The 55,435-nt window shown below is 72.2% G+C and carries 54 protein-coding genes and 1 riboswitch (1 of these 55 running past the window's edge); of the genes, 24 read left to right on the forward strand and 30 right to left on the reverse strand.

The features are described 5' to 3' along the window. Positions 1 to 605 carry the 3' end of a hypothetical protein gene (locus OHS71_RS16120; protein WP_328480083.1) on the forward strand. 1,132 nt of this gene lie to the left of the window's left edge, so the window shows 605 of its 1,737 coding nt (coding positions 1,133-1,737); its start codon lies off the left edge, out of view; its stop codon occupies positions 603 to 605. Positions 606 to 816: 211 nt separating this feature from the next. Here the strand turns inward: OHS71_RS16120 and OHS71_RS16125 are convergent, their stop codons facing one another. From OHS71_RS16125 to OHS71_RS16140, 4 genes are all read right to left on the reverse strand, one after another. Continuing rightward, positions 817 to 2,085: an NAD(P)/FAD-dependent oxidoreductase gene (locus tag OHS71_RS16125; protein ID WP_328480084.1), complete on the reverse strand. Its 1,269-nt coding sequence runs from the start codon at positions 2,083 to 2,085 to the stop codon at positions 817 to 819. Continuing rightward, on the reverse strand, positions 2,082 to 2,612 hold the full coding sequence (locus tag OHS71_RS16130) for a GtrA family protein (protein ID WP_328480085.1): 531 nt from the start codon (positions 2,610 to 2,612) through the stop codon (positions 2,082 to 2,084). The genes OHS71_RS16125 and OHS71_RS16130 overlap by 4 nt, the downstream gene beginning before the upstream one ends. Next, complete coding sequence (locus OHS71_RS16135) at positions 2,602 to 3,663, reverse strand: glycosyltransferase (protein ID WP_328480086.1); 1,062 nt, start codon at positions 3,661 to 3,663, stop codon at positions 2,602 to 2,604. Before OHS71_RS16135 ends, OHS71_RS16130 begins: the two co-directional genes overlap by 11 nt. A gap of 114 nt (positions 3,664 to 3,777) precedes the next feature. Then, the gene (locus OHS71_RS16140; RefSeq protein ID WP_328480087.1) at positions 3,778 to 4,428 is read right to left on the reverse strand and encodes a TetR/AcrR family transcriptional regulator C-terminal domain-containing protein; all 651 of its coding nucleotides are present in this window, start codon (positions 4,426 to 4,428) and stop codon (positions 3,778 to 3,780) included. A 70-nt stretch (positions 4,429 to 4,498) separates the two neighbouring features. On the opposite strand from OHS71_RS16140, the gene OHS71_RS16145 reads away from it, so the two are divergent. After that, on the forward strand, positions 4,499 to 5,854 hold the full coding sequence (locus tag OHS71_RS16145; RefSeq protein ID WP_328480088.1) for an FAD-dependent monooxygenase: 1,356 nt from the start codon (positions 4,499 to 4,501) through the stop codon (positions 5,852 to 5,854). Between the two features lie 107 nt (positions 5,855 to 5,961). Here OHS71_RS16145 and OHS71_RS16150 read toward each other — a convergent pair whose 3' ends face one another. Beyond that, positions 5,962 to 7,542 (reverse strand): acyl-CoA mutase large subunit family protein, encoded by a 1,581-nt coding sequence (locus OHS71_RS16150; RefSeq protein ID WP_328480089.1) that lies wholly within the window; start codon positions 7,540 to 7,542, stop codon positions 5,962 to 5,964. Positions 7,543 to 7,787: 245 nt separating this feature from the next. Between OHS71_RS16150 and OHS71_RS16155 the strand changes: the two genes are divergently transcribed. Beyond that, on the forward strand, positions 7,788 to 8,630 hold the full coding sequence (locus OHS71_RS16155) for a L,D-transpeptidase family protein (protein ID WP_328484533.1): 843 nt from the start codon (positions 7,788 to 7,790) through the stop codon (positions 8,628 to 8,630). A 222-nt stretch (positions 8,631 to 8,852) separates the two neighbouring features. Here the strand turns inward: OHS71_RS16155 and OHS71_RS16160 are convergent, their stop codons facing one another. The 8 genes from OHS71_RS16160 to OHS71_RS16195 all read right to left on the reverse strand — a co-directional run bounded on the left by OHS71_RS16160 (position 8,853) and on the right by OHS71_RS16195 (position 16,660). Further along, a complete protein-coding gene (locus tag OHS71_RS16160) occupies positions 8,853 to 10,070 on the reverse strand; it encodes a hypothetical protein (protein WP_328480090.1) in 1,218 nt (405 codons plus the stop codon). Next, a complete protein-coding gene (locus OHS71_RS16165; RefSeq protein ID WP_328480091.1) occupies positions 10,070 to 10,729 on the reverse strand; it encodes an RNA polymerase sigma factor in 660 nt (219 codons plus the stop codon). The genes OHS71_RS16160 and OHS71_RS16165 overlap by 1 nt, the downstream gene beginning before the upstream one ends. A 290-nt stretch (positions 10,730 to 11,019) precedes the next feature. Next, entirely contained in the window at positions 11,020 to 11,820 is an 801-nt protein-coding gene (locus OHS71_RS16170; RefSeq protein ID WP_328480092.1) for a hypothetical protein, read from the reverse strand. Positions 11,821 to 12,279: 459 nt separating this feature from the next. Continuing rightward, entirely contained in the window at positions 12,280 to 12,912 is a 633-nt protein-coding gene (locus tag OHS71_RS16175; RefSeq protein ID WP_328480093.1) for an RNA polymerase sigma factor, read from the reverse strand. 124 nt (positions 12,913 to 13,036) lie between these two features. Further along, positions 13,037 to 13,471 (reverse strand): hypothetical protein, encoded by a 435-nt coding sequence (locus tag OHS71_RS16180; protein WP_328480094.1) that lies wholly within the window; start codon positions 13,469 to 13,471, stop codon positions 13,037 to 13,039. Between the two features lie 200 nt (positions 13,472 to 13,671). Further along, positions 13,672 to 14,076, reverse strand: coding sequence for a hypothetical protein (locus OHS71_RS16185; RefSeq protein ID WP_328484534.1), 405 nt, complete (start codon positions 14,074 to 14,076; stop codon positions 13,672 to 13,674). A gap of 208 nt (positions 14,077 to 14,284) precedes the next feature. Then, on the reverse strand, positions 14,285 to 14,839 hold the full coding sequence (locus OHS71_RS16190; RefSeq protein WP_328480095.1) for a hypothetical protein: 555 nt from the start codon (positions 14,837 to 14,839) through the stop codon (positions 14,285 to 14,287). 141 nt (positions 14,840 to 14,980) lie between these two features. Then, the gene (locus OHS71_RS16195) at positions 14,981 to 16,660 is read right to left on the reverse strand and encodes a beta-N-acetylhexosaminidase (RefSeq protein ID WP_328480096.1); all 1,680 of its coding nucleotides are present in this window, start codon (positions 16,658 to 16,660) and stop codon (positions 14,981 to 14,983) included. Positions 16,661 to 16,855: 195 nt separating this feature from the next. On the opposite strand from OHS71_RS16195, the gene OHS71_RS16200 reads away from it, so the two are divergent. The 5 genes from OHS71_RS16200 to OHS71_RS16220 all read left to right on the forward strand — a co-directional run bounded on the left by OHS71_RS16200 (position 16,856) and on the right by OHS71_RS16220 (position 21,062). Next, positions 16,856 to 17,377 (forward strand): 2-oxo-4-hydroxy-4-carboxy-5-ureidoimidazoline decarboxylase, encoded by a 522-nt coding sequence (locus OHS71_RS16200; protein WP_443047167.1) that lies wholly within the window; start codon positions 16,856 to 16,858, stop codon positions 17,375 to 17,377. Positions 17,378 to 17,644: 267 nt separating this feature from the next. Beyond that, a complete protein-coding gene (sdhC, locus tag OHS71_RS16205) occupies positions 17,645 to 18,025 on the forward strand; it encodes a succinate dehydrogenase, cytochrome b556 subunit (RefSeq protein ID WP_328480097.1) in 381 nt (126 codons plus the stop codon). Between the two features lie 5 nt (positions 18,026 to 18,030). Further along, the gene (locus tag OHS71_RS16210) at positions 18,031 to 18,513 is read left to right on the forward strand and encodes a succinate dehydrogenase hydrophobic membrane anchor subunit (protein ID WP_328480098.1); all 483 of its coding nucleotides are present in this window, start codon (positions 18,031 to 18,033) and stop codon (positions 18,511 to 18,513) included. A gap of 33 nt (positions 18,514 to 18,546) precedes the next feature. After that, positions 18,547 to 20,301 (forward strand): succinate dehydrogenase flavoprotein subunit, encoded by a 1,755-nt coding sequence (sdhA, locus tag OHS71_RS16215; RefSeq protein ID WP_328480099.1) that lies wholly within the window; start codon positions 18,547 to 18,549, stop codon positions 20,299 to 20,301. Next, entirely contained in the window at positions 20,301 to 21,062 is a 762-nt protein-coding gene (locus OHS71_RS16220) for a succinate dehydrogenase iron-sulfur subunit (protein WP_328480100.1), read from the forward strand. The genes sdhA and OHS71_RS16220 overlap by 1 nt, the downstream gene beginning before the upstream one ends. A gap of 85 nt (positions 21,063 to 21,147) precedes the next feature. Here OHS71_RS16220 and OHS71_RS16225 read toward each other — a convergent pair whose 3' ends face one another. The 3 genes from OHS71_RS16225 to OHS71_RS16235 form a co-directional block, all read right to left on the reverse strand. Continuing rightward, positions 21,148 to 21,411: a TM2 domain-containing protein gene (locus tag OHS71_RS16225; RefSeq protein WP_328480101.1), complete on the reverse strand. Its 264-nt coding sequence runs from the start codon at positions 21,409 to 21,411 to the stop codon at positions 21,148 to 21,150. Between the two features lie 235 nt (positions 21,412 to 21,646). Then, the gene (locus tag OHS71_RS16230; RefSeq protein ID WP_328480102.1) at positions 21,647 to 22,066 is read right to left on the reverse strand and encodes a DUF2752 domain-containing protein; all 420 of its coding nucleotides are present in this window, start codon (positions 22,064 to 22,066) and stop codon (positions 21,647 to 21,649) included. After that, positions 22,059 to 22,553, reverse strand: a complete 495-nt coding sequence (locus OHS71_RS16235; protein WP_328480103.1) for a TM2 domain-containing protein — start codon at positions 22,551 to 22,553, stop codon at positions 22,059 to 22,061. Before OHS71_RS16235 ends, OHS71_RS16230 begins: the two co-directional genes overlap by 8 nt. A 139-nt stretch (positions 22,554 to 22,692) precedes the next feature. Here OHS71_RS16235 and OHS71_RS16240 point away from each other — a divergent pair, with 139 nt between their 5' ends. The 4 genes from OHS71_RS16240 (at position 22,693) to OHS71_RS16255 (ending at position 24,950) form a co-directional block, all read left to right on the forward strand. Continuing rightward, on the forward strand, positions 22,693 to 23,100 hold the full coding sequence (locus OHS71_RS16240) for a VOC family protein (protein WP_328480104.1): 408 nt from the start codon (positions 22,693 to 22,695) through the stop codon (positions 23,098 to 23,100). Between the two features lie 89 nt (positions 23,101 to 23,189). Next, the gene (locus OHS71_RS16245) at positions 23,190 to 23,606 is read left to right on the forward strand and encodes a hypothetical protein (RefSeq protein WP_328480105.1); all 417 of its coding nucleotides are present in this window, start codon (positions 23,190 to 23,192) and stop codon (positions 23,604 to 23,606) included. Positions 23,607 to 23,611: 5 nt separating this feature from the next. After that, a complete protein-coding gene (locus OHS71_RS16250; RefSeq protein ID WP_328484536.1) occupies positions 23,612 to 24,133 on the forward strand; it encodes a thiol-disulfide oxidoreductase DCC family protein in 522 nt (173 codons plus the stop codon). A gap of 10 nt (positions 24,134 to 24,143) precedes the next feature. Continuing rightward, positions 24,144 to 24,950, forward strand: coding sequence for a TetR/AcrR family transcriptional regulator (locus OHS71_RS16255; protein WP_328480106.1), 807 nt, complete (start codon positions 24,144 to 24,146; stop codon positions 24,948 to 24,950). A 53-nt stretch (positions 24,951 to 25,003) separates the two neighbouring features. Here the strand turns inward: OHS71_RS16255 and OHS71_RS16260 are convergent, their stop codons facing one another. Then, entirely contained in the window at positions 25,004 to 27,415 is a 2,412-nt protein-coding gene (locus OHS71_RS16260) for an MMPL family transporter (protein ID WP_328484537.1), read from the reverse strand. A gap of 167 nt (positions 27,416 to 27,582) precedes the next feature. On the opposite strand from OHS71_RS16260, the gene OHS71_RS16265 reads away from it, so the two are divergent. Continuing rightward, positions 27,583 to 28,272 carry a response regulator transcription factor gene (locus tag OHS71_RS16265; protein WP_328480107.1) on the forward strand — a complete coding sequence of 230 codons (690 nt, stop codon included), beginning with the start codon at positions 27,583 to 27,585 and terminating at the stop codon, positions 28,270 to 28,272. Then, positions 28,269 to 29,714, forward strand: a complete 1,446-nt coding sequence (locus tag OHS71_RS16270) for a sensor histidine kinase (protein ID WP_328480108.1) — start codon at positions 28,269 to 28,271, stop codon at positions 29,712 to 29,714. Before OHS71_RS16265 ends, OHS71_RS16270 begins: the two co-directional genes overlap by 4 nt. A 130-nt stretch (positions 29,715 to 29,844) precedes the next feature. Here the strand turns inward: OHS71_RS16270 and OHS71_RS16275 are convergent, their stop codons facing one another. From OHS71_RS16275 to OHS71_RS16285, 3 genes are all read right to left on the reverse strand, one after another. Then, positions 29,845 to 31,398 carry an ABC transporter substrate-binding protein gene (locus OHS71_RS16275; RefSeq protein ID WP_328480109.1) on the reverse strand — a complete coding sequence of 518 codons (1,554 nt, stop codon included), beginning with the start codon at positions 31,396 to 31,398 and terminating at the stop codon, positions 29,845 to 29,847. Between the two features lie 194 nt (positions 31,399 to 31,592). Then, the gene (locus tag OHS71_RS16280) at positions 31,593 to 32,867 is read right to left on the reverse strand and encodes a metallophosphoesterase (protein ID WP_328480110.1); all 1,275 of its coding nucleotides are present in this window, start codon (positions 32,865 to 32,867) and stop codon (positions 31,593 to 31,595) included. A gap of 2 nt (positions 32,868 to 32,869) precedes the next feature. Beyond that, positions 32,870 to 33,109 (reverse strand): SCO4848 family membrane protein, encoded by a 240-nt coding sequence (locus tag OHS71_RS16285; RefSeq protein WP_328480111.1) that lies wholly within the window; start codon positions 33,107 to 33,109, stop codon positions 32,870 to 32,872. Positions 33,110 to 33,200: 91 nt separating this feature from the next. Here OHS71_RS16285 and OHS71_RS16290 point away from each other — a divergent pair, with 91 nt between their 5' ends. Continuing rightward, complete coding sequence (locus tag OHS71_RS16290; RefSeq protein WP_328480112.1) at positions 33,201 to 34,562, forward strand: D-alanyl-D-alanine carboxypeptidase family protein; 1,362 nt, start codon at positions 33,201 to 33,203, stop codon at positions 34,560 to 34,562. Here the strand turns inward: OHS71_RS16290 and OHS71_RS16295 are convergent. The 4 genes from OHS71_RS16295 to OHS71_RS16310 are packed head-to-tail and all read right to left on the reverse strand — an operon-like array spanning position 34,516 to position 37,373. Beyond that, entirely contained in the window at positions 34,516 to 35,433 is a 918-nt protein-coding gene (locus tag OHS71_RS16295; protein ID WP_328480113.1) for a YihY/virulence factor BrkB family protein, read from the reverse strand. The two genes, OHS71_RS16290 and OHS71_RS16295, sit on opposite strands and share 47 nt — an antisense overlap. Further along, positions 35,421 to 35,921, reverse strand: a complete 501-nt coding sequence (locus OHS71_RS16300) for a GtrA family protein (RefSeq protein WP_328480114.1) — start codon at positions 35,919 to 35,921, stop codon at positions 35,421 to 35,423. Before OHS71_RS16300 ends, OHS71_RS16295 begins: the two co-directional genes overlap by 13 nt. Next, positions 35,918 to 36,871, reverse strand: a complete 954-nt coding sequence (locus OHS71_RS16305) for a decaprenyl-phosphate phosphoribosyltransferase (RefSeq protein ID WP_328480115.1) — start codon at positions 36,869 to 36,871, stop codon at positions 35,918 to 35,920. Before OHS71_RS16305 ends, OHS71_RS16300 begins: the two co-directional genes overlap by 4 nt. Then, a complete protein-coding gene (locus tag OHS71_RS16310; protein WP_328480116.1) occupies positions 36,864 to 37,373 on the reverse strand; it encodes a phosphatase PAP2 family protein in 510 nt (169 codons plus the stop codon). The genes OHS71_RS16305 and OHS71_RS16310 overlap by 8 nt, the downstream gene beginning before the upstream one ends. A 132-nt stretch (positions 37,374 to 37,505) precedes the next feature. On the opposite strand from OHS71_RS16310, the gene OHS71_RS16315 reads away from it, so the two are divergent. Both OHS71_RS16315 and OHS71_RS16320 read left to right on the forward strand, forming a co-directional pair. Continuing rightward, positions 37,506 to 38,903 (forward strand): FAD-binding oxidoreductase, encoded by a 1,398-nt coding sequence (locus tag OHS71_RS16315; RefSeq protein ID WP_328480117.1) that lies wholly within the window; start codon positions 37,506 to 37,508, stop codon positions 38,901 to 38,903. Beyond that, positions 38,900 to 39,655, forward strand: coding sequence for a decaprenylphospho-beta-D-erythro-pentofuranosid-2-ulose 2-reductase (locus OHS71_RS16320; protein WP_328480118.1), 756 nt, complete (start codon positions 38,900 to 38,902; stop codon positions 39,653 to 39,655). The genes OHS71_RS16315 and OHS71_RS16320 overlap by 4 nt, the downstream gene beginning before the upstream one ends. 39 nt (positions 39,656 to 39,694) lie before the next feature. Here OHS71_RS16320 and OHS71_RS16325 read toward each other — a convergent pair whose 3' ends face one another. The 5 genes from OHS71_RS16325 to OHS71_RS16345 all read right to left on the reverse strand — a co-directional run bounded on the left by OHS71_RS16325 (position 39,695) and on the right by OHS71_RS16345 (position 44,885). Next, positions 39,695 to 40,273, reverse strand: a complete 579-nt coding sequence (locus tag OHS71_RS16325) for a 2'-5' RNA ligase family protein (protein WP_328480119.1) — start codon at positions 40,271 to 40,273, stop codon at positions 39,695 to 39,697. A gap of 197 nt (positions 40,274 to 40,470) precedes the next feature. Further along, complete coding sequence (gene trpS, locus OHS71_RS16330) at positions 40,471 to 41,484, reverse strand: tryptophan--tRNA ligase (RefSeq protein ID WP_328480120.1); 1,014 nt, start codon at positions 41,482 to 41,484, stop codon at positions 40,471 to 40,473. A gap of 122 nt (positions 41,485 to 41,606) precedes the next feature. Beyond that, on the reverse strand, positions 41,607 to 43,058 hold the full coding sequence (locus tag OHS71_RS16335; RefSeq protein WP_328484538.1) for a glycine hydroxymethyltransferase: 1,452 nt from the start codon (positions 43,056 to 43,058) through the stop codon (positions 41,607 to 41,609). Between the two features lie 44 nt (positions 43,059 to 43,102). Next, a riboswitch (ZMP/ZTP riboswitch) is annotated at positions 43,103 to 43,188 on the reverse strand. A gap of 100 nt (positions 43,189 to 43,288) precedes the next feature. Then, positions 43,289 to 44,476, reverse strand: a complete 1,188-nt coding sequence (locus OHS71_RS16340) for a glutathionylspermidine synthase family protein (RefSeq protein WP_328480121.1) — start codon at positions 44,474 to 44,476, stop codon at positions 43,289 to 43,291. A gap of 40 nt (positions 44,477 to 44,516) precedes the next feature. Beyond that, positions 44,517 to 44,885, reverse strand: coding sequence for a hypothetical protein (locus tag OHS71_RS16345; protein WP_328480122.1), 369 nt, complete (start codon positions 44,883 to 44,885; stop codon positions 44,517 to 44,519). A 131-nt stretch (positions 44,886 to 45,016) separates the two neighbouring features. Here OHS71_RS16345 and OHS71_RS16350 point away from each other — a divergent pair, with 131 nt between their 5' ends. After that, positions 45,017 to 45,889 (forward strand): hypothetical protein, encoded by an 873-nt coding sequence (locus OHS71_RS16350; protein ID WP_328484539.1) that lies wholly within the window; start codon positions 45,017 to 45,019, stop codon positions 45,887 to 45,889. On the opposite strand, the gene OHS71_RS16355 is transcribed toward OHS71_RS16350, so the two are convergent. Beyond that, positions 45,870 to 46,649 (reverse strand): DUF3050 domain-containing protein, encoded by a 780-nt coding sequence (locus tag OHS71_RS16355; protein ID WP_328480123.1) that lies wholly within the window; start codon positions 46,647 to 46,649, stop codon positions 45,870 to 45,872. The genes OHS71_RS16350 and OHS71_RS16355 overlap by 20 nt on opposite strands. 228 nt (positions 46,650 to 46,877) lie before the next feature. Between OHS71_RS16355 and OHS71_RS16360 the strand changes: the two genes are divergently transcribed. From OHS71_RS16360 to OHS71_RS16385, 6 genes are read left to right on the forward strand one after another with little or no spacing between them, the layout of a single operon-like run. Further along, entirely contained in the window at positions 46,878 to 47,456 is a 579-nt protein-coding gene (locus tag OHS71_RS16360) for an antibiotic biosynthesis monooxygenase (RefSeq protein WP_328480124.1), read from the forward strand. Between the two features lie 31 nt (positions 47,457 to 47,487). Beyond that, positions 47,488 to 49,998, forward strand: coding sequence for a chorismate-binding protein (locus tag OHS71_RS16365; protein WP_328480125.1), 2,511 nt, complete (start codon positions 47,488 to 47,490; stop codon positions 49,996 to 49,998). Next, positions 49,995 to 51,740, forward strand: coding sequence for an AMP-binding protein (locus OHS71_RS16370; RefSeq protein WP_328480126.1), 1,746 nt, complete (start codon positions 49,995 to 49,997; stop codon positions 51,738 to 51,740). Before OHS71_RS16365 ends, OHS71_RS16370 begins: the two co-directional genes overlap by 4 nt. Positions 51,741 to 51,775: 35 nt before the next feature. After that, on the forward strand, positions 51,776 to 53,350 hold the full coding sequence (locus tag OHS71_RS16375) for a class I adenylate-forming enzyme family protein (protein WP_328480127.1): 1,575 nt from the start codon (positions 51,776 to 51,778) through the stop codon (positions 53,348 to 53,350). Then, positions 53,347 to 54,525 (forward strand): FAD-dependent monooxygenase, encoded by a 1,179-nt coding sequence (locus OHS71_RS16380; RefSeq protein WP_328480128.1) that lies wholly within the window; start codon positions 53,347 to 53,349, stop codon positions 54,523 to 54,525. The genes OHS71_RS16375 and OHS71_RS16380 overlap by 4 nt, the downstream gene beginning before the upstream one ends. A gap of 10 nt (positions 54,526 to 54,535) precedes the next feature. Further along, positions 54,536 to 55,339, forward strand: a complete 804-nt coding sequence (locus OHS71_RS16385) for an aminotransferase class IV (RefSeq protein WP_328480129.1) — start codon at positions 54,536 to 54,538, stop codon at positions 55,337 to 55,339. The last annotated feature ends 96 nt before the right edge of the window (positions 55,340 to 55,435 follow it).

Raw genomic sequence — 55,435 nt, forward strand, 5'->3', positions numbered from 1 at the left:
TGGCCTTCGTCCGTGCGGACGTCGACACGGCGGTGCTCGCGTGGCTCGCCTCGGGCGCGGCCCTCCTCGCGGGCGGGCTGGACCTGCTGCGGGTGCGGGCACCGCGTCCACGCGCCCGCCGCGTTCCGGTCGCCCTGCCCGTCCTGGCGCTGGTCGCGTGCCTGGCCGCCACCGTGTGGCCCGCCTCCGGGGTCCGGGTGAGCGAGGGGCACATCGTCACGACCAACGCCGAACTCAAGGTGCAGGCGCGCTCGGCGCGGACGGCGGCCGGGCAGGTCGACGCCCAGCTGCCGCCCGGCGTCCCGGTCCTGTACCTGGCCTTCGGTCAGCAGGCCTACTACATCGGCCACCCCACCCGCTGCCGGTATCCCTTCCCGACGTTCTTCAACGTGCCCCGGCAGCTCACCGACGTGCCCTCGTTGAAGTCGACCCGGGAGAACGTGCGCTGCCTCACGCAGGAGCACCCGGCCGCCTACGCCGTCTACCAGCCCAGCTGGCTGTCGCTGGGCGTGATCGACCCGCGGATCGCCGCCGACATCCGCAGGGCGTACGCGTGCCCGAAGCCGGAGGGACGGCAGCTCGTGGTGTGCACGGCCCGCCGCTGACCCGCCCGCCTCGGGCGCCTCGCCCGGGTGCAGCGCCGTGCCCGCGGGGCGCGGGCGCGGGCGCGGGGCGCGGAGCGCGGGGCGCGCACGCGACCGGCCCCGGCGGGAACCCCCGCCGGGGCCGGTGCTCCCGGAGCCTGCGCTGCCGGACCTGTTCTCCCGGGTCCGTTCTCACGGGTCCGTTCTCCGCGTCCCGTGCCGCCGCGGCGGGTCAGGCGACGCCCGCGATGCGGGCCGCTTTGTGGCCCAGTTCCACCGAGTAGCTCTGTCCCCGGTCCTGCGGGTAGATCTGCGCCATCGTCGCGAGTGTCACCCGGCTGAGATGCGTCCGGTGGCCGGGGATCAGCGCCTTGTACCCGGGCGTGACCACGGGCTGGGCGAAGGGCGCCCGGGAGAAGTGCCAGGCCTGGATCCAGGAGCGGTCGAACTCCGGGTTCAGCCGCCTGAGCCACGGCAGGTATCGCTCCAGCAGCTCGGCCGGATCGGTGGTGAAGCGCCAGTCGTCCCGTTCCACGTAGTTGCCCACGTAGAGGATGTGGCGGCCGCCGTACTGAGCCGGGTCGATCATGCGCGTGTGCTCGACGACCGCGAGGAAGGGGAAGTCGGGCTCGTTGATGTTGAGCCAGTAGTACGGGACGGCGCTGCGGTCCAGCTCCAGGACGAAGCAGGTCGCACCCAGGTACTGGTTGCGCCAGACGGCGTCGTCGGCCGGGACCTCGGCCGCCTTGGCGAAGGCGGGCTGCGGTGTGGTGACGATCAGGTGGTCGAAGGTGTACGAGGCGCCGTCCGCGGTGCGTACCGTGACCGGCCCGTCGTCGCCGTCCTGGCGGATCGTCTCCATCCGCCTGCCGAACTCGACCTTGCCGCCGCGCTCGGCGATCCGGTCGGCGAGTGTCGCGTAGACCCGGTCGAACCCGCCGTCCACATAGCCGAGTTCGAAGGTGCGGCAGTGCACGCGCGCCCACAGCCAGGCCATGGACACCTGCTCGGCTCGGTCGCCGAACTTACCGCGCAGCAGCGGCTCCCAGACGGCTTCGGTGGCGCGCCGTCCTGCCCACCTGTTCAGCCAGCCCAGGGCGGTGCGGTCGGCGAAACGCTCCCCGTCGCGCACGATCTTCAGCCACGCCGACGACAGCCCGAAGCGGATACCGGCGGGCAGGCCGTACAGCGGGGAGGCCAGCATCTCCGCGGGAGTGCTGAAGGGGTGCGTCCGCCCGCCCCGGTACACACCGGTGGTGGTCCTGTGGAAGCGCAGGTCGCCGCCCAGGCCCAGCTCCTCGATGAGCTCGATCATCCGGTGGTCGCTGCGGAAGATGTGGTGGTAGTAGCGCTCCAGCGGCACGCCCCCGACGGGGATCGACGCGGCGAGCCCGCCCAGTTCGTCGGCGGCCTCCAGGACGGTGACCGCGTGGCCCTGCTTGACCGCGTCGTACGCGGCGGTGAGGCCGGTCGCTCCCGCGCCGATGACGCCGAGGTTCATGCGAAACTCCACTTTCTGTTGAGCGCGAACTGGACGACCAGCACCAGCGGGAGCGAGCCGGCCTTGACGAGGTTCGGGTCGATGCCCAGCCCTCGGGAGAACACCGCGAGCAGTACGAACGTCAGGGCGATGCCGGTCAGCCCGACGCAGTAGAAGCGCAGGTAGCGCAGCAGCAGGCGGTCGCGCCTGCCGAAGGTGAACAGGGCGTTCAGGACGAAGTTGTTGGTGATGCCGAGGCTGGTGGAGAGCACGTTGGCCAGCTGCTCGTGCAGTCCGGCCACGTTGTAGAGCAGCAGGAACGCGCCCAGGTCGAGGAGGACGCCACTGCCGCCGACCAGCGCGTACGTGACCAGCTGCCGGAGGTCCCGGGTACGGGTGCCGGTGTCGGCGCTGCGCGCGGTGCCGCTCTGCGCCGGGGAGCCCGTGGGTTGCGGGGAGCCGGTGCCCGTCGGGGAGTTCGGGCCGGCCGGGAGGCCGGATGCGGCGTCCGTACGGGAGCCGGCGCGCACCACGCCCTCAGCGGCCATGGCCGGCGCCGTCGAAGCCGACTTCCGCATCGTGCGGGACGGCGTGCTCGACGGCGTCCTTCGCATCGTGGGAGATGACCTGCCGCACGGTGTAGAGGGGCCGTCCCTGCACCTCGCTGTACGTACGCCCGATGTAGCTGCCCAGCACGCCGAGCGAGAGCATCTGCACACCGCCGAGGAACAGCACGACGACCATCAGCATCGTCCAGCCGGAGACCGTGATCTCCGGCCTCAGCACCTTCATGGCGAGCGCGTAGCAGATGCCTGCCAGGGAGAGCGCGAGGACCGCGAAGCCCAGCTTGGTGATCATCCGCAGGGGTGCGGTGGAGAAGCCGGTCAGCCCGTCGACGGCGAGCCGCGCCATCTTGCGCAGCGGGTACTTGGTCTCTCCGGCGAAGCGCTCGTCGCGGTCGAAGCGCACCTCGCTCTGCCGGAAGCCCATCGAGGCGACCATGCCGCGCACGAACCGGCTGCGTTCCCTGAAGCGGCGCAGCTCGTCGGCGGCGCGTCGGTCCATGAGCCGGAAGTCGCCGGTGTCCAGCGGGATGTCCACATCGGTGGAGGACCGCAGGAGCCGGTAGTAGGCGTGCGCGGTGGCCCGCTTGAAGAACGTGTCCTGCCGGCTGCGCCGACGGGCGTGCACGATCTCCGCGCCGTCCCGCCAGGCGTCGATCAGCCGGAGGCTGACCTTCGGCGGATCCTGGAGGTCGGTGTCCATGACGATCACGGCATCGCCGCGCGCCTCGTCGACACCGGCCGTGATGGCCATCTGGTGCCCGAAGTTGCGCGCGAAGTCGACGACGCGGACGCGCCGGTCGTTCTTCGCGATGTCTTCCAGGACTTCCGCGGAGTCGTCGGTGGACCCGTCGTTGACGTAGACCAACTCGAAGGTGAATTCGGGGCGTTCACCCAATGCCGCCACCAGCTCTTCGTGGAAGTGGCGGATCCCGTCCTGTTCGTTGAAGACGGGCAGCACATAGGAGACGAGCGCGGCGCCACCACGCCGACGGGGCGCGCGGGACTCCTGCACCCGGCTGGATATGTCAGGCATTCGGCGAACGTAAGGGCGCGATGTGAACGCGGCCCCAACGCGCGATGAGTGGTGCAATGCCATGGATCGACATACGGAGCCCGCCCGGAATGCCGCGGGCTTTCGGATCTTCGGTTATCGGATCCGGTAACGCGCGGAGATTCCCGCCACGACGATTTCGAGACCGTCTTCGAACTGCCGGTCGTAGTCCTCGAAGATCTCCGCGCCCGCTTTCGCCGACAAAGGGAACTCGGCGAGCCGGCGGGCGCGTTCTCCGACGTCGAATCCCTCGCGCCGCTCACCCGGCAGCGGCTGCACGCCCTGCTCCTCGGTGACGAACCCGATGGTGAACGCGTACGCGGTGGACGAGGCGCGCACGGCGTCGGCGAGGGTGAAGCCGGCGGCCGTGAAGAGGCGCAGGTTCTCCTCCATCTGTCCGCCGTGCTCGGTGCCGGTGAAGCGGGAGCCGCTGAAGACCTTGGCGCCGTCCCGATGGGCGAGGAGCCCCGCCCGCAGCCCGTGGTTGACCTTGCGCAGCCGGTCCTGCCAGGTGTCGGCGGGGTCGAGCGCGATGCCCGTGACCATCCGCCGGTACATCTCGGTCGCCATCTCGTCCAGCAGGGCCTGCTTGTCCTTGAAGTGCCAGTAGAGGGCCGGCGCCTTGACGTCCAGCTCTCTCGCAATGGCACGCAGGGTCAGCCCGTCGAGACCTGTCTCGTCGAGGAGCCGGAGCGCGGTGTCCGCCACCCGCTTGCGGTCGAGGGGGGCGCGTCGTTCGGTACTCACACTTGACAGCTTAACGCCGTTAAGGCCACTCTCGTGGGCAGCGCCACTTAACAACGTTAAGGAGAGTTGCATGGATATCGACAGGTATGCGGACGTGGACGTCCTGATCGTCGGCGCGGGTCCCACCGGTCTCGCCCTCGGCATCGACCTGGCCCGGCGCGGAGTGCGGGCACTGGTCGCGGAGCGGGGCGAGGGCCTCACCCCGGGCTCCCGCGGCAAGGGTCTGCAACCGCGCACGCTGGAGGTGTACGAGGATCTCGGCGTCCTGGACCGGATCCTCGCCGCCGGTGGCCCGTACCCGGTGGGCCTGATCTGGACGGACGGCAAGGAGGCCGGCGAGCACACGATGTTCGACCCGGCGGAGGACGGCGAGGAGGGCTCCCGCTTCACCGTCCCCTGGATGATCCCGCAGTGGCGCAACCAGGAGATCCTGCTGGCACGGCTGACGGAGCTGGGCGGGACCGTGGCCTTCGGCCGTGAGGTCGTGCGGCTCGACCAGGACGGGGACGGCGTGACGGCGCACTTCGCCTCCGGTGGGCCGGTCCGCGCCCGGTACGCCGTCGCCGCCGACGGGGGCCGCTCGGCGGTGCGCCGCGCCCTCGGGATCGCCATGGCGGGCGAGACGGTCGACCCGGACCCGCTGCTGGTGGCGGACGTGCGGATCACGGGGCTCGACCGGGACCGGTGGCACGTCTTCCCGCCGGGCGCGCAGGGCCCGGGGTTCGCGGCGATCTGCCCGCTGGCGGGCACGGAGGACTTCCAGCTGGTGGCGCAGTTCCCGGAGGGCACGGACATCGACCGCTCCCCGGCCGGTGTCCGCAGGGCGGTCGCCGAGCGCACCCACCTCGCACCCGACGACGTCACCGAAGTCCGCTGGTCCTCCGACTTCCGCCCCCGAGCCGCCCTGGCGGACCGCTTCCGCGAGGGCCGGATCTTCCTCGCCGGGGACGCGGCGCACGTCCACTCCCCGGCCGGCGGCCAGGGCCTGAACACCAGCGTCCAGGACGCCTACAACCTGGGCTGGAAACTGGGCGCGGTGCTGGACGGACGCGCGCCGCAAACCCTGCTGGACACCTACGAGGAGGAGCGGCGTCCGGTCGCAGCGCACGTCCTCGGCCTGTCCACCGCGATCCACCGTGCGGAGGCGAAGCGGGGCGCGGCGACCCGTCAGCTCGGCCTGAACTACCGGCACTCGTCACTGAGCGAGGAGACCCGGGAGACCCCCGGCCCGCTGTCCGCCGGCGACCGGGTCCCGGACCTGACGGTCGACGGCGTCCGCCTCTTCGACCGGCTCAGGGGCCCGGACTGGACCCTGCTGACCCTGGACTCCGGCGTGTTCCTGGTCCGCCCTGACGGCCATGTGGGCTGGGCGGGCGCCACGGAGGACGGCCTCGGGGCCTACCGCGCACGGTTCGGCCTCGGCTGAACGGCACCGGCCGATGGAGCCGTCCCCGGTCCTCGTTCCCGCCGTCGGGGGAGGTGAACGGCGGGGAGGGCGGGGCCCCGATCATCCGGCGGGGGCGGCTCCCCGGCTCAGAACGCGTCCGACGGCACGTACGTCCCCCAGACCTCCCGGAGGGCGTTGCACACCTCGCCCACCGTCGCCCGGGCCCGCAGCGCGTCCTTCATCGGGTAGAGGACGTTGTCCTCGCCCTGCGCCGCCTTCTTCAGAGCGTCCAGGGCCGCGTCCACCGCCGCCCCGTCGCGCTGCGCTCGCAGCTCGGCGAGGCGTTCGGCCTGCTGGGCCTCGATGGCGGGGTCGACGCGCAGCGGCTCGTAGGGCTCCTCCGCGTCGAGCTGGTAGCGGTTGACGCCGACCACGACCCGCTCACCGGAGTCGGTCTCCTGCGCGATCCGGTAGGCCGACCGCTCGATCTCGGACTTCTGGAAGCCGTGCTCGATGGCCGACACCGCGCCGCCGAGGTCCTCGACCTTCCTCATCAGCTCGACGGCCGCCGCCTCGACGTCGTCGGTCATCTTCTCGACGACGTAGGAGCCCGCGAAGGGGTCGACGGTCGCCGTCACGTCCGTCTCGTAGGCCAGCACCTGCTGGGTGCGCAGCGCCAGGCGCGCGCTCTTGTCCGTGGGAAGGGCGATCGCCTCGTCGAAGGAGTTCGTGTGCAGGGACTGGGTGCCGCCGAGGACCGCGGCCAGGCCCTGGACCGCGACGCGGACCAGGTTCACCTCGGGCTGCTGGGCCGTCAGCTGGACGCCCGCCGTCTGCGTGTGGAAGCGCAGCATCAGCGACTTGGGGTTCTTCGCGCCGAACTCCTCCTTCATCACCCGCGCCCAGATCCGGCGCGCGGCGCGGAACTTCGCGACCTCCTCCAGGATCGTCGTGCGGGCCACGAAGAAGAAGGACAGGCGGGGCGCGAAGTCGTCGACGTCCATGCCCGCCGCCACCGCCGTCCGCACGTACTCGATGCCGTCGGCCAGGGTGAAGGCGATCTCCTGCGCCGGGGACGCCCCCGCCTCCGCCATGTGGTAGCCGGAGATCGAGATGGTGTTCCACCTCGGGATCTCGGCCCGGCAGTACTTGAAGATGTCGGCGATCAGCCGGAGCGAGGGCTTCGGCGGGAAGATGTACGTCCCCCGCGCGATGTACTCCTTCAGCACGTCGTTCTGGATCGTGCCGGTGAGCCGGTCGGCCGGGACGCCCTGCTCCTCGCCGACCAGCTGGTACATCAGCAGCAGAAGGGCCGCGGGCGCGTTGATCGTCATGGACGTCGACACCTCGTCCAGCGGGATCCCGCCGAACAGCACCCGCATGTCCTCGACCGAGTCGATCGCCACGCCCACCTTGCCGACCTCGCCGCTCGCGATCGGCGCGTCGGAGTCGTGGCCCATCTGGGTGGGCAGGTCGAAGGCGACCGACAGGCCCATCGTGCCGTTGGCGATCAGCTGCTTGTACCGTGCGTTGGATTCCACGGCGGTGCCGAAGCCCGCGTACTGGCGCATGGTCCAGGGGCGGCCGGTGTACATCGACGGGTACACGCCCCGGGTGAAGGGGTAGCGACCCGGCTCGCCCAGCTGCTCGGCAGGGTCCCAGCCCGCCAGGTCATCCGGCCCGTAGACCGGCTCGATGGGCAGTCCGGACTCCGACTCACGCGCCATTGGTGTGATGCCTCCCGCTGAGCAGTACCCGTTGCTTCGAGTGGTCGTGCCGCCTGCCGGCCGCTCACCGGACACCCGGTTACTCACGGGTACGGTCCGACCTACCGACGGACTGTATCGGCGTGCGCGCGCCCGGTGGAGAGGGGCACGCTTTGACCTTCCTCACAGAGTGGTGACGGTCCCGGTGACAACAATGCCGGTCCGTTCGCGAAGCGTCATCCGGGGGGACCATCTCAGGCATGCGAATGCGGAGATCGATCGCGGTCCTGGCCGGCACGGCGGCTCTGGTGACGGTGTGCGGCTGCACCGTGCGGACCGAGGAGGCCGACGGAGAGGCGCGCCCGCCGGGCCGGGCCGACGCCGGCCGGACAGCACCGGCCCCGGCACCGCCGTCGGCGCCGGCCGGAGCGACCACCGACAACAGGCCGGGCCGCCCCGCCACCGTCGCCCCGCCACCCGCCGTGCTGTGGTCGCGCGGCGACACCGGACGGGACGTCCGCGAACTCCAGGCCCGGCTGCGCCAGGTCGCCTGGCTCTTCGAGGGGCCCACGGGGACGTACGGCGAACTCACCGAGCAGGCCGTGAAGGGGTTCCAGGGCAAGCGCGGGCTGCCGACGACCGGGAAGACCGACACCGTCACCTGGCAGCGGCTGCTGCGGATGACACACGAACCCGGCGAGTGGGAGATGTACCTGATGGGCGGCCAGCCCGCCGCCGCGCCCGATTCCCGGTGCCTGTCCGGACGGGTGCTCTGCATCGACAAGACGACCCGCACCCTGCGCTGGATGATCGACGGCCGGACCCTGACGACGGTGTCGGTCCGCTTCGGCTCGCAGTACACCCCCACCCGGGAGGGCGTGTTCCACGTCTACTGGAAGTCCCGCGACCATGTGTCCACGCTCTACGGCTCACCCATGCCGTACGCGATGTTCTTCAGCGGCGGGCAGGCGGTGCACTACTCGTCCGACTTCGCCGCCCGCGGCTACGCGGGAGCCTCCCACGGGTGCGTCAACGTGCGGGACGAGACGGCGATCGCGAGTCTCTTCGCGCAGGTGAGGAACGGCGACAAGGTCGTCGTGTCCTGGTGAGCAGAAGGGTGCGAGAGGACCGCGGAAGCGAGATGCCGGGGGCGCGAGCGGGACCGGGGGAACGTGTCCCGCCCGCGCCGAGCGCACGAGCCGGAAGTACGGGGGGAACCCCGGCTCTGTGCAAGGGCCGATGACCAGTCGGCTCACTTGTTACTGCGCCCCGGCCGCGGAAAACGTCACACCCTTGGCGAAGAAAGTTTCCGCGGACCACGAATTCGCAGGTCAGTGATGGTGAGGGGACCATCCGCCGCCCGAACCGCCGGAGTGACCGGAGCCGCCGGAGTGACCGGAGTGACCCGGGCCGCCCGCATGGCCCGAGCCACCCGGTCGGCCCGACCCGATGCCGTGACGGCCGCCACCGCCGCCGTGACCACCACCGCCGTGACCGCCGCCGTGGCCGTCCCCGTCTCGACCACCGTCATCGTCGTCGTCATCGGAACCGCCGCCCGAGCCGTCCTTGTCGCCCGAGCCGCCGCCATGGCCTCCGCGGCCGTCCTGGCTCTTTCCGCCGTCGCGCCCGGCCGTGCCGTTCGAGGCGCGGTCGTCACCCCGCGGGTTGCCGGCGGAGGGCCCGTCGAGGACGTCCGCGCAGTACTTCGGCACGCGTGTCGCGCCGCCCGCGAGCTGCTCCAGGCTCCGGCGGCGCTCGGTGTCGAGCGTCCGGCCGGCGCTCAGGTCGCGGCAGGACGAGGTCACGCCGCTCGGCCAGGTGCCGCGGGAGCCCGGGGCGGTCGAGGCAGGGCCGCCGGTGCCCTTCTTCCCGCTGTCCTCCCCGCCGGTGCCGCCCGTGCCGCCGCCGGGGATCGCCGGGCCCGTGCCGCCGCCGGGGATCGCCGGGCCCGTGCCGCCGCCCGAGACGTCCGGCGTGGGTGAGGCGAGGGAGTGCCGGCCGTCCGGGGGCACGGCCGCCGACACCGAAGCCACGGGGCGGGCCGGTCCTACGCCGTCGAACGGGGTCGGCAGGACATCCGCCCCGGCCGCGATCCCGCCCACCAGCCCGGCGGCGACCACGGCGGCCAGCCCCAGACGCACATGCCGACTCCGGCGGCCACGGCCTGCGGCCTGCGGCACCCGGCCCCCGATGCGCACCAGCCCGGCGTCGGCGGCAGGCACGACACGCGGCCGGCCGTCGGCCGGGGTCTCACCGGCGAGCCCGGCCACGCCCGGGGCGAGGTCGGAGCCGGTGAAGCCGGCGCGGCGGGCGAGGTCGGCGCGGTCCGCGTGGGCCTTGCGGAAGGCGGCCAGGGCCGCGGCCTCGCCGGGGAGTTCCTCGTCGGCGGGCAGGGCTTCGGCGGCCGGCGCGGAGAGCGCGCCGAGGGCACGGGCGAGCCGCTCGGCCCCTTCTGCGGCCGGGCCGTCGACAGCGTTGTCGGGTGACTCACCGCGCAGCAGACGCTCCGCCGTTTCGCGATCGAGCCACCTGTCCTGCTTGTCGGCCATCACATGTCCTTCTGCGTCCGCGCGCGTGTACGCGTCACACCGGCGGACGTCACCGCGCGCGAGCGGGGTTGTCGCTGAGGCGGCAGGGCGTCGAGGGCGCCCGCCGTCTCCGGATCCTCGCCGAGCAGTTCGGCGAGCTTCCTCAGACCGCGGTGCGCTGCCGTACGCACGGCGCCGGGTCTCTTGCCGAGGGTCTCGGCGGCCGTCCTGGCGTCCAGGCCCATCACGACCCGCAGGACGACGGCCTCGGCCTGGTCCTGCGGCAGCCGGGAGATGAGGTCGAGGGTACGGCCGGTGGCCAGCGCCTCGATGGCCTCGCCCGCGGTGTCGGACTCGGCGGCCCGCCCGGTCAGTTCGGTGTCGTCGGCCACCGTCGCCGGACGCCGCCCGCGCATGCGCACGTGGTCCAGCGCCCGGTTGCGGGCGATCCGGGCGGCCCAGCCGCGGAAGCGGTCCGCGTCACCGCTGAACCGCTCCAGGTCCCGGGCTATCTGGAGCCAGGCCTCGGAGGACACGTCCTCGGCGTCGAGGTCGCCCACGAGCGTCCGTACGTACCCGAGCAGCCGCGGGTGCACCGCGCGGTACACAGTCCGGAACGCGGTCTCGTCCCCGTTCTGTGCCGCTAGCACCGCGGCTGTCAGCTCCGCGTCGTCCCCCACGTCGTGGTTCCTCGGTCGATGGTTCGCGGTCCGTGGACCGCAGGTCGTTGCGGTGGTCTGCCGCTTGGCCGTCCGGCGCGAAAGGCACGTTACGACCTGAAACCGCCGCACGTCCACGTTCGTGGAACATGCAACTGACTCGTGACGCGAGCGGGTGGCCGGGGGTGTGACAGAAAACGCACTCATGGCGCTGTAGGAAGTACGGGCCGCCGCGCGGCCCGTGCCGCGCGACGGCCGGGGCCTCTCCTGTGGGGGGTGGCGGCCCCGGCCGTCGCTCTGGCGGCAACCGGTTACCCGCCCTGGGCCCCGCCCCCGGCGGCCCCGACGCCGTTCCCGGCCGTGCCGTTCCCGTCGGCGCCTGCGGTCTTCGCCGGCTTCTCGCCGACCCCCGGCTTCTCGCTCTCCGCGGGCCCCGGGGTGTTCCCCGCCTTCGAGCCCACGTCGGGCGTCGCCGGCCTGCCGGCCTTGGGGGTCCTGCCGGCCTTCTCGGCCTTCTCGGTCTTCTCGGTCTTCGGCCCACCCTGCGCCGCGCAGTACGCGGCGACCTTCTCCTCGCCGCCCGCCGCCGCGACGAGCCGCTGCCAGGCCGTGGAGTCCATCGCCCTGCCCCGCCCCCGGACGTTCTCGTAGGCACGGCAGTGCGCCCGGGTGTCCTTGGCGGTCCCGGGACGGTCCCGGCCGGCGGTAGCGGCCGACGTCGGGTGCAGGGGGGAGCCTGTGGACCGGGCCCCGGCCGAGGACGCGGCGGGCGGCCGCCCGGGGCCCCCGGCGTCGGCACGGCCGTCGGTGGCGGAGCCGATGGCGGCGAAGGCGACCCCGCCGAGCGCGAGCCCCGCGACCAGCACGGAGAGCGTGGCCCTCAGCGAGCGGGCCGGATACCGCCGGGTCCGGGGCCGCCAGTCGTCCCGGCGCCGGGTACGGGTCTGGTGCGCGCCCGCGTCCCGGGCGGCCCGGAAGGCGGCCACGGCCCGCCGCTCGCCCTCGCTGCCGCCGTGCCCGTCGGCTCCGCTCCCGCTGTGCGAGCCGCCGCCGGGTCCGCGCCGGGCCTGGGCGAGCAGGGCCTGGGCGAGCAGCGCCTCGAGCTCCGGCACCGCGGGCCCCGGGGCCTGCGGCGCCGGAACCCGGCCGACGGCGACCGTGTCGGCGCCCGCGGACGGCGCGCGACCGACCGGGTGGACGGAGTCATCGGAGACGGCAGAAGTGACCGGCCCCTCCGGCTCGGCGGGGCCCGCGGAACTGAGGAGCCCGTCGGAGCCACCGGAGCGGGCGGAAGCGGCCGGCCCCTCGGGGGCACCGGAGTGGGCGGAGGTGGAGAGCCCGTCGGATTCGCCGGAGGAGCCGGGGCGTGCCGAGTGCGCGGGAGGTGCGGAGTGCCCGGGGCTCGCTACGTGCGCGGGGCGTGCGGGGGGTTCATGCCGAGGGCTGTGGCCCGCGCCGTCGTCCGGCCGTTCACCCATTCCGTTCCCGCCTCTGTCCCGTCCGTCCGATCGGACCGTTCGGCCTGGTGGCCGCGTCCGCCACTGATCCATACGGTCCGCGGCCCACGGCGTTCATATCGACTCCCCCAGCGTCCGGGGGCGGCCTTCCGTCACACCTTCGCCCGCGCCCTCCTCACCGAGCCGCCGGGCCAGCCGCTTCAGCCCCCGGTGGGCGGCCGTCCGGACGGCGCCGGGGCGCTTGCCGAGGACGCGGGCGGCGGCGGGCCCGTCCAGCCCGACGACCACCCGCAGCAGCACCGCCTCGGCCTGGTCGCGGGGCAGCCCGCGGACCAGTTCCAGGGCGTGCTCGGTGGAGAGCGACTCCAGCGCCTGGTCATGGGTGCTGTGCGGGCCGGGCAGGTCGACGACGACGTCCGGGTCCAGGACCGCCGACCGGGGCCGGACCCGCAGCCGGCGCAGATGGTCGAGGGCCCGGTGCCGGGCGATGGTCGCCGTCCACCCGCGGAAACCGGCGCCGTCGCCCCTGAACCGCCCCAGGTCCCGCGCTATCTCCAGCCAGGCGTCGGAGGCCACGTCCTCGGCGTCGTCGCCGACGATCCCGCGCAGATAACCCAGCAGTCCGGGCTGCACGATCCGGTACGCCACGGCGAACGCGGCCTCGTCGCCGTCCTGGGCCCGCGTCACGGCCGCGCCCAGTTCCCCGTCGTACGCGTGCGCGCGCCGGGGTTCCCCTCCCTGGCCCAAGACTGTCCTCGTTCGTGCGGAGTTCGTTCCGGCGCGCGACTCCCCCGTCGGACACCGGGTCCGGACGCGGCCACGCCCCCACGGTCATCAGCGTCGGGCCTCACGGAAATGTCACAGCGGGCGGTCAGGCGGCCTCACGCCGGACCCGTCCGTGCAGGGTCAGATAGAACGTCCGCAACGAGTCCTGCGGGCCGCCGGTCTCGAACCGGTTGACGACCTTGCCGAGCGGGTTCCACACCCGTCCGTCCGGCATCCGCACCCCGACCGACTGCCCGAACCAGCCGCGCTGGGCGTCGTCGAGATCCACCCAGGTCCCGCCGGCCCGCCGCACGAGCACTTCGCCGACGTACGCCCCCAGCCCGACGAGCGTGCCCTGGACCCGTTCCCGCTCCGCCCCGCCCTTGCGCAGCCCGTCCACCAGGAAGTCGACGAGGCGCAGGCTGGCGACGGAGTAGTCCAGCGGCAACCGCTGCCGAGCGACGACCCACGCGACGAACCCGGCGGCGCAGTCCCGCATCGCCCGCGCGTCCGGAGTCGCCTCGTCCATCTTGCTCCCCATGAGCCCCGCCCTTCACCGGCACCGGGGGCGCCACCTGCCGGGCCCCCGCTGTCCCAGCGGGCGACTGCCCCGAAACATCACTCACCGAGGCGCCGACGCAGGTGACGCGGGTGACGCGGGTCTCGCACCCGGGCGCCGGGCTGCCGGGCCGTGACCCGCCACGAGGGGTGCGGCGGCGGGCTCCCCGCCCCCGCCGCCGGTCACCGCCGGTCCCGCGTCGCGTCCCGGCACAGCAGCCGCAGGGAGCCGTGGCCGGCGAAGCAGCGGCGGGACTCGTCGAGGGGTTCCCACAGCCGGCCGTCGGGGGTGCGGACCCAGTGGTCGCCGCCGGAACCCCACCACTCGCCGCCGGTCCGCCGGACGATCACCTCGCCGGCGTACGCGCCGAACCCGCGCAGGACGTGCGCCACGGCGGTGGGCGCCGAGCCCTCGCGCCGGAGCTCCTCGATCAGGCGGTCGACGCGCCACAGACTCTGCGGTGAGTGGTCCAGATGGGGGCGGACGGCGTCGGGCGCGGCGGCCACCGCCTCCGTCGCCCATCGCACGGGTCTCGCGGCGGCGGCGGGCCGAGGGGCCGGCGGGGCCGGCTGGTCGGTCCGGGCCATGGGGTCGGCCCGGTCACTCCGGTCGGTCCGGGCCATGGGGTCGGCCCGGTCACTCCGGTCGGTCCGGGCCATGGGGTCGGCCCGGTCACTCTGGTCGGTCGTCCTACGCGTCACCTCATGAACAGCGAGGCCGGCGGCGGTGGCGTCACCCGTTTCCGGGGCCTGCCCAGGACCGGTGCAGGACCACCGCACCTTCCCCGCACTCCGCTCACTTACGTCCACGAGCGCGCCGTGAGACCACCGCGCGCAGCACCCGGCGTCCCTCCGTGGTGATCTCCAGCGCACGGCGCAGGCCCCCCGTGCCATGACCGGCGATCACCTCAAGGACGGTGATCTGGCGGCGCAGTTCGGCGGCGGCGAGGGGCGGCATGCCCTCCGTGCGGCCTTCCCGGCGGGCGACGACGGAGGAGGGGTCCTCGGCCGGGTCGAGGAGGCGGTGTATCTGGAGGGAGGCGACGGAACAGGCGTCGGCCCAGAGACGCACCTCGGCGGTGGAGCGGTCGTCGGGGGCGGCGGCCAGCATCCGGTGGGCGAGGAGACCGGCCTCGTCGCCCTCCTCGGCGGTGGACGCCAGCTTGGCGCGCGCCTGTTCCAGCAGCTCGCCCCAGTCGGCGGCGTCGGAGGCCTCCGCGAGGTTCCCCCACAGCGGTCGCAGGCTCTCGTCGTCACCACCGAGCAGCGGTACACACCGATCCAAACAAGCCAGCCCGCTGGCCGCCAGCCCGCGCTCGTCGGCCTGAGCGATCAGTTCCACCAGGCTCATCCACGCCCCCCTCGCCAGGGCACCGACCTTACGGAGCCCGCACTTCCCCTTACTGCGTGCGACAGGCCAGGAGTATCACAGGAGGGTTTTTCAGCCAACCCCGAGTCGATGCGCCGGTCGGGCCGGGAGTCGCCCGGGCGCTCAGCCCAGTTTCTGTGCCAGCGCCGTGAACTGAGTCCAGGTCAGCGGGGGCGTTCCCGCGTCCCACAGCTTCTGTGAGGTGGCCCGCAGCGGCATCCGGATGCCGGCCGCGACCTGGGCCTGCGTCTGGGAGTTGGCGAGGTCGCACCACACCGAGAGGGAGCCGCCGAGGATCTGGGCGTCGTACTTCGCGGCGACCGGCGTCGTGCCGCGCAGCACCCGCGGGGTCCACTGCTGGTAGATGCGCTGCCCGGTCGGGTAGGCGAAGTCGTTCGGCTCGCCGAGGACGTAGTACAGGTACTCGTCGTTGTAGTTGAGCACCTTGCGTCCCGCGCTCAGGTACTCCACCGGTGTGCGCGCCCCGATCTCCTTGCCGGTCCAGTACGCGACCACGAGGTCGGAGGCCGGCCTGACCGACGTCCCGCGGAAGAACCCGTCGTTCCACACCCGCATGGTCCGGTCGTGGGCGCGGACGGTGTCGGCGCGGTCGTTGAGCCAGCCGGTGGTGAGGTCGGCGACGCCCGCCCCGGAGCCGTACCGGGTCCTCGCCGCGGCGGCGAGCTGGGGGTAGGAGGCGGCCGGGCTGGACACCGTCAGGGCCTGGTACTCGTCGCCGCCCAGATGCCAGTAGGCGCCGGGGAACACGTCGGCGTACTCGTCCAGCAGGTCGTCGAGGAGGTTCGCGGAGTCGTCCTTGGAAATGTCGATGGCCCCGCGGGTCGCCACCCCGCTCGCGTTGCGCAGCTGGAGCTCCGGATGGGCGGCGAGGACGGCGCCCAGGTGTCCCGGCGAGTCGATCTCGGGCACGACGGTGATGTGCCGGCTCGCCGCGAGGTCGACGATCTTCTTCACCTGGGCCTTGGTGAGGTGCAGGCCCGAGACGATCTCCGGGTGGCTGGAGGACTCGATCCGGAAGGCCTGGTCGTCGGAGAAGTGCAGGCCGAGCTGGTTGTACTTCAGGTCGCCGAGCTCCCGCACCCGGTCCTCGATCCAGGCGGGGCTGAAGTACTTGCGCGCGATGTCCAGCGTGAACCCGCGCTGCGGCTTGGCCGGCTGGTCGCGCACGACGCCCTCCGGCGCCGTACCGCCGCCGTGCACCTCCTGCTTGAGGCTGCGGGTGCCGTAGAAGACGCCGGCGTCGGAGGGTGCGCTGACGGTGACCCGACCGCCGCGCACCGTCATCGTGTACGACTCCGGGTTCGCGCCCTCGTCGTCGTTGAGCGCCAGCCGCAGGTCCCCGGCGCGTACGTCGTTCTTCTCCCCGGCGTACGTGAGCCCCAGTTCACCGGCGACCAGTCGCCCCTCGTCGGTGAGCGACGCGTCGCTCACCACCACCCGGTGCGTGGCCTGCGGCCGCCAGCCGGGGCCGCGCGCCGGGGTGTGGGAGCGGACGGCGGGGATGGTGCGGGGGGTGGTGGAGAGGGCGTAGGAGCGGCTGGGCGTGGGGCTCGCGGCCCGGGCGGCGGCGGACGCGCCGCCGTCTCCGGCGGCGGACGTCCCCGCGGCGGCCTGCCGGGAGGCGGCCGATCCGGTCGGTGCCGTGCCGTCGTCCGACGAGGCCCACACGCCCAGTCCCGCGCCGAGGGCGGCGACCAGCCCGCCCGCCAGCAGTGCCCGCGTCACCACCTGGCGCTGCGGCTTCCTCTGCGGCGTCCGGCGCCGGTGCCTGTGCCTGCTCATCCCGCCAACCGTACGACTCCCCTCCGCCCGAGGCGCGTCGAGCGCGGCGTGGTGAAGTCCACGACACATTCCGAAACTCTCTCGTTCGGGTGAAATTCAGGCATCGGTCGGACACGTCCTGACCACTCTCGATAACGTGACGACACACCCTTCACTGCATCCCCTGCCACATCACACGTGACGTGAGGATCCACGCTGCCTGCGCACCCTCTCTCCCCTCTCTCCGGACGTCTCGCCATACCGGCGCAGACCCGGACCTCACCCGCACCACCGCTGGACGGTTTCAACACCACGTCCACCGAAGAGGCGCACCGCATCCTGCTGGACTGCCTGCGCAGCCTCCGCTGGGCCCGTCGCGTGGCCGACCACCGGCCCTACCCGACGCTCGACGCCCTGCTGGCCGCCTCCGACGAGGCCGCGTACGACCTGAGCCCGGGCGACATGGCGGAGGCCCTGGCGGCGGAGCACCTGCCCGGCCTGCCGGAGGACGCGTACGGGGCGGCGCACATGGCACTGAACGCGGCCCACACGGCCTACGAGGCCCGATTCGGACACACGTTCGTCATCTGCCTCGACGGCGTCCCGGCGGCCGAGGCCCTGGACCGGGTCCTGGAGGGCATCCGGTCACGATTGGCAAACGATCCCGAGGACGAGCGGGTGGTCGCGGCGGAAGAACTCCGCCGCCTGGCGAGGCAACGGCTCAGGCAGCTCCTCTGAGGGGCCCGGGGCCCCGCCGATCCGCGGCCCCGCCGCGTGGCGCGACCGGCCACGACGAACCAGTACACGGACACAACCGCACAACCCGGACCATACGCCGGGAACACTAACCCAAACGCGTGCCACTTTGATCACACCGGTAGGCCCCCTGTAAGCGCCGAGCCGATGGCTGGCTACGATGCTGGGGGCCGGTGGACCGTACCCGGCCGGGCCCGTCCGACACCCCAAGCCGGCAGGCCCCAATCCCCGCTCCCGGAGGGTTCTTCCGTGCCGGCTGGAACGCTGTACCGCGGCCGGGAAGGAATGTGGTCCTGGGTGGCTCATCGAGTCACCGGCGTCCTCATCTTCTTCTTCCTGTTCGTTCACGTGCTGGACACCGCCCTCGTGCGTGTCTCCCCCGAGGACTACGACAAGGTCGTAGCCACCTACAAGACGCCGATCGTGGCGCTGCTGGAGTACGGCCTCGTGGCCGCCATCCTGTTCCACGCGCTCAACGGCCTGCGCGTCATCGCCGTCGACTTCTGGTCGAAGGGCACGCGCTACCAGAAGCACATGCTCTGGAGCGTCGTCGGCCTGTGGCTGGTGCTGATGCTCGGGGCGATCTACCCCGTTCTCGGCCACGCCGCTCGTGAACTGTTCGGGAGCTGAGACCGATGGCCACCACTGAAACCACCGCGGCCGGGATCGGCCCCGTCGAGGGCGGCTCCGGCTACGACGTGGACAACCCGGCTCCCTTCATCGAGCCCCCGCGCAAGCGGACCAGGAAGACCCCGAAGTCCACCCGTGGCAACTTCGAGATGGCCGCCTGGCTGTTCATGCGCCTGTCCGGCGTCGTGCTCGTCGTCCTGGTCCTGGGTCACCTGCTGATCCAGCTCGTCCTGGACGGCGGCGTCTCCAAGATCGGCTTCGCCTTCGTGGCCGGCCGCTGGGCCTCCCCGTTCTGGCAGGTCTGGGACCTGCTGATGCTGTGGCTCGCGATGCTGCACGGGGCGAACGGCCTGCGCACGGTCATCAACGACTACGCGGAGCGCGCGAACACCCGGCTGTGGCTGAAGGGCCTGCTCTACACCGCCACGGTGTTCACCATCCTGCTGGGCACGCTGGTGATCTTCACCTTCGACCCGAACATCCGCTAGGCGCACGGGACCGAGGGACTGAGAGAACCACTCATGAAGATCCATAAGTACGACACAGTCATCGTCGGCGCAGGTGGCGCCGGTATGCGCGCCGCGATCGAGTCGACGAAGCGCAGCCGCACCGCCGTGCTGACCAAGCTCTACCCCACCCGCTCCCACACGGGCGCCGCGCAGGGCGGCATGGCCGCCGCGCTGGCCAACGTGGAGGAGGACAACTGGGAGTGGCACACCTTCGACACGGTCAAGGGCGGTGACTACCTGGTCGACCAGGACGCCGCCGAGATCCTGGCGAAGGAGGCCATCGACTCCGTCCTCGACCTGGAGAAGATGGGCCTGCCGTTCAACCGGACGCCGAACGGCACCATCGACCAGCGCCGCTTCGGCGGACACAGCCGCAACCACGGCGAGGCCCCGGTCCGCCGGTCCTGCTACGCGGCCGACCGCACCGGTCACATGATCCTCCAGACGCTGTACCAGAACTGCGTGAAGGAGGGCGTGGAGTTCTACAACGAGTTCTACGTCCTCGACCAGCTGATCACCGAGGTCGACGGGGTGAAGCGGTCCGCGGGTGTGGTCGCGTACGAGCTGGCGACCGGCGAGATCCACGTCTTCCAGGCGAAGGCCGTGATCTACGCCTCCGGCGGCACCGGCAAGTTCTTCAAGGTGACGTCGAACGCGCACACGCTGACGGGCGACGGCCAGGCCGCGGTCTACCGCCGAGGTCTGCCGCTGGAGGACATGGAGTTCTTCCAGTTCCACCCGACCGGTATCTGGCGCATGGGCATCCTGCTGACGGAGGGCGCCCGCGGTGAGGGCGGCATCCTCCGCAACAAGGACGGCGAGCGCTTCATGGAGAAGTACGCGCCGGTCATGAAGGACCTCGCGTCCCGTGACGTCGTCTCGCGCTCCATCTACACGGAGATCCGGGAAGGGCGCGGCTGCGGTCCCGAGGGCGACCACGTCTACCTCGACCTCACCCACCTCCCGCCGGAGCAGCTGGACGCGAAGCTCCCGGACATCACGGAGTTCGCGCGCACCTACCTCGGCATCGAGCCCTACACGGACCCGATCCCGATCCAGCCCACCGCGCACTACGCGATGGGCGGCATCCCGACGAACGTCCAGGGTGAGGTCCTCAGCGACAACACGACGGTCGTCCCGGGCCTGTACGCGGCCGGCGAGGTCGCCTGTGTCTCGGTGCACGGCGCCAACCGGCTGGGCACGAACTCGCTGCTGGACATCAACGTGTTCGGCAAGCGGGCCGGAATCGCCGCCGCCGAGTACTCGCAGAAGGCGGAGTACGTCGAGCTGCCGGAGAACCCCGCCCAGCAGGTGATCGACCAGGTGGAGCACCTGCGCGCGTCCACCGGCACCGAGCGGGTGGCGGAGCTGCGCCGCGAGCTCCAGGAGACCATGGACGCGAACGTCATGGTGTTCCGCACGGAGCAGACGATCAAGACGGCCGTCGAGAAGCTCGCCGAGCTGCGCGAGCGCTACCGGAACGTCGCGATCCAGGACAAGGGCAGGCGGTTCAACACCGACCTGCTGGAGGCCATCGAGCTGGGCAACCTGCTCGACCTGGCCGAGGTCATGGCGGTGTCGGCGCTGGCCCGCAAGGAGTCCCGCGGCGGTCACTACCGCGAGGACTACCCCAACCGCGACGACGTCAACTTCATGCGCCACACCATGGCGTACCGCGAGGTGGGCGACGACGGCACCGAGTCCATCCGTCTCGACTACAAGCCGGTCGTCCAGACCCGCTACCAGCCGATGGAGCGTAAGTACTGATGGCAACCCCCGTTCTGGACAAGGTCGAGGCGGAGTCCGCGGCCTCCCCGTACATCACGGTCACCTTCCGGGTCCGCCGGTTCAACCCGGAGGTCTCCGCGGAGGCCTCCTGGCAGGACTTCACGCTGGAGATCGACCCCAAGGAGCGCGTCCTCGACGGTCTCCACAAGATCAAGTGGGACGTCGACGGCACGCTGACCTTCCGGCGTTCCTGCGCCCACGGCATCTGCGGTTCGGACGCCATGCGGATCAACGGCAAGAACCGCCTGGCGTGCAAGACGCTGATCAAGGACATCAACCCCGAGAAGCCGATCACGGTCGAGCCCATCAAGGGCCTGACGGTCCTGAAGGACCTGGTCGTCGACATGGAGCCGTTCTTCCAGGCGTACCGGGACGTCATGCCCTTCCTCATCACGAAGGAGACGAACGAGCCCACGCGCGAGCGCTTCCAGACCGCCGAGGACCGCGAGCGGTTCGACGACACGACGAAGTGCATCCTCTGCGCGGCCTGCACGTCGTCCTGCCCGGTGTTCTGGAACGACGGCCAGTACTTCGGCCCGGCGGCGATCGTGAACGCCCACCGCTTCATCTTCGACTCGCGTGACGAGGCGGGTGAGCAGCGCCTGGAGATCCTGAACGACAAGGACGGCGTCTGGCGCTGCCGCACGACGTTCAACTGCACGGACGCCTGCCCGCGTGGCATCGAGGTCACGAAGGCGATCCAGGAGGTGAAGCGGGCGCTCATCACGCGCCGCTTCTGATCCTTCGGGCTCGCCGAGCCCCGGGACACGGCGAGGGCCCCGCTCCTTGGAGGAGCGGGGCCCTCGCCGTGTCGCCATGCCGGTGTCAGCCGCGCAGGACGCGGCCCTGCTTGTCGGTGCGGTCGTTGCTGGTGAGGAACAGGATGCCGTCGATGAGCGCCCATAGGCCGAGGCCACCGCAGGTGAGGAGTTGGGCGATGCCCACGCCGACGGAGCCGACGTAGAAGCGTCCGATGCCGAGGGAGCCCAGGAAGATCTGGAGGATACCGGCGACGATCTTGGACTTGTCGGAGTACGGACGACCCAGCGGGTCGACCCCGTAGGGGGCCTGCGGGGTGGGGACGGTCATGACAACTGCTCCTGGAATGCCTGCGGGAGACCGGGACGGCCTGCTCCGGAAAAGGGAGTGCAGGAGGGATACGACGCGCAGGACCCCCGCGTCGACCGACGTCGACCGATCTCGACCCACGCCCCGCACGGCCTCGGCCGCGCCAGGACGTCCCCCCTGTGACAGGTGAGCCTAAATTAAACAGAGGGTAAAAAGGGAGCAGGGATGATCCTTCGTTCCTGATCCGTGATCAAACTCAGCCGATCATGTTGCGGACCACCGTCCAGGTCACCGCGATGCCGAGGACGACCGTCGATCCCCTTGCTCCCAGGCGGGGATGCCAGGTGCGGCCGTGCAGGCCCGCCCACATCCAGCGGGCCAGCAGCGCGAGCGCGAACGGCGAGGCGAGCAGCAGGACGCGGTTGTCCAGCCAGGCCTGGGTGAAGTGACCGTGCATCAGGTCGTACACCATGCGAGTGCCGCCGCAGGCGGGGCAGAGCAGGCCCGTGACGAACCGGAAGGGGCACTGCGGGAGCCAGTGACCGGGCTGGTGCGGGTCGGTGCCGTACAGGTAGGCGGCACCGGCCGCGCCGGCGGCGAGCACCGTGAGAGGGGCCGCCGCCGGGTGCCGCAGCACTGCGGGGCGCCCCGGGGCGGGGCGCCCCGGGTCAGCCACGCAGGACCCGTCCGTCGGAGTCGGTCTTGTCGTCGCTGACCAGCAGGATGATGCCGTCGATCAGCGCCCAGACGCCGAGGCCGCCGCAGGTGAACAGCTGGGCGAGCCCGATACCGACGTTCCCCATGTAGAACCGGCCGACGCCGAGGCTGCCCAGGGTGAGCTGGAGCACGCCCGCGATGATCTTCGACTTCTCGGAGTAGGGCCGGCCCATGCGGTCGTACCCGTAGGGAGCCTGCGGGTCGCCGGTGAAGGTGCCGGGGGGTATGTAGCCGGGGCCGGGATAGCCCGGCCCGGGATATCCGGGCTGGGCGTAGCCCGGGTGCGGCGGACCGGGCTGGGGGTAGCCGTAGGGGCCGGGACCGGGCGGACCGGGCTGACCCGCGTCCTGCGGGCCGCCGGCGCCTGCGCCGGGGGATCCGTAGCCGGACTGGGGTGGCTGAGGCGGCTGCTGGGGTGGCTGCGGCTGCTGCGGCGTTTCGGACAAGATGAGTTCCCCCGAGGTCAGGTGATCGGATCATCCGTAGGTGAGACGAGTGCAGGACATCTTGCAGCAGGAAAACTGCCACGCCGTAACCGGGGTGGTCCTGACCGGATTCCGGGCCCGCCACCCCTAACCTGACGACATGTCAGATGACCAGTCGTACGAGCTGCTCGGCTTCGACAACGTATTGCTGCCCGTCGGCGACCTGGGCGAGGCCGTCGACTTCTACCGGCGCGCCGGGTTCGTGGTGGGGCTGCGGTTCGACGAGGCCGGGATCGCCCTGCTGAAGGCCGGGTGCGAGACGCCGGGGATCCTGCTGCGACGGGAGGAGGCCCTGGCGCACCGGCCGCCGCCCTGGCCGCCCGTGCGGGTCTGGCTGGAGGTGCCGGACGCCCGCGCCGCGGCCCGGCGACTGGCCGACGCCGGCATCGCCCCGCTGGACAAGCCGTTCTCCACCGCCACCGGATGGACCGTGGAGGTCGCCGACCCCTGGGGGAACGTCTTCGGGTTCGCGGACTACCTCAAGCGGCCCGAACTGGCGAGGCGCTAGGCGGCACCCCCACTGTTGAACGTGTTCAAAACAAGCGCTACAGTCACCCGTGACAGCGTTTTGAACGCGTTCAAGAAATGGTGGGGAACATGGACCGCACGGTCATCGCCTACGTCGTCTACCTGGTCATCAGCATCGGTCTGACCGTCTGGGTGGCCAGGACCCTCAGTCACCACGGACGGATCTTCCTCGCCGACGTGCTCCAGGGGAACGAGAGACTCGCCGACGCCGTCAACCACCTCCTGGTGGTCGGCTTCTACCTGGTCAACCTCGGCTTCGTCGCCCTCTACCTGAGCGGCGACGACACCATCGAGGACACCCGAGGCATCTTCGAGGCCCTCTCGACCAAGCTGGGCGTGGTGCTCCTGGTGCTCGGGGCGATGCACCTGGCCAACGTGTACGTGCTGAACCGGATCCGGCGGCGCGGGGTCATGGAGCGGGAGCAGGTACCGCCGGTCGGCCCGCAGGGCTGGACCGCCCCCTCGGCGCCCGCCGCCGGGGCGTGAGCACGATGGCCGCCGGCCGGGACGCCGACCGGACCGCCGCAGGCCGGGACGCCCCGCGCGTCCCGGTCCGCCGGCTCACCGTCCTGCACGACGCCGACTGCTCGCTGTGCGCCTTCCTGCGCGACTGGCTGGGCCGGCAGCGGCAGCTGGTGCCGCTGGACTTCGTGCCGGCCGGGTCGGCGCAGGCGGCCGCCCGCTTCCCCGGCCTCGACCACCGCGCGACCCTCGACGAGATCACCGTCGTCGGCGACTCGGGCCAGGTCTACCGGGGCGCCGCCGCCTGGATCGTCACCCTGTGGGCCCTGCGCGAGTACCGCCCGATGTCCCACCGGCTGAGCACCCCCGCCGGGGCGAAGCTGGCACGGGGCGCCGTGCTCGCCGCCGCCAGGTGGCGCGACGGACAGGGGCGGACGGCGGGCTGGGGCGGGGGCGTCTACCACCGCGGCGACGGGTGGTCGTACGACCCGCGGCGCGGCTGGGCCTACGAGCCGCCCACCTGTGCCGACGGCACGTGCGCGACTGGCTAGGCTCCTGTACGTGCCCGCGAACAACGACGGTCCCGCCGAGGCCGCTTCCCCGACCGAGCCCGATGAGGCCGCCCCCGCGGCCGGACCTCATGAGGCCGCCCCCGCGTCCAAGTCCGAGCAGACCCGCGCGCTGATCCTGGAGACGGCGATGCGGCTGTTCCAGGAGCGCGGCTACGACAAGACGACGATGCGGGCCATCGCCAAGGAGGCGGGCGTCTCGGTCGGCAACGCGTACTACTACTTCGCCGGCAAGGAGCACCTGATCCAGGGCTTCTACGACCGGCTGGCCGCCGAGCACCGGGAGGCCGTGCGGGACGTCCTGGCGCGGGAGACCGGCCTGGAGGCCCGGCTGGCGGGCGTGTTGCGGGTCTGGCTGGAGGTGGCCGAGCCGTACCACGAGTTCGCGGTCCAGTTCTTCAAGAACGCGGCCGACCCGGACAGCCCCCTCAGCCCCTTCTCCGCCGAGTCGGAGCACGCGCGCGTGGAGGCCATCGCCGTCCACAAGGAGGTGCTCGCGGGGTCCAGGGCCAAGGTGCCGGAGGAACTGCGGGAGGTGCTTCCCGAACTGATGTGGCTCTCCCAGATGGGCCTCGTCATGTACTGGATCTACGACCGCACCGAGGGCCGCGAACGCAGCTACCGGCTGGCCGGGCGGGGCGCGCGCCTCACCGCGCGGGGCGTGGCGCTGGCCCGGTTCCGGGTGCTGCGACCGCTCGTCCTCGAGGTGCACGACCTGTTCACGGACTTCCTGCCCGGCATGACGAACGCCCTGCCGGACCCGGTGAAGAAGCGGCCGCCGGGCCCGGACGGGGAGTGACCCCGCCGGACCCGGACCGGACGTGCCCCGACCGGGCCCGGACGGGACGTGACTCAGCCGACCTCGGCCCCCTCCTCCAGCTCGACGTCGTACACCAGGGGCTCACCCTCGACGTCCAGTTGCCTGGTGCGCTTCAGCAGGGGCGGCTCGGCCGTCGTCACCAGCAGGTACGCGCCCGGGGCCGGGACGGACAGGATGTAGGAGCCGTCCGCGAGGGAGGCCACCCGGTCCAGTTCCCGTCCGCCCTGCGACACCAGGGTGACCGTAGCGCCCTCCACCGGGTCACCGGACGTGTCGCGGACGAAGCCGTGGACGACCGAGGCCGGGCCGCCGTCGCCCGCCGCGACCGGCCCCGCCGCCTCCTCCTTCGGCTCGACCGCGAGGTGCGGCAGCCGCTTCTCCAGCCACGCGGGCAGCCACCAGTTGGAGTCGCCGAGCAGATGCATCGCGGCCGGCACCAGCGCCGTACGCAGGATGAACGCGTCCAGCGCGACCGCGGCAGCGAGGCCCACGCCCGCCATCGCCGCGCCCGAGTCGCCGCTGAGCACGAAGGCGAGGAAGACGCACACCATGATCAGGGCCGCGGAGTTGATGACCCGGCTGGTCTCCGCGAGGCCCACCCGGACCGCCCGCGCGTTGTCCCTGGTGTGCACCCACTCCTCGTGCATCCGGCTGACCAGGAAGACCTGGTAGTCCATCGACAGGCCGAACAGCAGGGACAGCATGATGACCGGAAGGAAGGCGTTGATCGGGCCCTCCTTGCCGAGTCCGAGCAGTTCCAGGCCCCAGCCCCACTGGAAGACCGCGACGAGGACGCCGAAGGAGGCCGCGGCCGCGACCAGGTTCATCACGGCCGCTGTCAACGGCACCACCAGGGAGCGGAAGGCGACCAGGAGCAGCAGGAAGCCCAGGCCGATGATGGTGGCGATGAAGAGGGGCAGACGGTCGCCGGTGATCGTCGCGAAGTCCTTGGAGACCGCCGTCACACCGCCCACGTGCGCCTTCGCCCCGGCCTCGGGGATGACGTCGTCGCGCAGCCGGTCGATCAGGGTGTCCGTCTGCTCGGACTGCGGTGAGGTGGTGGGGACCACCTGGATGACCGTGACCCCGCCCGCGGGCGGCAGCGCGGCCACCTGCGCGACGCCGGGCGTCTTGTCGATGCCCCGGGCCAGGGCGGTGGCGTCACCGCCCTCCACGACCACCTGGAGGGGGCCGTTGAAGCCCGGCCCGAAGCCCTCGGCGAGCAGGTCGTAGGCCTTGCGGGTGGTCGTGGAGGCGTCGTCGTTGCCCTGGTCGGTCGCACCGAGGCGGAGCGAGAGAACGGGAAGCGCGAGGACGGCCATGACGGCCAGCGCGAGCGCGGCGATCGTCCGCGGCCGGCGTTGCACGCCCATCGACCAGCGGGCGGCGGGACCGCTCGCCCTCTCCCGCTCCGGATCTCCTTCGCTCCCCGCCGCCAGCAGACGCCGCTGCTTGCGGTTCAGCACGCGCGCGCCGAGGAAGCCGAGCAGCGCGGGCAGCAGGGTCGTCGCGGCGAGGACGCTCAGGACCACCGTCAGGGAGGTGCCGATGACGACGCCGTCCAGGAAGCGCAGGTTCGTCACGAGCATCCCGGCGAGCGCGATGCACACCGTGCCGCCCGCGAACAGCACGGCCCGGCCGGAGGTGTTGAGGGCGGTGACCGCCGACTCCTCCGGATCCAGTCCGCGCAGGACGCCCTTGCGGTGCCGGGTGACGATGAACAGGGCGTAGTCGATGCCGACGCCGAGGCCGATCAGCGAGGACAGCAGCGGCGCCAGGTCGGGGATGTCGGTGACGTGGCTCAGCAGCTGCGTCGAGAACAGGCCCATGCCCACGCCGAAGACGGCCACGGCGAGCGGCAGCAGCATCGCGTACAGCGAGCCGAAGGCCAGGAACAGGACGACCGCCGCCGCCGCGAGGCCGACCATCTCGGCGAGGCCGGTGGGCGGTTCCTGCACCCGCTGGACGGCCTGGCCGCCCACCTCGACCTCCAGACCGTCCCGTGCGGCGCCGCGCGCGGTGTCGACGACGTCCTGGACGAGTTCCTTGGGGACGGCGTTGGCCTGCTCGGTGAAGGTGATCTGGGCGTAGGCGATCCGCCCGTCGCCGCTGATCTGCGCCGCGCCCCCCGTGTACGGGCCGGTCACCCCGCCGACGCCCTTCATCTTCGCGATCTTGTCGAGGGCGGGCTGGATCCGGGCGGGCACCTCCTGGTCGCGTACCGAGCCCCGGTCGACCTTCCACACCACCGTGTCGGTGTCGCCCGCCCTCGCCGGGAAGGCCTTCTCCATCAGGTCGTACGCCTTCTTGGAGTCCGTGTCGGGGAGGGAGAAGACGTTCGCGTAGTCCGTCCCCGCCGTCGAGGCCGAGAACCCCAGGCCGAACAGCGCCCCCACCCAGAGCAACAGGACCACCAGCCGATGCCGATAGCACCAGCGTGCCAATGCCGCCACGCTCCATCTCCTCCTGCAGATCGTCGGTCGGTCCCCCGGGTCCTGGGCAACAGGATCGGCGGCGCCACGCGTGCGTGGCATGCGGTGGCCATGACTCTCAAGGAACTCCAAAGTGCGAACCGGCCCCATTGTCGGTGGACGCACCGATACTGGGGGGCATGACGACGGCTTCCGGCACCGTGCTGGTCGTGGAGGACGAACCGAGCATCGCGGACGTCCTCGCCATCGCCCTGCGCTACCACCGCTTCGAGGTCATGACGGCGGGCACCGTCCGTGAGGCCCTCGCCCTCGCCGACCGCACCCGGCCGGACGTGGCCCTGCTGGACGTGATGCTGCCGGACGGCGACGGCCGGGCCCTGGGGCGTGAACTGCGGGGGCGCAGGCCGGACCTGGCGCTGGTGTTCCTCACCGCGCGCGACGCGCCGGCCGAGATCGTCGGCGCCCTCGGCTTCGGCGACGACTACATCACCAAACCGTTCGACATCGACGTGGTCGTGGCCCGCATCACCGCCGTGCTGCGCCGTACCCGGCCCGCCGACGTCCTTCCGCAGCGGCCACCGCTGCGCTACGGCGACCTGGAGCTCGACGAGACGACGTACAGCGTGCACCGCGCGGGCCGCTCGGTCGAGCTCACCCCCACCGAGTACGCGCTGCTGCGGTTCCTGGTGCGCAACGGCGGCCGCATCGTCCCCAAGGAGCAGCTCCTGCGCCATGTCTGGAGTTACGAGCACACCCCGCCGGAGTCGACGGTCGTCGAGACCTACATCAGCTATCTGCGGCGCAAGCTGGACGTCCTGGGGCCACCGGTGATCACCACCCGGCGGGGCGTGGGATACGGACTGGCGTGAAGCGGATCCACCGGCACGGCATCCACTCCCTGCGCGGCAAGCTGACGGCGGCCAACGTCGGGCTGCTCGCGATCGGCATCGTCGCGGCCACCGCCGTCAGCCTCATGGCGATGCGGCACTACCTCCTGGACCAGGTCGACTCCGAGCTCACCAAGACGCGTACCTCGCTGGGGAGTTCGCAGCTCACCCTGCGGCAGATCGACTCGCTGAGCGTCCTGGGCTTCGTCCACGACCGGCTGGTGCCCGAGTACTCCGCGGACCGGCCGGCGCCGGACTCCGTGTTCACCGCCGTGGACGACGAGGGCGAGGCCCTGTCCCTCTTCGGCATCGCGCCGACCGAGGACCAGCGCGGCCTCGCGAAGGCCGTGCACGACCCGGCAGCGCTCGTGCGCGACGCCGACCCGCACGACGTGAGCGTGCGCGGCGCCGCGTACCGGGTGACCGCGACCCGGCTCACCGACGGCACGTACATCCTGCTGGCGACCTCCACCGAGGCCCTCCACAAGGGCATAGCCAAGGCCCTGAAGCTCGACCTGGCGGTAGGGACGCTGCTGCTGGCCCTGCTCGCCTGTCTGACCCTGTTCAGCGTGCGGCGGCGGATGCGGCCGCTGGAGGACATGGTGGAGACGTCGTCGGCGATCGCAGAGGGGGACCTGACCCGGCGGGTGCCCTCCAGCCACCACCCCGCCCAGGAGGTGGAACAGCTGCGGCTCGCCCTGAACTCCATGCTCCACCAGGTGGAGACCGCGTACCGCACCCGCGAGCGCAGCGCGGCCCAGTTGCGCCGCTTCGTGGCCGACGCCTCGCACGAACTGCGCACCCCGCTCTCCGCGATCCGCGGTTACCTCCAGCTGTACGACCAGGGGATGCTGGTCGAGCCGGAGGAGCGCCGGCGGGCCTGGGACCGGATGAACGGCGAGGTGGACCGCATGGGCCGGCTCGTCGACGAGCTGCTCACGCTGGCCCGCCTCGACCAGCGGCCCGAACTGCGGCTGCGGGGCGTCGACGTGAGCGCTCTGGTGCGTGACTCGGCGCAGGACCTGCGCGCGCAGCAGCCCGGGCGGCCGGTGACGGTGGAGGCCGACGGGGCCGTGCTGGTGCGGGCCGACGAGTCGGGGCTGCGGCAGGTGCTGGGCAATCTGGTGGCCAACGTGCGCACGCACACGTCGGCCGAGGTGCCGGTGCGGCTCGGGGTGGAGCGGGTCGACGGGGTGGTACGGCTGTCGGTGCAGGACGAGGGGCCCGGGCTGTGCTCCGAGGACGCGGCGCGGGTCTTCGACCGCTTCTTCCGGGCCGGCGGCGGGGCGGGCAGCGGGCTGGGCCTGGCGATCGTGCAGGGCGTCGTACAGGCGCACGGCGGCGAGGTGAGCGTGCGGACGGCGCCGGGCGAGGGACTCGCGGTGACGGTGACGCTGCCGACCCGCCCGGACGCCTGTCTCTGAGCGCGAGCGCGCCGCGGCCTGTGCGGTGGCCGGGAGGGGGCCCGCCGGTCCACCCGTCCACAGGCCCACCCGTCCACAGGCCCACCCGTCCACAGGCACCCCGTCCGCGGGACCGGGTGCGGGACCCGCCTCAGATCCAGTCGAGTTTCCAGAGGCGGAACACGCCGTCGCCGTCCGCCAGGAACTGGCCGCCGCCGACGTCCGAGCTGGTGACGACGTACTCCTTGCGCTGCCACAGCGGGATGACCGGCACGTCCTCGGCGATGACCTTCTGGAGGTCGCGGAAGTCGCCGGCGACCCGGCTGCGGTCGGCGAACTGCCGGCTCGCGGCGATGTAGTCGTCGACCGCCTTGCTGCTGTAGCCGGTGTTCATGGTGGAGCCGGTGCCGACGAGCGGGCCCGCGAAGGTGTCCGGGTCGGGATAGTCGGCGACCCAGCCGACGGCGTACGCGTCGAGTTTGCCGCCGGCCCACTGCTTCTGGAACTCGGCCCAGGGGAAAGCTTTGACGTCCACCTCGAACAGCCCGCTCGCCTCCAGCTGCCGCTTGACCTCCTTGGCCTCGGCCGCCGCGGCGCCGCTGCCCAGCCCGTAGCCGTAGGTGAACTTCACCGGGACGGCGACGCCTGCCGACTTCAGGAGCTCGCGGGCCTTCTGGGCGCTCCGCGCCGGGTAGTTGTCGAAGAAGGAGGTGGTGTGGCCGGTGATGCCGGTCGGGACGAGCGAGTACAGCGGCTCGACGGTTCCGTCGTACACGCTCGCCGCCAGCCGGTCACGGTCGATCAGCCAGGCCATCGCCCTGCGGACGCCGGTGTCGTGCAGCGGTGAGCCGGAGCGGGTGTCGAAGTACAGGTTGCGGGTCTCGGCCGCCTCGGCCTCGTAGACGCGCTGGTCGGGGTCGCTGGTGTTCAGGGCGGCCAGCACGGCGGGCGGAAGCTGACGGGTCGCGGCCTGGACGTCCTTGGCCTTCCACGCCTTCTCCAGCGCGTCGGGGTCGGAGTAGTACCGCAGCTCGATGGGTGAACCGGTCGACACGGCGCCCTTGTAGCGCGTGTTGGGCGACAGCGCGACCTTCTTGCCCTTCGTGTACCCCGTCAGGTCGTAGGGGCCGGTGCCGTCGACGCGGCTGCCGGGGCGCAGTGCGTCCGCCGGGTAGCGGGTGTGGTCGACGATCGAGCCGGCTCCGGTGGCCACCTTGAACGGGAAGGTGGCGTCCGGCGACGACAGGTGGAAGGTGACGGTCAGGTCGTGGGCGTCCACCGACTTCAGGGTGGAGAACAGGGAGGCGGGGCCGACATCCGAGTTGATCTTCTTGACCCGGTCGAAGGAGAACTTCACGTCCTCGGCGGTCACCCTGGCGCCGCTGCCGAAGGTGAGGTCGTCGCGCAGCTTGCAGGTGTACGTGACGAGGCTGCCCTTGGCGAAGGAACAGCTCCTGGCCGCGTCCGGCACGGGCGAGGCGCCGCCCGGCACGTACGTCAGCAGCGATTGGAAGACGTTGCTGAACAACGCCCATGAGCCGGCGTCGTAGGCGCCCGCCGGGTCGAGCGAGGTGACGGTGTCGGTGGTGCCGACCTTGATGACCGCGCCCCCGCTGTCCTGCGTCGGCAGCAACTGCCAGCCACCCACTCCGACGACCGCGAGAACCAGCAGCGTCATGAGGATCCGCATGCGAACAGATCGCATGGTGATGCCCTGCCTCCCCAGGCCGCCGGACGGGCCCAGTCCACAGAAAAAAGTGCCGCTCCCCTTGGCGGCGGGCTCACCTAATCACACGTGTTTCGCACGGGGGAAGGGACTTCCGGCGAGATGGGAAAGAACTTACCGACGCCGCGTTTCGGACGCGTTTCACAGCCGCTGCACAGGGTTTTGACGGATCGTCAGGCGTGTGGGGAGGCCAGTTCCACGACGGTGATGTCGGAGGGGGCTCCCACCCGGGTGGGCGGCCCCCAGGCGCCGGCGCCCCGGGACACGTACAGCTGGGTGTCGCCGTAGCGCTCCAGCCCTGCGACGGTGGGATTCGCGGCGGACGCGAGGAGGTTGCCGGGCCACAGCTGGCCGCCGTGGGTGTGTCCGGAGAGCTGGAGGTCGACGCCGTGGCGTACGGCGTCGTGGATCTGGACGGGCTGGTGGGCGAGGAGCACACACGCGCGCGTGGTGTCCCGGTCGCCGAGCGCGCGGGCGAAGTCGGGCCCTTGGCCCTCGCTCTCGCCCGCGATGTCGTTGACGCCGGCCAGGTCGAACCAGGGCAGCTCCGTACGGGCGTTCTCCAGGGGGTTCAGGCCGAGCCGCCGCACCTCCTCGACCCACTGTTCGGCGCCGGAGAAGTACTCGTGGTTGCCGGTGACGAAGAAGCTGCCCTGACGGGCCTTCAGCCCGGCCAGCGGGGCCGCGGCCGGGCCCAGGTCCTTCACGCTGCCGTCGACCAGGTCGCCGACGACCGCGATCAGGTCGGGCTGCGTCGCGTTGATCGTGTCGACGACCTTCTGCGCGAAGCCCCGGCCGAGGACCGGGCCCAGATGGATGTCGCTGACGACCGCGATCCGGTAGCCGTGGGCGCCCCGCGCAAGCTTGGCCAGGGGCACCGTGACCCGCTTGACCCGGGGGCCGCGCAGCACGCCGTAGGTGCCGTAGCCGACCGTTCCGACGGCGGCCGCGGCCGCCGCTCCGCCCACCACCCGGGAGACGAAGAGACGCCGGGAGGGGGCCGGGAACGGCTTTGCGGGCTCCTCGGGCTCCGGCCGCTCCGATTGCTCCGATTGCTCCGGCTGCTCCGGCCGTTCCGGTTTGGACGCCCCCGCCGGGACCGGCTCCGGCCGCGCGACGGGCGTCTCGGCGGACGCCCGCCTGCTCGGGAAGCGGTGCAGCAGGGGCCGTACGGCCTCGGCCGCGAGCACGGCCAGCAGGAGGTAGACCGACAGGGCCATCCACAGGAAGCCCGGCCAGGCCATGACGCGCTGGAGCCAGAAGGGCGCTCCGGTGCGTTCGCCGACCAGCGCGCCGATCGCGAGGGCCCAGCCGCCGGCGATCAGCACAGCGCCGCCGCGGCGTGCCCGGCCGGGGCCGCGGGTGGTATCGCGGAACAGCCGTCGCCACAGATACCAGTTGGCCGCGACCAGCACGGCCAGGGCGAGCAGCACGAAGACGATCACCATGGCTATGACGCCCGCCGCAGTGCGCGCAGCCCACGCAACCCGATGCCCCCCACGACCGTCCCCAATACGAAGGAGACGACAGCGAGCGTCAGGTGCACCCAGAAGTACGCCGTGGGGTCGCCGTCGTCGAACGCGAGTCCGCTGCTGTCCTTGATCAGGTTCTTGACGAAAGTGACCCAGATGATCCAGCTCCACACCCCGAAGGCGAGCAGGAACCAGGAGACGGGGCGGCTGAGCTTCATGGGTTCAGTATCACCGGCGACTGTCCGGTTCCGTGACCGGGGTGGGGAGGGCGACGGGACTTCCCGTCACGTGCCAGGTACGTTCTGCGTCGTGCCCGCACCCTTGATCCGGACCGTCAGGCGATCCCTGCTGGTCGCCTCCGCGTCCCTCGCGTCCCTCGCGCTCACCGCGCCCGTCTCGCTCGCGGCGCCGGGCCCGTCCCCGTCCCCGGCCGCGTCCGGCTCACCGACGGCGTCCGTGTCCCCGTCGGCGGGCCGCTCCGCCTCGCCGTCGACGTCTGCCTCGCCGTCGGTCGCTCCCCCGGCGAACATGTCGTCCGTGGGCGGCACGCGGCTCGGGCAGGCCGGGACACAGGTGGCGATCGCGGGCGGCGCGCCCGTGCTGCCGAAGGACCTCACCGCCCGGTCGTGGATCGTCGCGGACGCCGAGTCGGGGGACGTGCTCGCCGCGCACAACGCGCACTGGCGGCTGCCCCCGGCCAGCACGATGAAGATGCTCTTCGCCGACACCGTCCTGCCGAGGTTCCCCCGGACCACCGTGCACAAGGTCGCGGCGAGCGACCTGGCCGGCATGGGGTCGGGTTCCAGCCTCGTCGGCATAAAGGAGGGCGAGGCGTACACGGTCCACGACCTGTGGCTCGGCGTCTTCCTGCGCTCGGGCAACGACGCGGTGCACGTCCTGTCGGCGATGAACGGCGGCATCACCAAGACCGTCCAGCAGATGAACGAGCACGCCGAGGAACTCCAGGCCCTCGACACGCACGTCGTCTCCCCCGACGGCTACGACGCCCCCCGCCAGGTCTCCTCCGCGTACGACCTGACCCTGTTCGCCCGGTCCGGCCTTCAGAAGGCGGACTTCCGGGAGTACTGCTCGACCGTCACCGCCAAGTTCCCCGGCGAGACGACGAAGAACAAGAAGGGCCGGACGACCCGCGGGACCTTCGAGATCCAGAACACCAACCGGCTGCTCAGCGGCGACTACGACATCTCCCAGTACCCGGGCATCGCGGGCGTGAAGAACGGCAACACCACCAACGCGGGCGCCACGTTCACCGGAGTCGCCGAGCGCAACGGCAAGGTGCTGCTCGTCACGGTCATGAACCCGGAGAAGACCGGCCACAACGAGGTCTACAAGGAGACCGCCGCCCTGCTGGACTGGGGCTTCCAGGCGGCCGGCAAGGTGACGCCGGTCGGTGAGCTGGTCGCGCCGAAGGGCTCCGAGCAGGCCGCGCAGCCCGGCGCCAAACCGTCCTCCTCCGAGGGATCCGGGCAGGCAGGCGGTGCGGGCGACGTGTCGGCGAGGCCGGTGGCGGGCGCGGTGACCGGGAACGGCTCGGGCGGCATGTGGATCGCGCTGGCCGTCGCCGGCGGTCTGCTGGTGCTGCTGGCGGGCGGCGCGTTCCTGGTCAACCGCCGCTGGCCGCTGCCGGACCTGGTACGACGTCGTCGCTGACGTCGATGTCCCGCGGGTCGTCGGGGACGCTGCCGGTCGCCGTCCAGGCCGCGCAGTACAGGACCAGCTTCGCGGTGAAGTTGATCCACAGCAGCAGGGCGATGGGCACGCCGAACGCGCCGTACATGCTCTTGGCTGCCACGCCCTGCATGTAGCCGCTCAGCAGCAGCTTCAGCAGTTCGAACCCGATGGCGCCGATCAGCGCGGCCACCACGAGGCGGCGGCGCGGGGGTTCGACGCCGGGCAGCAGGGTGAGGACGTAGAGCAGGAGCAGGAAGTCGGCGAGCACGGCGACGGCGAAGGCGGCGACGCGCAGCAGGACGGTGCCCCAGCCCTCCTTGTCGATGCCGGTCTGGTCGGTGAGCCAGCCGACCAGGGCCGAGGCGACGGTGGAGATGGCGAGGGTGAACAGGACGGCGCCGCCGAGGCCGACGAGGACGCCCGCGTCCTTGGCCTTGCGCAGGAGCGGGTTCTCGTCGCGGTCGGGCCGCTCCCACACCGCGCGCAGACAGTCCCGCACCTGGCCGACCCAGCCGATGCCGGTGAGCAGCAGCACCGCACCGGCGATGGAGCCGACGGTGCCCGCGTTCTGGACCAGGCTGTTGATGTCCAGCTGGTCGGAGATGCCGGGGACCTGGTCGGCGATCTTGTCCTGGAGTTCCTGCTGCCGGTCGTCGCTCAGCGTGGCGGCAGCGACGGCGGCGGCCACGGTCAGCAGCGGGAAGAGCGCGACGAAGCTCACGAACGTCATCGCGGCGGCCAGCCGCGTCCACTTCACCCGGTCCAGCCGCTCGTACGACCGCCACGCGTGCGTGGCCATGAGGCGTGCGACCCAGGGCCCGATGCCGGGAAGCCTCTTCAGCCAGTCCATGATCCGAGTCTGCCCCTGTCCGCAGGAACGACGCGCGTACCGCCGACGCGATTGTCGGCACGTATGTCGCGGAACACCAGGGTCCGGGTACCCCAGAAACGCAGGACGGTGGCCAGCGCCATGCCGATCCCGGCGCCGGAGACGGTGTCCGCGCGCCGGGAGGTCAGGCCGAGGCCGTAGTGGCTGACGGCGAGGCAGAGGAGCTGGACCAGGGCGCCGGCCAGGTTCACCGCGAGGAACACGGCACAGGGGCGCAGGCCGCGCGGGCGGGTGTCCCGGTAGGTGCCGAGCGCGTTGCCCGCGTAGGCGACCGCGCAGCCCACCAGGAAGGACAGCGCCTTGGCGGTGAGCGGGCCGGCGCCGGCGGGGCCGCGCAGACACAGGAACAGGGTGAGGTCGGCGGCGTAGGCGAGGAGTCCCGCGGTGGCGAAGCCCAGCAGTTCGCGCCCTCGCCAGCCGGTCCTTCGCGCCGCGCGCGCGTGGCTCACCAGTTGGCCACCGCGAGGCCGTACATGGCCAGCCAGGCCAGCCCGATCAGGGCGAGGGCGCGGTCGCCCAGGACGACCTCCTCGGGCTCTCCCGCGGTGCCCCGGTCGGCGAATACGGCGTACCTCAGGACCGCCAGGACGAAGGCGACCACGGACAGCTGCCGCCAGGGCAGCACGCTCGTGTGCGGGACGCCGCCCTCCCCCAGGGCCCACAGGCAGTAGCCGAGCACGGCGACGCCGGCCGCCAGTTGCCAGACGAAGCGCAGGTAGCCGGTGGTGTACTCGGTGAGCAGCACGCGTGTGGCGCCCGCCGTGCCGGCCATCTGGACGGCCTCGGAGTAGCGCTTGGCGGCGACCATGAACAGCGCACCGAAGCCGGTGGTGATCAGGAACCAGCGGGAGAGGGGGATGCCGAGGGCGAGTCCGCCGGCCGCCGCCCGCATCAGGAAGCCGGTCGTGACCACCACCAGGTCGACGACCAGAACGTGCTTCAGGCTGACGCAGTAGGCCAGTTGCATGCCCAGGTAGGCGGTGAGGAGCAGCGCGACGGCGGGTGTCGCCAGCCGGAGCGCGACGGCCGGTGCGAGGACGGCGAGGACGCCGGCGACTCCGTAGGCGACGGGCACCGGGACCTGTCCGGCGGCGATCGGGCGGCGCCGTTTGGTGGGGTGGGCGCGGTCGGCCTCGGCGTCACGGGCGTCGTTGACCAGGTAGACGGCGGCGGCGCAGGCGGTGAACAGGGCGAAGACGAGGGCGAGCCGGCTCAGCGCGTGCAGGGAGAACAGCCGGCCGGCCGCGGCGGGAGCGGCCACCACCAGGACGTTCTTGATCCACTGCTTGGGGCGGGTGGTCCGGACAATTCCGCCGACGAGGGTGCCGGGGTGGCGGATCGGGGGCCGGGGGGCCGGGGGGCGGGGGGAGCGCTGTGGGTGGAGCAGTGTCTCAGCCATGGTGTGCCTCTCTCATCCAGCGCGCCCCCAGCCGGGCGGTGAGCGCCCCCAGCGCCGCGCCCGCCGCCACGTCGGAGGGGTGGTGGACGCCGACGACCAGGCGGGAGAGACACATCGCGGCGGCGAGCGGGGCGGCGGCGTGCACCCCGAGGGCGCCGTAGGCGACGGCCGCGGCCGTGGCGGAGGTGGCGTGCGAGCTGGGGAAGGAGTGCCGTCCCGCGGTGCGCACGAGGGGTTCGACGCGGGTGGGGCGTGGGCGCCGGACGATCCGTTTCACTCCCACGCTGACGGCGTGCGCGCCCGCGGTGAGCGCGGTGGCGCGCAGCCAGGCACCGCGCCGGGGGCCGTCCACGGCCGCTCCCACGACGCCCGCCGCGAGCCACACGGCGCCGTGTTCGCCCGCCCAGGAGAGGGCGCGCGCGGCACGGGCGACGCGTGGGTCCGCGCCCCGGGCGCGGAGCGCCGAGAGGATCCGGTGGTCCAGGTCGTCGAGTTCGTCCATGCGGACCCACTGTTCACGCCGACCGTCCCGAAATTCCGGCAATATTGAGCGACATACCATTAATCACCCATATAGAGCACCAATGAATGTTTCAAAATTAATCGCCCCTATAGGGGCGATACGGTCACCCCCATGTCTGCCGAGACCGCCCGTGGAACCGTTTCCGAGACCGCCTCCGAGATCGTCTCCGTCACGGGATGGGGTCGCACCGCTCCGTCCGCCGCGCGTCTGGTCCGCCCCCGGACCTACGCGCAGGCCGTCGCGGCGGTCCGGGACTGCGGGGCCCGCGGAGGCATCCCCAGGGGCCTGGGGCGGGCGTACGGGGACGCGGCACAGAACGCCGGCGGGTCGGTGATCGACCTGACCGGTCTGGACCGGATCCATGTCATCGACGCCGGCGACGGCGGTGTCCTGTGCGACGCGGGCGTCTCCCTGCACCGGCTGATGGAGGTCCTGCTGCCGCTCGGCTGGTTCGTGCCCGTGACCCCAGGCACCCGGTACGTGACCGTGGGCGGGGCGATCGGCGCGGACATCCATGGCAAGAACCATCATGTGTCCGGGTCCTTCACCCGCCATGTGCTGTCCTTCGAACTGCTCACGGCGGACGGCACGATCCGCACGGTGGAGCAGGGCACCGACCTCTTCGACGCGACCGCCGGCGGCATGGGCCTGACCGGCGTCGTCCTGACGGCCAGGATCCGCCTCCAGCCGGTCGGGACGTCCCTGATGTCGGTCGACACCGAGCGGGCCGCCGACCTCGACGACCTGATGGCCCGGCTGACGGCCGGCGACCACCGCTACCGCTACTCGGTCGCCTGGATCGACCTCCTCGCGCGCGGGGCGGCCACCGGACGCGCGGTCCTGACCCGCGGCGACCATGCGCCGCCGGCCGCGCTGCCCGCCCGCGCGCGCCGGGACCCGCTCGCGTTCCGCCCGTCCCGGCTCCCGTCCGCCCCCGCTCTCCTGCCGAGCGGCCTGCTCACCCGCACGACCGTCGGGCTGTTCAACGAACTCTGGTACCGCAGGGCGCCACGCGCGCGTACCGGCGAACTCCAGAGCCTCTCCGCCTTCTTCCACCCGCTCGACGGCGTCCCGCACTGGAACCGCGTCTACGGCCGCGACGGCTTCGTGCAGTACCAGTTCGTCGTCGGGTACGGGCAGGAGGACACGCTGCGCCGGATCGTGGGGCGTATCTCCGCCCGCCGCTGCCCGTCGTTCCTGGCCGTCCTCAAACGGTTCGGGGACGCCGACCCCGGCTGGCTCTCCTTCCCGCGCCCGGGCTGGACCCTCGCCCTGGACATCCCGGCCGGGCTGCCCGGCCTCGGCGCCTTCCTCGACGAACTGGACGAGGAGGTGGTCACCGCGGGCGGCCGCGTCTACCTCGCCAAGGACTCCCGGCTGCGCCCCGAGCTGCTCTCCGCGATGTATCCGCGCCTCGACGACTTCCGGGCGCTGCGCGCGGAGCTCGACCCGCGCGGGGTGTTCGTGTCGGACCTCGCCCGCCGGCTCAACTTCCAGGAGTCACCATGAAGGACGCCTTCGGTCTCCCGCAGTCCCTGCTCGTCCTCGGCGGTACGTCCGAGATCGCGCTGGCCACGGCGCGCCGCCTGATCGCCCGCCGCACCCGCACGGTGTGGCTGGCAGGGCGGCCGTCGCCCGCCCTGGAGTCGTCGGCCGCCGAGCTGCGCGCCCTCGGGGCGGACGTGCGCACCGTCCCCTTCGACGCGCTCGACCCCGATTCCCACGAGGCGGTCCTCGGCGAGGTCTTCGCCGAGGGCGACGTCGATATGGTGCTGCTGGCCTTCGGGGTCCTCGGCGACCAGGCGAACGACGAGCGCCACCCGTCGGCCGCGGTGCGCGTCGCGCAGACCAACTACACGGGGGCGGTGTCGGCGGGTCTGGTCGGCGCCCGCGCCCTCCAGACCCAGGGCCACGGCTCCCTCGTCGTTCTCTCCTCCGTGGCCGGTGAGCGGGCCCGCCGCTCGAACTTCGTCTACGGCTCCAGCAAGGCGGGCCTCGACGCCTTCGCCCAGGGCCTGGGCGACGCGCTGCACGGCACCGGCGTCCATGTCATGGTCGTACGCCCCGGATTCGTCCGGACGAAGATGACGGCGGGACTGGAGGAAGCGCCGCTGGCCACCACCCCCGAGGCGGTCGCCACGGCCGTCGAGCTGGGGCTGCGGCGCCGCTCGGAGACGGTGTGGGTGCCAGGGGTGCTGCGCGTGGTGATGTCGGCGCTGCGGCACACCCCGCGCGGGCTGTTCCGGCGGCTGCCGGTCTAGGACGGTCCGGGGACAGGTCCCGGGCGCGGCGGAGAGGGCCTACCGCGTCGGCAGGGAACCCCGGTCGACGCGGGCGGCCTGCGGAGGGACGACCGCGCCGCCGAAGGCGTAGTCGCGCAGTTTGCGCCAGACGCCGTCTGCGCCCTGCTCGGCAAGGGCGAAACCGGTGCAGGACCACTCGGCCTCGTAGTGAGCCAGTTCGTCGAGGGCCCGGTCCATCGCCGCCTCGTCGATACCGTGCGCGACGGTGACGTGCGGGTGGTAGGGGAACTGGAGCTCGCGGGTCAGCGGGCCGGAGGCGGCCCGGATCCGCTGCTGGAGCCAGGCGCAGGTCTCGGCGCCCTGGACGACCCGCACATAGACCACCGGCGACATGGGCCGGAACGTCCCGGTGCCGGACAGCCTCATCGGGAAGGGGCGGCCCGCCGCGGCGACCGCGCTGAGATGCGCCTCGACGGCCGGCAGCGCGCCCGGCTCGACCTCGGTCGGCGGCAGCAGCGTGACGTGCGTGGGGATCCCGTGAGCCGCGGCGTCGCCGAAGCCCGCGCGCCGCTCCTGGAGCAGGCTGCCGTGAGGCTCCGGGACCGCGATCGACACACCGATCGTTACGGTCCCCACGTCTTCTCCTTCGTCATGTCGTCATGGCGGGGTGCGTTGCCTGGTTCGTACTCAGTCGTACGGCTATCGACTGTACGGCCACAGCTGTGCTTCGGGCAGGCGCAGGGAAAGTGATGTGCAGCGCTCTGCCGCGGGAACAGGTGTGCGGTGCGCCCCGAATGCCTCCGGGCGCCGTCCTGCATCCTTGCGGGCGCCGGTCAGTGCTTCGCTGGCAGGAAGCCCACGCGCTCGTACGTCCGCGACAGCGTCTCCGCGGCGACGGCACGCGCCTTCTCGGCGCCCTTGGCCAGGATCGAGTCGAGCGTCTCGGGGTCGTCCAGGTACTGCTGGGTGCGGTCCCGGAAGGGCGTCACGAAGTCGACGACGACGTCGGCGAGGTCGGTCTTGAGCGCGCCGTAGAGCTTGCCCTCGTAACTGCGCTCCAGCTCCGGGACGCTCGTGCCGGTCAGCGTCGAGTAGATGCTCAGCAGGTTGCTCACGCCGGGCTTGTTCGCGGGGTCGTAGCGGATCACCGTGTCGGTGTCCGTGACCGCGCTGCGGACCTTCTTGGCGGTGGCCTTCGGCTCGTCGAGCAGGTTGATGAGGCCCTTCGGCGTGGACGCCGACTTGCTCATCTTGACCGACGGGTCCTGGAGGTCGTAGATCTTCGCCGTCTCCCGGGGGATGTACGGCTTCGGGATCGTGAAGGTGTTGCCGAAGCGGCCGTTGAAGCGCTCCGCGAGGTCACGGGTGAGCTCGATGTGCTGGCGCTGGTCCTCGCCGACCGGCACCTCGTCGGCCTGGTACAGCAGGATGTCCGCGACCTGGAGGATCGGGTACGTGAACAGGCCCACGGAGGCGCGGTCGGCGCCCTGCCTGGCGGACTTGTCCTTGAACTGCGTCATCCGGCTGGCCTCGCCGAAACCGGTGAGGCAGTTCATGACCCAGGCGAGCTGGGCGTGCTCGGGCACATGGCTCTGGACGAAGAGCGTGCAGCGGTCCGGGTCGAGACCGGCCGCGAGGAGCTGGGCGGCGGCCAGCCGCGTGTTCGCGCCGAGCTCCTTCGGGTCCTGCGGGACCGTGATCGCGTGCAGGTCGACGACCATGTAGAACGCGTCGTGGCTCTCCTGGAGGGCGACCCACTGGCGGACGGCGCCCAGGTAGTTGCCGAGGTGGAACGAGCCTGCGGTGGGCTGGATTCCGGAAAGCACACGGGGTCGGTCATTCGCCATGCGCCCTATTCTCGCAGAGGCGCGGGGGTGGTCCCGGTGCACGGCGGACCGCGCGCCGGTGGGTCCGTCCGCGCCCGCGGCGGAGCCGCACACGGCCGCGGCCCCGCGCTCCTGGGAGAACCTCAGCCGAGGTCGATCTCCGGGTACAGCGGGAAGCCCGCGACCAGGTCGGTCGCCCGCCGGGAAATCTCGTCGGCCACCTTCGCGTCCAGCACGTGGGACGCCTTGCTCGGGGCGCCCGACTTGGTCGTGCCCTGCTCCGTCGTGGTCAGGACCCGGTCGATCAGGGCCGCCACCTCGTCCATCTCGGCCGTGCCCAGACCCCGGGTGGTCAGCGCCGGCGTGCCGATGCGGATGCCGGAGGTGTACCAGGCGCCGTTCGGGTCGGCGGGGATGGCGTTGCGGTTGGTGACGATGCCCGAGTCGAGCAGGGCCGCCTCGGCCTGCCGGCCGGTGAGACCGTAGGAGGAGGCGACGTCGATCAGGTTCAGGTGGTTGTCCGTGCCCCCGGTGACCAGGGTCGCGCCGCGCCGCATCAGGCCCTCGGCCAGCGCGCGGGAGTTGTCGACGATGCGCTGGGCGTAGTCCTGGAAGGACGGCTGCCGGGCCTCGGCGAGGGCCACGGCCTTCGCCGCCATGACGTGCGGGAGCGGGCCGCCGAGGACCATCGGGCAGCCGCGGTCGACCTGGTCCTTGAGGGAGTCGTCGCACAGGACCATGCCGCCGCGCGGGCCGCGCAGGGACTTGTGGGTGGTGGTGGTGACGATCTGTGCGTGCGGAACCGGGTCGAAGTCGTTGGTCAGGACCTTGCCCGCGACCAGTCCCGCGAAGTGGGCCATGTCGACCATCAGGGTCGCGCCGACCTCGTCGGCGATCTCGCGCATGATCCGGAAGTTCACCAGCCGGGGGTACGCCGAGTAGCCGGCCACGATGATCAGCGGCTTGAAGTCACGGGCCGACGCGCGCAGCGCCTCGTAGTCGATCAGGCCCGTGGCCGGGTCGGTGCCGTAGGAGCGCTGATCGAACATCTTGCCGGAGATGTTCGGGCGGAAGCCGTGGGTGAGGTGGCCGCCGGCGTCCAGGGACATGCCGAGCATGCGCTGGTTGCCGAAGGCCTGGCGCAGCTCGGCCCAGTCGGCGTCGGAGAGGTCGTTGACCTGGCGGACGCCCGCCTTGGCGAGGGCCGGGACCTCCACACGGTCGGCGAGGACGGACCAGAAGGCGACGAGGTTGGCGTCGATGCCGGAGTGCGGCTGGACGTAGGCGTGCCGGGCGCCGAACAGCTCACGGGCGTGCTCGGCGGCCAGCGACTCGACGGTGTCCACGTTGCGGCAGCCGGCGTAGAAGCGGCGGCCGACGGTGCCCTCGGCGTACTTGTCGCTGAACCAGTTGCCCATCGCGAGGAGGGTCGCCGGGGAGGCGTAGTTCTCCGAGGCGATCAGCTTGAGCATCTCGCGCTGGTCGTGGACCTCCTGGCCGATGGCGTCGGCGACGCGCGGCTCGACGGCGCGGATCACGTCGAGCGCGGCGCGGAAGGCGGTGGACTCGGTGGACAGGGGCTGCTGGTCGGACATGTCGTCGGCCTCCGGATGGCGTGGCGTGCGAGCGGTCACGGTCTCGGTCTGGCCCAGGCGCACGGCACTCACTCACAGGCCGCTCCCCGATGGTCCGTCCCATCCCAGCGCGCCAGTCACGGCCCGCCCGCCAGCCTACCGGGCAGGTCCCGGGCGCGAGGTCCGGCGTCCACCATGCGAGCGACGCCGGACCCGCGCGGGACGGGCCCGCAGAGGGCTGCCGGAACGGTTCAGAGGATCACGTGGGGCAGGAAGCGGGCGTACTCGTCCGTGATCAGACCGGAGGACTCGCGGATGCCGAGGCCGGCCGACTCGTCCTGCACCATCCACGCGCCGAGGACGACATGGTTGCCGTCGAACGCGGGAAGGGGCGCCAACTCCTGGTAGCAGCAGGGCTCGTCGGTGCGCGGGACGGGCGCCGCGCCCGGTTCGTGCAGGGTGACGCCTGCGCCCTCGCGGCCCAGCAGCGGCTTGGCGACGTAGCCGGTGGTGTCCGCCAGCTCGCGGGGGCCGTCGAGGTAGGCGGCGAGGAGGTTGGGGTGTCCGGGGTACAGCTCCCAGAGCACGGCCAGCAGGGCCTTGTTGCTGAGGAGCATCTTCCAGGCCGGTTCGATCCACATCGTCGTGCCGGTGCCCCCGCCGTTGTCGAGGCCGTCCAGGACATGGCCGGCGAACCGGTCGGTGGTCAGCCACTCCCACGGGTAGAGCTTGAAGCAGCTGCGGATGAAGCGGAGCCGGCGGTCGACGAAGCGGCCGGACATCGGGTCCCAGCCGATCTCCTCCATGGAGATCCAGTCGGTGTCCAGGCCGGCCTGTTCGGCCGTCTCCTTGAGGTAGGCGACCGTCATGAGGTCCTCGCCCAGCTCGTCCTCGGAGGAGTGCGCGAAGTAGAGCGGGCTGCCGGGCGGCAGCAGGGCGGACTGCTTCCGCCAGGCCGCGACCAGGCGTTCGTGGAGGGAGTTCCACTGGTCGGCGCCGGGGAAGCGGTCCTCCATCCAGAACCACTGGGGGGAGGCGGCCTCCACCAGCGAGGTGGGGGTGTCGGCGTTGTACTCCAAGAGTTTCGCCGGGCCGGTGCCGTCGTAGCGGAGGTCGAACCGGCCGTACACCGACGGGAGTTCGGCGCGCCGGCGCCAGGCCTCCGAGACCGCTGCGGCGATCCGCGGGTCGGTGATGCCGAGGTCGGCGAGGCGGTCGGACTCGACGAGGTGGGCGGCCGCCGCCAGACACATGGCGTGCAGTTCCTCGACGGTCTCCTCCAGCACCTCGACCTCGTCGAGGGTGAAGGCGTAGTACGCGCTCTCGTCCCAGTAGGGGCGCAACCGGCCGTCGGGGTGGCGGGTGAGGGGGTAGACGAGGCCTTGTTCCTCGACGGTCCGCTGCCAGTCGGGGCGGGGTTCGACGGTGTGACGTCGCATGGGTGCAGGTGTCCTGTTCGGCCGCTCGGTCGTCCGTCGTTCAGCCGCCGGAACCGCCCTTGTGGCTGCCGCCGTCGCTGTCGCCGCCGAAGCCGCCGCGGTCGACCCCGCCGCCTCCGGTGCTGCCGCTGGAACCGCCGGAGCCCTTGCCCGACTTGGTGAGGGAGCCGCCGTCGACCCAGGAGCCCGACTTGCTGCCGCCGTAGTACCAGACGCCGTTCGACGAGGACTTGCCGGACTTGCAGTTCTTGTCGGCGACGACCTTGTACCCCTTGGCGCGGTTGTAGCTGTCGCGGTCGACGCAGCGCTTGTCGGGGTCGGAGGAGCAGGCGGTCAGGGCCGCCGCGAGCACTCCCATGCCGCCGAGTACCACCGTGCCCGAGCGTAGTCTGCGACGCGCGTCCGCCATGTTCCCGTCTCCCCGTTCTCCTGATCGCCCCTATGGCGATCACCGTCCGTCAGCCTAGACACCGTGCCGGGAGCGGCCGGAGGCGGCCCGTCCAGGAGCCGTTCCCCTACAGTCCTTGCGTGCTCTTCGGAATGGTGTGCGCCCTGGGTGCGGCGGTCTGCTTCGGTACGGCGACGGTGTTGCAGGCGGTGGCGGCGCGTGCCGCGTCCGACGGCGGCGGTGGTGACGCGGCGCTGCTGCTGCGGGCGGTCCGGCAGTGGCGCTACCTGGCGGGGCTCGGGCTGGACGGGCTGGGGTTCCTGTTCCAGATCGCCGCCCTGCGGTCGGTGCCGATCTACGCGGTGGGGGCGGCGCTGGCCTCCAGCCTGGCGGTGACGGCGGTGGTCGCGGCGCGGCTGCTCCGGGTACGGCTGAGCCGGACCGAGTGGGCGGCGGTCGGGGTGGTGTGCGCGGGGCTGGCGATGCTGGGGCTGGCGGCGGGCACGGAGGGCGAGGAGAGCGGGCCGCCGGCGTTGCCGTGGGTGATGCTCGGCGCGGCGGGCGGGGTGCTGCTGCTGTGGCCTGCCGGGAACAGACTGGCCGGGCGGGGGCGGGCGCTGGTGCTGGGCCTCGGGGCAGGTTTCGGGTTCGGGGTGGTGGAGGTGACGGTGCGGTTGATCGACTCGCTCGCCCCCTCGGAGCTGCTCACCGACCCGGCGGTGTACGCGCTCGTGCTGGGGGGTGGCGCCGCGTTCCTGCTGCTGACCTCCGCGCTCCAGCGGGGGTCGGTGACCACGGCCACGGCCGGGATGGTGATCGGCGAGACGATCGGGCCGGCGCTGGTCGGCGTGCTGTGGCTGGGGGACCGAACCCGGGAGGGGTTCGCCTGGCTTGCCGTGCTGGGCTTCGCCGTCGCCGTGGCGGGGGCACTGGCCCTGGCCCGGTTCGGGGAGGCGCCCGAACCGGCGGACGCTTCGGAGCCGCAGCGCGCGCCGGAGCCGCCCGTCAGGCCATCGCCGCCGTGATGCCGTCCCACAGGCGGCTGCGCGCCTCCAGCGCCAGGGTCGCCGTCTCGACGGCCTCCTGCCAGCGGGTGTCGTCCTCACCGCACAGGTCGGCCACCATCTGCATGGCCATGGGGGTGTGCTCCTCACCGTCGACCTCGATGTGACGGGCCAGGTAGTCGCAGAACAGGGGGAACCGGTCGGTGCCCTCCTTCTTGATCACCTGGCCGAACATGTCCGGGATGAGGTCCTCCCGGGAGAAGGCGAAGGCGGCGGCCCGGCAGTGCAGGGGCCGGTCGGCGATGATGCCGAAGGTGGTGCGCACGAACTCGGCCGCGGGGGCGGGGACCTGGGCCACCCGGAGCGCCGACGGCACGTCGTGGCCCTCGCCGATCAGCTCGACGAAGGTGTCGATCCGGGCCGTGGCGGCGCCCGCCTCGTCCATGCCCGCGCGGTACAGCTCGAAGTGGCTGGTGAAGCCGCTGTTCAGCTCGTCGCTCTCCTCGACCAGCACGATGTCGTTGATGAGCCTCCGGCTCACCTCCGAGCCGCGCGGGACCCAGGGGACGTCGACGCAGGTGAGGTCGCGCTGGAGCGACTTCAGCAGGGACATGAAGTCCCAGACCGCGAACACGTGGTGCGCCATGAACGTCGCCATGTCCTCCCGGGTGCTTATCCGCTGGTAAATCGGATGCGAGGTGACTTCCTTACGGGCCTGTCCAATCGCGGATCGGGCCCTTTCAATTCCCTCGTGGGTCATGTTCCAGTCGTACCTGGACATGTTTCTCCTTGGGTCGGGGAGCGATTCGGGAGCTCGATCGTGCACTTCTCCCGATCCACCGGCAAGCGCTTCCAGGAATCCCGGAGAAGTTACCGTCAGTATCGCTCGACCGAAGACGTCAAGACTCAGGAAAAAGTCATTAAAAGCCGCGTTCCGGACAACAGGAGACAGTTGTAAGAGTTTGAAGAACCTGTGAACGCGCTTGCTCTCCCGTGCGTACTCGACGGTGTGACCAGTAATCCCGTCACCGTCACCGCGGCATATCGCGTGGTGCCGGGCCGCGAGGCCGACTTTCACTCCTGGGGGTGGGCCATGCTGGGCGCCGGCGCCCGGCAGCCCGGCTTCCTGGGGGGTGGTGTTCTTGTCGACGGAGAGGCGGAGTGGCATGTGGTTTATCGCTTCGCCACCGAGAACGCGGCCCGGGCCTGGGAGGATTCGACCACCCGGGTGGACTGGGACGCCCGGGTGCTGGGCATCGCCCGGCAGACGGACCGCAGAAGCGTGCGGGGCTCCAAGGTCTGGTTCGACTCCCAGACCGCCGCACCGAAGACGCCGGCCCCGCCGTCGAAATGGAAGCTTTGGTTCGTGAATATGAGCGCGGTCTTCCCACCGGTGCTCCTTTTCAATCTGATCGCGCTTCCCTACCTCGGCGGCCTCAATCCGATCGTTCGCACACTACTGCTCTGCCTTTGCGTGACGGCCCTCGTCACATGGATTCTCATGCCCCGCCTTCAGCGTTTCTTCAAGAAATGGCTGTATCCACCGCTCCAGGCGCTTCGCGGACGGCATAAACGACGGACCGCGTAGAACCCGAGAACGACCCTAGGGAGGTGGGCGGGTGAAGACCCTGCTCATCGACAATCACGACTCGTACACGTACAACCTGTTCCAGCTGATCGCCGAGGTCAATGGCGAGGAGCCGGTGGTGATCCTCAACGACGCCCCGGCGGACGCCGTGCCCGACCTCGCGGCCTTCGACAACGTCGTGGTGTCGCCGGGGCCCGGGCACCCGGCGAAGACCCGGGACTTCGGCATCAGCGCCAGAGTGCTCGCCCGGTCCGAGGTGCCGGTCCTCGGTGTCTGCCTCGGCCACCAGGGCATCGCCCACGGCGAGGGCGGCCGGGTGGCGTCCGCCCCGGAACCCCGGCACGGACACCTGTCGACCGTCCGGCACGACGAACGGGACCTGTTCCGCGGGCTGCCGCAGAACTTCACCGCGGTGCGCTATCACTCGCTGTCCGTCCGCGAGCCGCTGCCCGCCACGCTGGAGGCGACCGCCTGGGCCGAGGACGGTGTCCTGATGGGACTGCGGCACCGCGAACGGCCCCTGTGGGGAGTGCAGTTCCACCCGGAGTCGGTGCTCACCGAGTACGGCCACCGGATGCTCGTGAACTTCCGGAACCTCACGGCCGAACGGGCCCGCAAACACCGCTCGAAGAACACGGCGGTCACACCGGCCGCGGCGGCGATGCCGAACTCCACGGTGATCCCCCGCCCGCGCCGGGCCGACGGTCCCGCCTACCGGCTGCACACGCGCCGCCTCGCCGGGGCCATCGACGCGGAGGCCGCCTTCACGCGGCTGTACGCCGACTCCCCTCGGGCGTTCTGGCTGGACAGCTCCCGGGTGGAGCGGGGGCTCTCCCGCTTCTCGTTCCTCGGCGACGACAGCGGTCCGCTCGCCGAGTTCGTCCGGTACGACGTCGAGGCCGGGCACTGCGAGATCGAGCGGACGGGGCGGCCGCCGCGCAAGGTCCGGGCGAGCGTCTTCGACTACCTGAAGCGGCAGCTCGCGAACCGCCGGGTCGACGCCACCGGGCTGCCCTTCGACTTCACCGGCGGCTACGTCGGCTACTTCGGCTACGAGATGAAGGCCGACTGCGGCTCCCCCAACCAGCACCGCGCCACCACCCCGGACGCCTGCTGGCTGTTCGCCGACCGGTTGATCGCGGTGGACCACGAGAAGGGCTTCACCTACGCGGTCTGCCTGGCGGAGGACACCCCACAGGCGACTCTCGAAGCCGCCGACTGGCTCGAGAACACGCTGGCCCGGCTCACCTCCCTGCCCACCGAACCCGACCGGAGCCGGCTCGCGCGGGCCACGAGGGACGGGGCCGCCGGGGCCGACAGGGCCGATGGAATCTACGGGCCTGACGGGACGGCACGCGGCGCGGGTCAGGCCGACGGCGGCGAGCAGGGCCGCGGGGCGGACGGGGCCGGGGCCGGTGGTCCGGGGCCCGAGGGTGTCAGCGGTGCCGATGCTGTCGAGCCTTGGCTGGTACGGGACCGGGCGACCTACCTCGCGGACATCGCCGCCTGCCGGCGTGAGCTCGCCGCGGGCACCAGTTACGAGATCTGCCTGACCAACGCGGCGACGTTACCCGCTCCGGACGACGCGTACGGCTTCTACCGGGCGCTGCGCCGCGTCAACCCCGCGCCGTACGCCGCCTTCCTGCGGTTCGGCGACCTCGACGTGGTCGGCTCCTCCCCCGAGCGGTTCCTGCGGATCACCCGGGACGGCGTCGCCGAGGCCAAACCGATCAAGGGAACCGCCCCGCGCGGTGCCGGTCCGCTGGAGGACGCGCGCCTCAGGGACGCGCTGGCGGCGGACGCCAAGACCCGCGCCGAGAACCTGATGATCGTCGACCTGCTCCGCAACGACCTGGGACGGGTCTGCCGGACCGGGACCGTGCGGGTCTCCCGGCTCATGGCCACCGAGACGTACGCCACCGTGCACCAGCTCGTCTCCACCGTCGAGGGCCGGCTGCGCGAGGACACCGACGCGGTGGACTGCGTACGCGCCTGCTTCCCCGGCGGGTCGATGACCGGAGCGCCCAAGCAGCGCACCCTGGAGATCATCGACGGGCTGGAGACCGAGGCGCGTGGCGTGTACGCGGGCGCCCTCGGTTATCTGGGGTGCAGTGGCGGCGCGGACCTCAACATCGTCATCCGCACCGCCGTCCTGGCCGACGGTCTCCTGCGGATGGGGGCCGGCGGCGCGATCGTGCTCGACTCCGATCCGGTGGCGGAGTACGACGAGATGCTGCTGAAGACGGCCGCGCAGATGCGGGCCCTGCGGGAGCACACCGCCGCACGGTCCCGGGCGCCCGGGGAGCGGGGGACGGAGCCGGCCGAGACCCGGGTGGGCGCGGGGCTGCGGTCCGGGGGTGCGACCGGCGACCCCGGTCCGCAGGCACGGGGCACGGGCCGGGCGGCACGGCGGCAGCCCGCCGCGCCGACCGGCAGCCGGACACCCGCGGCGCACCCCGGTGTCCCGGGCGGCGCCGGCGGCACGGGCGGTCTCACCGAGTCCGCCGTCCGTCCGGCGAGCGTGAAGGGGGCCACCCGATGACGGCCGTAGGGTCCACGACGGCCTCGCCGAGCACGGCGAAGGCAACCACGACTGCGGCTGCGACTGCGACTTCGCAGCCGGTGGGTGAGGGCCGCGACGAGGCCGCCGTGCCCGGGAATCTCGCCGCCCAGCTCGCCGACCTCGTCGAGCGCCGCGGGTGGGGCGGGCGGGCCGCCTTCCATCAGGGGCACCAGGTGTGGACCCACGGTGAGGTGCACGCGCTCGGGGCGCGGGCCGCCGGTGTGCTCGCGGATCACGGGGTACGGGGCGGGGACCGGGTGCTGCTGGCGCTGCCCGACGGGATCGCCTGGGTGACGGCCTTCCTGGCCGTCGCCCGGCTCGGGGCCGTGGCCGTCCTGGTCAATCCCGAACTGCCCGCGCCCGAGCACGCGTTCATGGCCGAGGACACCGACGCCGTGCTGTGTGTGACCGGGCCGGGTCTCGAGGACCGCTTCGCCGGCCGGCCCCGCCTCGGCGCCGACCAGTTGCTCGCGCTCGCTCCCGCCGCCGAGCCGGCCGCCGCCCGCCCGGTGGACGCGCACACGCCGCTGTACGTGCAGTACACCTCCGGCACGACGGGCCGCCCGAAGGGGGTCGTGCACACGCACGGAGACCCGAAGACGTACCACGATCTCATCGGCCGGCGACTGCTCGGGATCACCGAGGAGGACGTCACCCTGTCGGTGTCGAAGCTGTACTTCGCCTACGGCTTCGGCAACGCCTTCGTCTTCCCGCTCTTCTCCGGCTCCAGCGCCGTGCTGGTGGACCGGCGTCCGACCCCCGCCGCCGTCGACGAACTCGTCGCCCGGCACCGCGTGAGCCTGCTCTACTCCGTGCCGTCCGCGTACGCGGCGCTCGTCGCCGACCGGGGCAGCGGCCACGCGGCCTGTTTCGCCTCGGTGCGCGCCGCGGTGTCGGCCGGCGAGGGGCTGCCGGACGGGCTCGGCGGACAGATCACCGAGCTGCTCGGCGCGCCCGTGCTGGAGCAGATCGGTTCCACCGAGGCCGGGCACGCCTTCTGCGCCAACAGTCTCGGCCACGACCACCCGGGCACCGTCGGCCGTCCCGTACCGGGGTTCGAGGTGGAGCTGCGCGACCCTGCCGGGCGGCCCGTGACCGATGGTGCGGAGGGGGAGCTGTGGGTCCGCGGGCCGACGGTGACGCCCGGCTATCTGAACCGGCCCGAGGAGACACGGCGCACGCTGGTCGGCGGCTGGCTGGCCACCCACGACCGGGCGCGCCGCGAACCGGACGGCGCCTACCGGCACCTGGGCCGCACCGACGACATGGAGATGGTCGGCGGGATCACCGTCTCCCCGCTGGAGGTGGAGGCCGTCCTGCGCACCCATCCGGCGGTGCGGGAGGTCGCCGTGGCAGCGGTCCCGGACAACCGGGGCCGCACCCGTCTGCGCGCCTTCGTCGTCCCCGCCGCCCGGAGGTCTCCCCGGGCGGACCCGCCCGGAACACCCGGCCTGCCGGACCCCTCCGGCTCCACCGGTGCCGGAGGCTCGCAGAAACCCGCCGCCCCCACCGGTTCCACGAACCCCTCCACCGGCACCGAGAGCCCCTCCGGTCCCGCAGACCCCGCCGGCCTGGTCCGGCTGGAAGCCGATCTCCTCGTCCTCGCACGGGAACGGCTCGCCGCGTTCAAGGTGCCGCGGAGCGTCAGCTTCGTCGTGTCACTGCCCCGCACCTCCACCGGCAAGCTCCGCCGCCACCTGGTCCGCCAGGGCGCGTGGTGACCGTGTCCGGGCCCCCGTCCGAGAGGAACAGCCACATGTCGCAGCAATCCCCGCTCGCCGACCGCGGGTTCTACCTGGGTCCGTTGTTCCGGCGGGCGGCCGACCGGCACGGGGCCGTCTTCGTCACCCTGGACCGGCCGCTGGACACCCACCCGGCCCTCGGCGTCGGCCTCGACTACAAGATCCTGGCCGACGTGGTCGAGGATCTGTCGGGCCGGCTGTGGGCTGCCGGGGTGCGGCCCTCGGAGCAGGTGGTCGTACACAAGACGGACAACGTCGACATCGTCCTGCTGACCTGCGCGGTCTCCCGTCTGGGCGCGGTCCCGGTGCTCCTGTCCCCCGGGCTGGCCGGCCCGGTCGTCGGGCAGCTGCTCGAACGGCTGCGAGAGCCCTGGCTGATCACGGACCGGGCCAAGCTGGACGGCCCGCTGAAGGACGCCGGCATCGCGTCACAGGTGCGGCGGGTGCTCTGCGTCGACGACGCGCCCGGCGCCGAGTCCCTGGAGCAGTACGCGGGCGCCGAGCTCCCCGCGCCCGTACGGCTGCACCCGCGCGAGCCCGCCCTGATCACCCACAGCTCGGGCACCACCGGCATACCCAAGCTGGCCGTGCACTGCCCGAACACGATGTGGAACCGCCTCGTACCGCAGAAGGCGATGGGCTGGCCCACCCGGGGCGAGACCGCCGCGCTGCACATGTCGTTCGTGCACTCGCGCTTCTACCACCTGCTCGGCGTCCTGCTGCACTTCGGCAGCCCGCTGGTGCTGATCACCGATCCCGACCCGGCTACCGTGGGACCGCTGCTGGCCCGCCATCGTCCCGGCATCGTCGAGACGCACCCCAACACCTTCGTGCTGTGGGAGGAGCTGGCCGACGCGCCCGGCGCCCCGCTGTCCCGGGTGAAGTCGTACGGCTCCACGTTCGACGCGATCCATCCGCGCACCGTCCGCAGGCTGCTGGGCGCGTCGCGGCGGCGGGCGCCCTGGCTGATCCAGCTGTACGGGCAGAGCGAGACCGGGCCCGTCGCGTTCCAGTGGTTCACGCGGCGCAGCGTGGAACGGGCGGACGGGCGCCGGGTGGGGATCGGGATCCCCGGTTTCACCCGGGTCCGGATCGCGGACCCCGACGGCAGGCGGGTCGCACCCGGGACGCCCGGCCGGATCGAGGCACGCACCCGGGGGCGCATCCTCACCTACCTCGGCGCCCGGGCACAGTACGAGCGGCAACTCGACGGCGGCTGGTGGCAGATGGGCGACATGGGATACATGAGCCGGTTCGGCGCCCTGCATCTGATCGACCGTGAGGTGGATCAGATCGACGCCGTGCACAGCAGTCTGGCGGTCGAGGACGCGCTGATGGAGCGGCTGGAGGAACTCCGGGAGGTCGTCATCGTGGCCGGCGCGGACCGCGAGCCCGTGCCGGTGGTGTGCGTGCGGGGCGAGCAGCCGCTGGACCCCGAGCGCTGGCGGGCGGCGACCGCCGACCTGCCGGCGATGGCGGAGCCGCGCCAGTGGCGGTTCGAGGAGCTGCCGATGACGGCGACGTGGAAGGTGAAGCGGGTGGAGATCACCCGCATGCTGACGCGGACGCGAGAGAGCGTGCGCGCGTGAACCCGGTGATCGTGGTGGGAGCGGGCCCGGTGGGTCTGTCGGCCGCGCTGGCGCTGCGCGGGCACGGGCTGCCGGTCGTGCTCCTGGAGGCGGATCCCGAGGACCGTGAACGGCCGGGCAGCCGGGCGCTGTTCGTGCACCGGGAGAGCCTGCGGCTGCTCGACGCGATGGCTCCGGGGCTGGCCGCCGAGATCACGGCGTACGGCCGGACCTGGCACACCCGGCGCACCCTCTACCGGGGCCGCGAGGTGTACTCGCGCACCTTCCCGCCCCCGTCCGGGCTGCCGCCGTTCACCAGCCTGCGCCAGCTGGACACGGAGCGCTTCCTGCGTGTCGCGTGCAAGCGGGCGGGGGTGGAGTTCGTCTGGGACGCGCGGATCGCGGGCGTCCGCTCCTGCGGCACGGGTGTCTCGCTGGCCGCCGCGGACGGGCGGGAGTGGAGCGCCCCGTACGTGGTCGCCGCCGACGGCGCCCGCTCGGCCGTCCGGGGCGGGCTGGGCATCCCCATGGAGGGCGTGCGAGGCGAGGGCTTCCACGTCGTCGTCGACGTGGCGGACCTGCCGGGGGCCGAACTGCCGCTGGAGCGGGTCTTCCACTACGAGCATCCGGGCGTCGGGGGCCGCAGCGTGATGCGGGTGCCGTTCACCGGGGGCTTCCAGGTGGACCTCCAGTGCCGCGACGACGACGCGGAGGCGGCCTACGGCACCGAGGACGCCGTGCGGGAGTGGCTGCCCGGGGTCGTGGGCGACGGGTACGCCGACCGGATCCTGTGGGTGTCGACGTACCGCTTCCTTCGCAAGGTCGCGGCCTCCTTCACCGATCCGCACGGGCGGGTGCTGCTCGTCGGTGAGGCGGCGCATCTGTTCCCGCCGTTCGGCGCGCGCGGCATGAACAGCGGGATCGCCGACGCGGCGGCCGCCGCACAGGCCGTGGCGGCCGGGACGCCGCAGGCGGTGGCGGCGTTCGCGGACGTACGCCGGGCGGCGGGGCTGTTCAACAGCGAGGCCGCGGGAGTCGCCCTGGAGCATCTGCGGCCACGGCGGCGGGCCGTACGGCTGAAACAGCGGGCGGCGGCCGCCCTCGCGCCCGTGCTGCCGTCGTGCGGCTCGTGGCTGGAGCACGCGCCGTACGGGCCCCGGGCCGGGGCTCCGGCGGTGGCGGGCGGGAAGTACTGAGGAGGACCGAGTGGGTGCACGAGCGACCGTCGCCGAGGGGTTGTCGACATGGACGCCCGGTCGTGGGCTGACCGCCGGTCCGGGACCCGTGGCGGACGGGCCGCTGCTGGTCGCGGACTCGTGGCTGGTCCGCGAGGGCCGGGTGCGCGGGTACCGCAGGCACCGTGAGCGGTTCCTGCGGGCCTGCGCGGAGTGCGGCGGCCCGGGGCCGCGTCGGCTGGTCGAGTTCTGGCAGGACGTGACCGCCGCGTTGCCGCGCACGGGCGAGTGGTTTCCCCGAGTCGAACTCACGGCGGATTCCCTGGAGTTGAGGTTGCGGCTGCGGCCGGCCCCGCCGCTCGGCACGGAGGTGCGGCTCTGGTCGGTCGGCCAGCCGGACCGGCGGACGGCGCCCCGCCGCAAGGGCCCGGACCTGGACGTCCTGGCCCGGGTGCGGGGGCGGGCGGTCGAAGAGGGAGCTCAGGAGGGGGTGCTGGTCGGCCCGTCCGGGGTGGTGCTGGAGTCGGCCACCGCGAGCGTGCTGTGGTGGGAGCGGGACACCCTGTGCCTGCCGCCGCCCCGGCTGCCCGTGCTGCCCGGAGTGACCGTCGCACTGGTTCGCGAACGTGCCGCTCGGTCCGGGATCCGGACCGCGCACCGCGAACGCACCGTGGCCGGGCTGGCCGGCCGTGAGGTGTGGCTGGTGAACGCGCTGCACGGGATCCGGCCGGTGACGGGCTGGACCGGGGATCCGATGACAGCCGGTCCGGCGCCGCGGGCGGGGGAATGGCGGAAGTGGCTGGACGGATTGTCGGAGCCGCTTCCGGATATCTAGAAAAACGCGCAGAACACAGCGGGCCCGTAAAGATATCCCATAACGCGACGGGCATCGGCGGATAATCGCCGATGCCCGTATTCCGCTGCGCTCTTC

It is taken from the genome of Streptomyces sp. NBC_00377, assembly GCF_036075115.1.
Classification (GTDB): domain Bacteria; phylum Actinomycetota; class Actinomycetes; order Streptomycetales; family Streptomycetaceae; genus Streptomyces.

Excerpts from the sequence above, each read along its gene's own strand:
- OHS71_RS16125 (WP_328480084.1), bottom strand. The coding sequence starts at position 2,085 with ATGAACCTCGGCGTCATCGGCGCGGGAGCGACCGGCCTCACCGCCGCG.
- OHS71_RS16130 (WP_328480085.1), bottom strand. The coding sequence starts at position 2,612 with ATGGCCGCTGAGGGCGTGGTGCGCGCCGGCTCCCGTACGGACGCCGCA.
- OHS71_RS16135 (WP_328480086.1), bottom strand. The coding sequence starts at position 3,663 with ATGCCTGACATATCCAGCCGGGTGCAGGAGTCCCGCGCGCCCCGTCGG.
- OHS71_RS16145 (WP_328480088.1), top strand. The coding sequence starts at position 4,499 with ATGGATATCGACAGGTATGCGGACGTGGACGTCCTGATCGTCGGCGCG.
- OHS71_RS16150 (WP_328480089.1), bottom strand. The coding sequence starts at position 7,542 with ATGGCGCGTGAGTCGGAGTCCGGACTGCCCATCGAGCCGGTCTACGGG.
- OHS71_RS16155 (WP_328484533.1), top strand. The coding sequence starts at position 7,788 with ATGCGGAGATCGATCGCGGTCCTGGCCGGCACGGCGGCTCTGGTGACG.
- OHS71_RS16160 (WP_328480090.1), bottom strand. The coding sequence starts at position 10,070 with ATGGCCGACAAGCAGGACAGGTGGCTCGATCGCGAAACGGCGGAGCGT.
- OHS71_RS16180 (WP_328480094.1), bottom strand. The coding sequence starts at position 13,471 with ATGGGGAGCAAGATGGACGAGGCGACTCCGGACGCGCGGGCGATGCGG.
- OHS71_RS16185 (WP_328484534.1), bottom strand. The coding sequence starts at position 14,076 with ATGGCCCGGACCGACCAGCCGGCCCCGCCGGCCCCTCGGCCCGCCGCC.
- OHS71_RS16190 (WP_328480095.1), bottom strand. The coding sequence starts at position 14,839 with ATGAGCCTGGTGGAACTGATCGCTCAGGCCGACGAGCGCGGGCTGGCG.
- OHS71_RS16195 (WP_328480096.1), bottom strand. The coding sequence starts at position 16,660 with ATGAGCAGGCACAGGCACCGGCGCCGGACGCCGCAGAGGAAGCCGCAG.
- OHS71_RS16210 (WP_328480098.1), top strand. The coding sequence starts at position 18,031 with ATGGCCACCACTGAAACCACCGCGGCCGGGATCGGCCCCGTCGAGGGC.
- sdhA (WP_328480099.1), top strand. The coding sequence starts at position 18,547 with ATGAAGATCCATAAGTACGACACAGTCATCGTCGGCGCAGGTGGCGCC.
- OHS71_RS16220 (WP_328480100.1), top strand. The coding sequence starts at position 20,301 with ATGGCAACCCCCGTTCTGGACAAGGTCGAGGCGGAGTCCGCGGCCTCC.
- OHS71_RS16225 (WP_328480101.1), bottom strand. The coding sequence starts at position 21,411 with ATGACCGTCCCCACCCCGCAGGCCCCCTACGGGGTCGACCCGCTGGGT.
- OHS71_RS16240 (WP_328480104.1), top strand. The coding sequence starts at position 22,693 with ATGTCAGATGACCAGTCGTACGAGCTGCTCGGCTTCGACAACGTATTG.
- OHS71_RS16245 (WP_328480105.1), top strand. The coding sequence starts at position 23,190 with ATGGACCGCACGGTCATCGCCTACGTCGTCTACCTGGTCATCAGCATC.
- OHS71_RS16250 (WP_328484536.1), top strand. The coding sequence starts at position 23,612 with ATGGCCGCCGGCCGGGACGCCGACCGGACCGCCGCAGGCCGGGACGCC.
- OHS71_RS16265 (WP_328480107.1), top strand. The coding sequence starts at position 27,583 with ATGACGACGGCTTCCGGCACCGTGCTGGTCGTGGAGGACGAACCGAGC.
- OHS71_RS16275 (WP_328480109.1), bottom strand. The coding sequence starts at position 31,398 with ATGCGATCTGTTCGCATGCGGATCCTCATGACGCTGCTGGTTCTCGCG.
- OHS71_RS16280 (WP_328480110.1), bottom strand. The coding sequence starts at position 32,867 with ATGGTGATCGTCTTCGTGCTGCTCGCCCTGGCCGTGCTGGTCGCGGCC.
- OHS71_RS16285 (WP_328480111.1), bottom strand. The coding sequence starts at position 33,109 with ATGAAGCTCAGCCGCCCCGTCTCCTGGTTCCTGCTCGCCTTCGGGGTG.
- OHS71_RS16295 (WP_328480113.1), bottom strand. The coding sequence starts at position 35,433 with ATGGACTGGCTGAAGAGGCTTCCCGGCATCGGGCCCTGGGTCGCACGC.
- OHS71_RS16305 (WP_328480115.1), bottom strand. The coding sequence starts at position 36,871 with ATGGCTGAGACACTGCTCCACCCACAGCGCTCCCCCCGCCCCCCGGCC.
- OHS71_RS16310 (WP_328480116.1), bottom strand. The coding sequence starts at position 37,373 with ATGGACGAACTCGACGACCTGGACCACCGGATCCTCTCGGCGCTCCGC.
- OHS71_RS16315 (WP_328480117.1), top strand. The coding sequence starts at position 37,506 with ATGTCTGCCGAGACCGCCCGTGGAACCGTTTCCGAGACCGCCTCCGAG.
- OHS71_RS16320 (WP_328480118.1), top strand. The coding sequence starts at position 38,900 with ATGAAGGACGCCTTCGGTCTCCCGCAGTCCCTGCTCGTCCTCGGCGGT.
- trpS (WP_328480120.1), bottom strand. The coding sequence starts at position 41,484 with ATGGCGAATGACCGACCCCGTGTGCTTTCCGGAATCCAGCCCACCGCA.
- OHS71_RS16335 (WP_328484538.1), bottom strand. The coding sequence starts at position 43,058 with ATGTCCGACCAGCAGCCCCTGTCCACCGAGTCCACCGCCTTCCGCGCC.
- OHS71_RS16340 (WP_328480121.1), bottom strand. The coding sequence starts at position 44,476 with ATGCGACGTCACACCGTCGAACCCCGCCCCGACTGGCAGCGGACCGTC.
- OHS71_RS16345 (WP_328480122.1), bottom strand. The coding sequence starts at position 44,885 with ATGGCGGACGCGCGTCGCAGACTACGCTCGGGCACGGTGGTACTCGGC.
- OHS71_RS16350 (WP_328484539.1), top strand. The coding sequence starts at position 45,017 with ATGGTGTGCGCCCTGGGTGCGGCGGTCTGCTTCGGTACGGCGACGGTG.
- OHS71_RS16355 (WP_328480123.1), bottom strand. The coding sequence starts at position 46,649 with ATGTCCAGGTACGACTGGAACATGACCCACGAGGGAATTGAAAGGGCC.
- OHS71_RS16370 (WP_328480126.1), top strand. The coding sequence starts at position 49,995 with ATGACGGCCGTAGGGTCCACGACGGCCTCGCCGAGCACGGCGAAGGCA.
- OHS71_RS16375 (WP_328480127.1), top strand. The coding sequence starts at position 51,776 with ATGTCGCAGCAATCCCCGCTCGCCGACCGCGGGTTCTACCTGGGTCCG.